Origin of the sequence: Pseudomonas sp. NPDC089534, from assembly GCF_044749305.1 — a bacterium.
Classification (GTDB): domain Bacteria; phylum Pseudomonadota; class Gammaproteobacteria; order Pseudomonadales; family Pseudomonadaceae; genus Aquipseudomonas; species Aquipseudomonas ekonensis.
In genome coordinates this window covers 54,397-110,198 of sequence record NZ_JBIVHR010000002.1, presented here as the reverse complement: position 1 = coordinate 110,198, position 55,802 = coordinate 54,397, and the positions used below count along the sequence as shown (strand labels likewise).

General features: G+C 66.7%; 51 protein-coding genes (1 of these 51 running past the window's edge). 21 read left to right on the top strand and 30 right to left on the bottom strand.

From position 1 onward, the window contains the following. Positions 1-23 precede the first annotated feature (23 nt). The gene (locus ACIP0B_RS01240) at positions 24-1,004 is read right to left on the bottom strand and encodes an alpha/beta hydrolase (RefSeq protein ID WP_400829122.1); all 981 of its coding nucleotides are present in this window, start codon (positions 1,002-1,004) and stop codon (positions 24-26) included. Positions 1,005-1,012: 8 nt separating this feature from the next. Then, positions 1,013-2,509, bottom strand: coding sequence for a flavin-containing monooxygenase (locus tag ACIP0B_RS01235; protein WP_400829120.1), 1,497 nt, complete (start codon positions 2,507-2,509; stop codon positions 1,013-1,015). A gap of 142 nt (positions 2,510-2,651) precedes the next feature. Between ACIP0B_RS01235 and ACIP0B_RS01230 the strand changes: the two genes are divergently transcribed. After that, a complete protein-coding gene (locus ACIP0B_RS01230) occupies positions 2,652-3,659 on the top strand; it encodes an AraC family transcriptional regulator (protein ID WP_400829118.1) in 1,008 nt (335 codons plus the stop codon). Between the two features lie 21 nt (positions 3,660-3,680). On the opposite strand, the gene ACIP0B_RS01225 is transcribed toward ACIP0B_RS01230, so the two are convergent. The 3 genes from ACIP0B_RS01225 to ACIP0B_RS01215 form a co-directional block, all read right to left on the bottom strand. Then, positions 3,681-4,409 carry a hypothetical protein gene (locus ACIP0B_RS01225; protein ID WP_400829116.1) on the bottom strand — a complete coding sequence of 243 codons (729 nt, stop codon included), beginning with the start codon at positions 4,407-4,409 and terminating at the stop codon, positions 3,681-3,683. Between the two features lie 27 nt (positions 4,410-4,436). Next, on the bottom strand, positions 4,437-6,017 hold the full coding sequence (locus tag ACIP0B_RS01220) for a GMC family oxidoreductase (protein WP_400829114.1): 1,581 nt from the start codon (positions 6,015-6,017) through the stop codon (positions 4,437-4,439). A 121-nt stretch (positions 6,018-6,138) separates the two neighbouring features. Beyond that, the gene (locus tag ACIP0B_RS01215) at positions 6,139-6,756 is read right to left on the bottom strand and encodes a TetR/AcrR family transcriptional regulator (protein ID WP_400829172.1); all 618 of its coding nucleotides are present in this window, start codon (positions 6,754-6,756) and stop codon (positions 6,139-6,141) included. Between the two features lie 134 nt (positions 6,757-6,890). On the opposite strand from ACIP0B_RS01215, the gene ACIP0B_RS01210 reads away from it, so the two are divergent. From ACIP0B_RS01210 to ACIP0B_RS01200, 3 genes are read left to right on the top strand one after another with little or no spacing between them, the layout of a single operon-like run. Beyond that, positions 6,891-8,048 (top strand): MexC family multidrug efflux RND transporter periplasmic adaptor subunit, encoded by a 1,158-nt coding sequence (locus ACIP0B_RS01210; RefSeq protein ID WP_400829112.1) that lies wholly within the window; start codon positions 6,891-6,893, stop codon positions 8,046-8,048. Positions 8,049-8,074: 26 nt separating this feature from the next. Next, positions 8,075-11,224, top strand: a complete 3,150-nt coding sequence (locus ACIP0B_RS01205; RefSeq protein WP_400829110.1) for a multidrug efflux RND transporter permease subunit — start codon at positions 8,075-8,077, stop codon at positions 11,222-11,224. Between the two features lie 4 nt (positions 11,225-11,228). After that, entirely contained in the window at positions 11,229-12,641 is a 1,413-nt protein-coding gene (locus ACIP0B_RS01200) for an efflux transporter outer membrane subunit (protein ID WP_400829108.1), read from the top strand. Positions 12,642-12,741: 100 nt separating this feature from the next. Here ACIP0B_RS01200 and ACIP0B_RS01195 read toward each other — a convergent pair whose 3' ends face one another. From ACIP0B_RS01195 to ACIP0B_RS01185, 3 genes are all read right to left on the bottom strand, one after another. Next, positions 12,742-13,302, bottom strand: a complete 561-nt coding sequence (locus ACIP0B_RS01195; RefSeq protein ID WP_400829106.1) for a TetR/AcrR family transcriptional regulator — start codon at positions 13,300-13,302, stop codon at positions 12,742-12,744. 137 nt (positions 13,303-13,439) lie between these two features. Then, complete coding sequence (locus tag ACIP0B_RS01190; protein ID WP_400829104.1) at positions 13,440-14,318, bottom strand: alpha/beta fold hydrolase; 879 nt, start codon at positions 14,316-14,318, stop codon at positions 13,440-13,442. Positions 14,319-14,356: 38 nt separating this feature from the next. Beyond that, the gene (locus ACIP0B_RS01185; RefSeq protein ID WP_400829102.1) at positions 14,357-15,154 is read right to left on the bottom strand and encodes a crotonase/enoyl-CoA hydratase family protein; all 798 of its coding nucleotides are present in this window, start codon (positions 15,152-15,154) and stop codon (positions 14,357-14,359) included. A 150-nt stretch (positions 15,155-15,304) separates the two neighbouring features. On the opposite strand from ACIP0B_RS01185, the gene ACIP0B_RS01180 reads away from it, so the two are divergent. Continuing rightward, positions 15,305-15,898 carry a TetR/AcrR family transcriptional regulator gene (locus ACIP0B_RS01180; protein ID WP_400829100.1) on the top strand — a complete coding sequence of 198 codons (594 nt, stop codon included), beginning with the start codon at positions 15,305-15,307 and terminating at the stop codon, positions 15,896-15,898. On the opposite strand, the gene ACIP0B_RS01175 is transcribed toward ACIP0B_RS01180, so the two are convergent. Beyond that, positions 15,868-16,296, bottom strand: coding sequence for an anti-virulence regulator CigR family protein (locus tag ACIP0B_RS01175; protein WP_400829098.1), 429 nt, complete (start codon positions 16,294-16,296; stop codon positions 15,868-15,870). The two genes, ACIP0B_RS01180 and ACIP0B_RS01175, sit on opposite strands and share 31 nt — an antisense overlap. 139 nt (positions 16,297-16,435) lie before the next feature. Between ACIP0B_RS01175 and ACIP0B_RS01170 the strand changes: the two genes are divergently transcribed. Together ACIP0B_RS01170 and ACIP0B_RS01165 are read left to right on the top strand one after the other, a co-directional pair. Further along, positions 16,436-17,131: a tRNA (adenine(22)-N(1))-methyltransferase gene (locus tag ACIP0B_RS01170; RefSeq protein ID WP_400829096.1), complete on the top strand. Its 696-nt coding sequence runs from the start codon at positions 16,436-16,438 to the stop codon at positions 17,129-17,131. A gap of 76 nt (positions 17,132-17,207) precedes the next feature. Further along, positions 17,208-17,894: a phytanoyl-CoA dioxygenase family protein gene (locus ACIP0B_RS01165; RefSeq protein ID WP_400829094.1), complete on the top strand. Its 687-nt coding sequence runs from the start codon at positions 17,208-17,210 to the stop codon at positions 17,892-17,894. A gap of 8 nt (positions 17,895-17,902) precedes the next feature. Here ACIP0B_RS01165 and ACIP0B_RS01160 read toward each other — a convergent pair whose 3' ends face one another. Then, positions 17,903-19,423, bottom strand: coding sequence for an MFS transporter (locus tag ACIP0B_RS01160; protein WP_400829092.1), 1,521 nt, complete (start codon positions 19,421-19,423; stop codon positions 17,903-17,905). A 111-nt stretch (positions 19,424-19,534) separates the two neighbouring features. Here ACIP0B_RS01160 and ACIP0B_RS01155 point away from each other — a divergent pair, with 111 nt between their 5' ends. Beyond that, complete coding sequence (locus ACIP0B_RS01155; protein ID WP_400829090.1) at positions 19,535-20,437, top strand: LysR substrate-binding domain-containing protein; 903 nt, start codon at positions 19,535-19,537, stop codon at positions 20,435-20,437. 6 nt (positions 20,438-20,443) lie between these two features. Here ACIP0B_RS01155 and ACIP0B_RS01150 read toward each other — a convergent pair whose 3' ends face one another. Then, complete coding sequence (locus ACIP0B_RS01150; protein WP_400829088.1) at positions 20,444-22,570, bottom strand: TonB-dependent receptor family protein; 2,127 nt, start codon at positions 22,568-22,570, stop codon at positions 20,444-20,446. Between the two features lie 105 nt (positions 22,571-22,675). Further along, a complete protein-coding gene (locus ACIP0B_RS01145; RefSeq protein ID WP_400829086.1) occupies positions 22,676-22,957 on the bottom strand; it encodes a hypothetical protein in 282 nt (93 codons plus the stop codon). A gap of 149 nt (positions 22,958-23,106) precedes the next feature. Here ACIP0B_RS01145 and ACIP0B_RS01140 point away from each other — a divergent pair, with 149 nt between their 5' ends. Next, positions 23,107-23,568, top strand: a complete 462-nt coding sequence (locus ACIP0B_RS01140) for a VOC family protein (protein ID WP_217892104.1) — start codon at positions 23,107-23,109, stop codon at positions 23,566-23,568. A gap of 60 nt (positions 23,569-23,628) precedes the next feature. Here ACIP0B_RS01140 and fusA read toward each other — a convergent pair whose 3' ends face one another. The 7 genes from fusA to ACIP0B_RS01105 all read right to left on the bottom strand — a co-directional run bounded on the left by fusA (position 23,629) and on the right by ACIP0B_RS01105 (position 31,023). After that, complete coding sequence (gene fusA / locus ACIP0B_RS01135; protein ID WP_400829084.1) at positions 23,629-25,764, bottom strand: elongation factor G; 2,136 nt, start codon at positions 25,762-25,764, stop codon at positions 23,629-23,631. Between the two features lie 242 nt (positions 25,765-26,006). After that, the gene (locus ACIP0B_RS01130) at positions 26,007-26,630 is read right to left on the bottom strand and encodes a LysE family translocator (RefSeq protein ID WP_400829082.1); all 624 of its coding nucleotides are present in this window, start codon (positions 26,628-26,630) and stop codon (positions 26,007-26,009) included. Positions 26,631-26,736: 106 nt separating this feature from the next. Beyond that, positions 26,737-27,144 (bottom strand): DUF2000 family protein, encoded by a 408-nt coding sequence (locus ACIP0B_RS01125; protein WP_400829080.1) that lies wholly within the window; start codon positions 27,142-27,144, stop codon positions 26,737-26,739. Positions 27,145-27,176: 32 nt separating this feature from the next. After that, complete coding sequence (locus ACIP0B_RS01120; protein WP_400829078.1) at positions 27,177-28,049, bottom strand: AraC family ligand binding domain-containing protein; 873 nt, start codon at positions 28,047-28,049, stop codon at positions 27,177-27,179. Between the two features lie 99 nt (positions 28,050-28,148). Beyond that, entirely contained in the window at positions 28,149-29,087 is a 939-nt protein-coding gene (locus ACIP0B_RS01115) for an AraC family transcriptional regulator N-terminal domain-containing protein (protein ID WP_400829076.1), read from the bottom strand. 22 nt (positions 29,088-29,109) lie between these two features. Next, positions 29,110-29,943 carry an oxidoreductase gene (locus ACIP0B_RS01110; protein ID WP_400829074.1) on the bottom strand — a complete coding sequence of 278 codons (834 nt, stop codon included), beginning with the start codon at positions 29,941-29,943 and terminating at the stop codon, positions 29,110-29,112. Positions 29,944-30,090: 147 nt separating this feature from the next. After that, entirely contained in the window at positions 30,091-31,023 is a 933-nt protein-coding gene (locus ACIP0B_RS01105; RefSeq protein ID WP_400829072.1) for a hypothetical protein, read from the bottom strand. 188 nt (positions 31,024-31,211) lie between these two features. Here ACIP0B_RS01105 and ACIP0B_RS01100 point away from each other — a divergent pair, with 188 nt between their 5' ends. Both ACIP0B_RS01100 and ACIP0B_RS01095 read left to right on the top strand, forming a co-directional pair. Continuing rightward, positions 31,212-32,903 carry a DUF2599 domain-containing protein gene (locus ACIP0B_RS01100; protein WP_400829070.1) on the top strand — a complete coding sequence of 564 codons (1,692 nt, stop codon included), beginning with the start codon at positions 31,212-31,214 and terminating at the stop codon, positions 32,901-32,903. A gap of 30 nt (positions 32,904-32,933) precedes the next feature. After that, positions 32,934-34,172, top strand: coding sequence for a DUF2599 domain-containing protein (locus tag ACIP0B_RS01095; RefSeq protein ID WP_400829068.1), 1,239 nt, complete (start codon positions 32,934-32,936; stop codon positions 34,170-34,172). Between the two features lie 34 nt (positions 34,173-34,206). On the opposite strand, the gene ACIP0B_RS01090 is transcribed toward ACIP0B_RS01095, so the two are convergent. The 4 genes from ACIP0B_RS01090 to ACIP0B_RS01075 all read right to left on the bottom strand — a co-directional run bounded on the left by ACIP0B_RS01090 (position 34,207) and on the right by ACIP0B_RS01075 (position 38,158). Beyond that, the gene (locus ACIP0B_RS01090; protein WP_400829066.1) at positions 34,207-35,784 is read right to left on the bottom strand and encodes an MFS transporter; all 1,578 of its coding nucleotides are present in this window, start codon (positions 35,782-35,784) and stop codon (positions 34,207-34,209) included. Continuing rightward, a complete protein-coding gene (locus ACIP0B_RS01085; RefSeq protein WP_400829065.1) occupies positions 35,781-36,863 on the bottom strand; it encodes an HlyD family secretion protein in 1,083 nt (360 codons plus the stop codon). The genes ACIP0B_RS01090 and ACIP0B_RS01085 overlap by 4 nt, the downstream gene beginning before the upstream one ends. A 73-nt stretch (positions 36,864-36,936) precedes the next feature. After that, positions 36,937-37,359 carry a cupin domain-containing protein gene (locus ACIP0B_RS01080; RefSeq protein ID WP_400829064.1) on the bottom strand — a complete coding sequence of 141 codons (423 nt, stop codon included), beginning with the start codon at positions 37,357-37,359 and terminating at the stop codon, positions 36,937-36,939. Between the two features lie 34 nt (positions 37,360-37,393). Next, positions 37,394-38,158: an SDR family oxidoreductase gene (locus tag ACIP0B_RS01075; RefSeq protein ID WP_400829063.1), complete on the bottom strand. Its 765-nt coding sequence runs from the start codon at positions 38,156-38,158 to the stop codon at positions 37,394-37,396. A gap of 244 nt (positions 38,159-38,402) precedes the next feature. Here ACIP0B_RS01075 and ACIP0B_RS01070 point away from each other — a divergent pair, with 244 nt between their 5' ends. Continuing rightward, on the top strand, positions 38,403-39,968 hold the full coding sequence (locus ACIP0B_RS01070; RefSeq protein ID WP_400829061.1) for a winged helix-turn-helix domain-containing tetratricopeptide repeat protein: 1,566 nt from the start codon (positions 38,403-38,405) through the stop codon (positions 39,966-39,968). Between the two features lie 50 nt (positions 39,969-40,018). Here the strand turns inward: ACIP0B_RS01070 and ACIP0B_RS01065 are convergent, their stop codons facing one another. Genes ACIP0B_RS01065 through ACIP0B_RS01055 form a run of 3 tightly spaced genes read right to left on the bottom strand, consistent with a single transcriptional unit; the run spans position 40,019 to position 42,862 of the window. Then, a complete protein-coding gene (locus tag ACIP0B_RS01065; RefSeq protein ID WP_400829059.1) occupies positions 40,019-41,224 on the bottom strand; it encodes a methylaspartate mutase in 1,206 nt (401 codons plus the stop codon). A gap of 43 nt (positions 41,225-41,267) precedes the next feature. After that, on the bottom strand, positions 41,268-41,723 hold the full coding sequence (locus ACIP0B_RS01060; RefSeq protein ID WP_400829057.1) for a cobalamin B12-binding domain-containing protein: 456 nt from the start codon (positions 41,721-41,723) through the stop codon (positions 41,268-41,270). A gap of 2 nt (positions 41,724-41,725) precedes the next feature. After that, on the bottom strand, positions 41,726-42,862 hold the full coding sequence (locus ACIP0B_RS01055) for a fatty acid desaturase (RefSeq protein WP_400829055.1): 1,137 nt from the start codon (positions 42,860-42,862) through the stop codon (positions 41,726-41,728). Positions 42,863-42,973: 111 nt separating this feature from the next. On the opposite strand from ACIP0B_RS01055, the gene ACIP0B_RS01050 reads away from it, so the two are divergent. Next, entirely contained in the window at positions 42,974-43,855 is an 882-nt protein-coding gene (locus tag ACIP0B_RS01050; protein WP_400829053.1) for a LysR family transcriptional regulator, read from the top strand. 19 nt (positions 43,856-43,874) lie between these two features. Here ACIP0B_RS01050 and ACIP0B_RS01045 read toward each other — a convergent pair whose 3' ends face one another. The 3 genes from ACIP0B_RS01045 to ACIP0B_RS01035 form a co-directional block, all read right to left on the bottom strand. Further along, complete coding sequence (locus ACIP0B_RS01045; RefSeq protein ID WP_400829051.1) at positions 43,875-44,861, bottom strand: quinone oxidoreductase family protein; 987 nt, start codon at positions 44,859-44,861, stop codon at positions 43,875-43,877. Between the two features lie 9 nt (positions 44,862-44,870). Continuing rightward, positions 44,871-45,491: a LysE family translocator gene (locus ACIP0B_RS01040; RefSeq protein WP_400829049.1), complete on the bottom strand. Its 621-nt coding sequence runs from the start codon at positions 45,489-45,491 to the stop codon at positions 44,871-44,873. Positions 45,492-45,635: 144 nt separating this feature from the next. Then, complete coding sequence (locus tag ACIP0B_RS01035; protein ID WP_400829047.1) at positions 45,636-46,625, bottom strand: zinc-dependent alcohol dehydrogenase family protein; 990 nt, start codon at positions 46,623-46,625, stop codon at positions 45,636-45,638. Between the two features lie 136 nt (positions 46,626-46,761). Between ACIP0B_RS01035 and ACIP0B_RS01030 the strand changes: the two genes are divergently transcribed. Next, entirely contained in the window at positions 46,762-47,652 is an 891-nt protein-coding gene (locus ACIP0B_RS01030) for a LysR family transcriptional regulator (RefSeq protein ID WP_400829045.1), read from the top strand. A 3-nt stretch (positions 47,653-47,655) separates the two neighbouring features. Here the strand turns inward: ACIP0B_RS01030 and lysA are convergent, their stop codons facing one another. Then, the gene (gene lysA / locus ACIP0B_RS01025) at positions 47,656-48,894 is read right to left on the bottom strand and encodes a diaminopimelate decarboxylase (protein WP_400829043.1); all 1,239 of its coding nucleotides are present in this window, start codon (positions 48,892-48,894) and stop codon (positions 47,656-47,658) included. Positions 48,895-49,017: 123 nt separating this feature from the next. Between lysA and ACIP0B_RS01020 the strand changes: the two genes are divergently transcribed. From ACIP0B_RS01020 to ACIP0B_RS00990, 7 genes are all read left to right on the top strand, one after another. Further along, positions 49,018-49,950 carry a LysR family transcriptional regulator gene (locus tag ACIP0B_RS01020; protein ID WP_400829041.1) on the top strand — a complete coding sequence of 311 codons (933 nt, stop codon included), beginning with the start codon at positions 49,018-49,020 and terminating at the stop codon, positions 49,948-49,950. 380 nt (positions 49,951-50,330) lie between these two features. Next, complete coding sequence (locus tag ACIP0B_RS01015; RefSeq protein ID WP_400829039.1) at positions 50,331-51,482, top strand: 2-aminoethylphosphonate--pyruvate transaminase; 1,152 nt, start codon at positions 50,331-50,333, stop codon at positions 51,480-51,482. A gap of 1 nt (position 51,483) precedes the next feature. Continuing rightward, the gene (locus ACIP0B_RS01010; RefSeq protein ID WP_400829037.1) at positions 51,484-52,806 is read left to right on the top strand and encodes an O-acetylhomoserine aminocarboxypropyltransferase/cysteine synthase family protein; all 1,323 of its coding nucleotides are present in this window, start codon (positions 51,484-51,486) and stop codon (positions 52,804-52,806) included. A gap of 25 nt (positions 52,807-52,831) precedes the next feature. Beyond that, positions 52,832-53,896: a fatty acid desaturase gene (locus tag ACIP0B_RS01005; protein WP_400829035.1), complete on the top strand. Its 1,065-nt coding sequence runs from the start codon at positions 52,832-52,834 to the stop codon at positions 53,894-53,896. Beyond that, complete coding sequence (locus ACIP0B_RS01000) at positions 53,893-54,720, top strand: gamma-glutamyl-gamma-aminobutyrate hydrolase family protein (protein WP_400829033.1); 828 nt, start codon at positions 53,893-53,895, stop codon at positions 54,718-54,720. Before ACIP0B_RS01005 ends, ACIP0B_RS01000 begins: the two co-directional genes overlap by 4 nt. Positions 54,721-54,781: 61 nt before the next feature. Then, complete coding sequence (locus ACIP0B_RS00995; RefSeq protein ID WP_217892069.1) at positions 54,782-55,387, top strand: LysE family translocator; 606 nt, start codon at positions 54,782-54,784, stop codon at positions 55,385-55,387. 57 nt (positions 55,388-55,444) lie between these two features. Then, positions 55,445-55,802, top strand: partial view of a GMC family oxidoreductase gene (locus tag ACIP0B_RS00990; RefSeq protein ID WP_400829030.1) — the start only. Its footprint extends 1,160 nt past the window's final position; 358 of the gene's 1,518 nt are visible here — the first part of the coding sequence; the start codon lies at positions 55,445-55,447; its stop codon lies off the right edge, out of view.

The window sequence follows — 55,802 nt, the reverse complement described above, 5'->3', positions numbered from 1 at the left end:
TATCTAAATGAATGGAGCACCATTCAACGGTCGGCACTCCAGCCTGCATGAACCCGGATGAAGTCGCAGACGTGCTGTGCGGCCTCACGGGACTGCGGCAGTGCGGCAACCATCTGGAACACATGGGGCAGGTGCCGCCAGACCTCCAGCTGCACCGCCACGCCCGCCGCGCGGGCCTTGGCGGCGGCACGCACGGCGTCGTCCAGCAGCATCTCGGTGCTGCCGACCTGCAAGAGCAACGGCGGCAATCCGTTGAAGTCGCCGAACAGCGGCGACACCGCCGGCAGCGAATGCTGTTCGGCGCTGGCGTAGAAGCCCCGGATGCCGATGGCGAACGCGTGGGTGAACACCGGATCGCGGCGGGCGTTGGTGAGGGCGCTGGCGCCGCTGAGGGTGAAGTCCAGGAACGGCGACAGCAACGCCGCGCAGCAGGGCAGCGGCCGGCCTGCCTGTTTCAGGTGCTGCAAGGTGGCCAGCGCCAGGTTGCCGCCGGCCGAATCGCCGGCCAGGACGATGTGCTGCGGTTTGATGCCCTGGTCCAGCAGCCACTGGTAGGCGGCGAAACAGTCTTGCAGCGCCGCCGGATGCGGCGACTCCGGCGCCAGCCGGTAATCGACCATCAAGGCCCGGGCGTCCAGGGCCTTGCACCATGACGCGACCATGCCGGCATAGGTGTCCGCCGTGTAGCCGACGAAGGCGCCGCCGTGGATATAGAGCAGCACGCGTTTCGGCCGGCAGGCCTTGGGCACCAGCCAATGGGCGTTCACGCCGTTGCAGTCCACCCGTTGGCGCTGCACGCCGGCCAGCAGCCGGTGCGGCGCCTGGCGGTCGAGTTTCGCCAGTCGGTCGCGCAGCGCCGCAACGTCGATGCGCGCCCCGTGGCGCCATTTCACGGTGAGGCGCAGCAGGCCGTTGAGCAGCGCGCCGATCCAGCGGCCCCGGCGGGGATGGACGAAGCGGGTGTGGCCGACTTCGCGGGGCGAGCCTTGTCTGAGGGATGTCATCGCCCACCTCACTGCAGCGCGGTCTGGCGCGGGGCGGCCGACGCCTGGCGCAGCGGCTGGAACGTCAGGCGCGGATCCTCCACCGGATCCTTGAGCAGCATTCGCTTGTCGGCGCTGTAGTTCATCAGCACGCGCCACGGATGAGCCTTGCCCTGGCGCGGCAGGATCTGCCGGTCGCGCTGGATGTAGCCGGACTTCATCGAGTCCATGATGCCGTCGTTCAAGGCGTTGCCGTCGTCGTCCATCGGGGCGACGGTTTCCAGGCCGTGTCGGTCCATGAACTTGAACAGGCGGCACAGGTACTTGGCCGACAGGCTGACCTTCAGCGTCCAGGAAATGTTGGTGTAGCCGAAGATCCACGCAAGGTTGGGCAGGTTCTCGAGCAGCACGCCCTTGTAGGTCAGGTGCTCGTTGACCGGGTAGGGCACGCCGTCGACCGACAGCGCCAGGCCGCCCAGCAGCTGCAGCTTGAGGCCGGTGGCCGTGACGATGATGTCGGCGTCCAGGTGCTGGCCGGACTTGAGCAGGATGCCGTGCTCGGTGAACCGCTCGATGCGGTCGGTCGCCACACTGGCCTTGCCCTGGCGCACGGCCTTGAACAGATCGCCGCCGGGCACGGCGCACAGGCGTTCGTCCCAGGGCATGTAGGCCGGGGTGAAATGGCGCATGTCGACGCCGGGGCCGACCTGGCGGCGGACGTGGTTGAGCAGGAACTTGCGCATCAGCGTCGGCCAGCGCCGGCACGCCACGTAGGCCCAGCGGTACATCAGGATGTTGCGCTTGCGCGCCAGCGCGTAGGCCCACCGGGACGGCATGAGGTGCGCGAGCGCGGCGGTCAGCTTGTCTTCCGCCGGCAAGGAGTAGATGTACGAGGGCGAGCGCTGCAGCATGGTGACGTGCCCGGCGGTCTGCGCCATGGCCGGGATCAGCGTGGCGGCGGTGGCGCCGCTGCCGATCACCACGACGCGCTTGCCGGCGTAGTCCAGGTTGTCCGGCCAGTGCTGCGGGTGGATCCGCAGGCCCTTGAAGTCGTCCTCCCCGGCGAAGGACGGCAGGAACCCTTCGTCGTGGTTGTAGTAGCCGGTGCAGCACACCAGATGCTTGCAGCGGTAGGCGCGCAGGTTGCCGCTGGCCTCGTGCAGGGCGGTGAGGTGCCAGCGCCGGTCTTCGGTGGACCAGTCGGCGCCGATGATCTTCAGGCCGAAATGGATCTTGTCGTCGATGCCGAACGCCTGGGCCGTGTCCTGGATGTACTGGCGCAGGGCGGCGCCGTCGGCCAGCACCTTCGGGCTGTCCCACGGGCGGAACCGGTAGCCGTAGCTGAGCATGTCCGAATCGGAGCGGATGCCCGGATAGCGGAACAGATCCCACGTGCCCCCTGCGCAGTCGCGCCGCTCCAGGATCGCCAGGCGTTTCTCTGGACATTCTTCGCTCAGGTGGCAAGCGGTTCCGATGCCGGAAAGGCCTGCGCCGATAATCAGTACGTCGTAGTCGTTGTTGTTCATGACGTTGCTCCGGGCACATTGACAAAGCGTCGAGGCTCGCTCGACAGCCTCCGTAATGTAGGGGGCAGGCGCAAAAATAGATTGACGGAACATGACAGCCGATTGACATTTGGCGACACCCTGACCGCACAAGAGCACAACAATGAGTCATCTGATCCGGGCGACCAACCTGTGGGGCTACGACGAACTGGTGCGCGAGCTGGGCGGCGAACCGCAGCGCTTCCTGACGCGCTTCCACATCCCGCCGGCCCATGAGCGGCCCGACGACGCGTTCTACCTGTACCGCAGCGCGTCCCTGCTGCTGGAGGCGACGGCGGTGGAGCTCAAGTGCCCCGACTTCGGCTTGCGGCTCGCGCAGTGGCAGGGGCTGGAGATGCTCGGGCCGGTGGCGGTGATCGCCCGCAACTCCGCCACCGTGCTGGAGGCGTTCCAGGCCATCGCCCGTTACCTCTACATCCACAGTCCGGTGCTGCAGCTGGCCTTTGAGCGCCATGACGACGCCGGCTGGGTGCAGTTCGATTACCGGATCAGCGAGCTCTCGGCGCCGCAGTTGCGCCAGTCCTACGAGTTGAGCCTGGCCAACGCCCTGCAGATCCTGAAGCTGCTGGCCGGCGAGGGCGCGCACCCGATGCAGGTGTCGTTCCTGCACCCGCCGCTTCGGCCGGTGCGGGGCTACGAAAAGACCTTCGGCTGCGAAGTGAAGTTCGAACAGGACTGGTGCGGCTGGCGGATGCCCATCCACCTGGCCGAGCGCGCCATCGACCACGCCGATGCCCAGACCCTGCACTACGCCACCCGTTACCTGGAATCGAGTTACGCGCCGGGCACCGCCGCGCTGAGCCTGAGGGTCGTCGAGCTGATCGGCCGGCTGCTGCCGACCGGGCACTGCAACATCGAGAACGTCGCCGACGGCGTGACCCTGCACCCGCGGACCCTGCAACGGCGCCTGCTCAGCGAAGGGGTGCGCTACGAAGAGCTGCTCGACCGCGAGCGGCGCCGGCTGGCCGACCATTACCTGTGCCGCTCGGGGTTGCAGATGGTGCAGATCGCCGGCCTGTTGGGGTACGCCGAGCAGAGCGTGTTCAGCCGTTCGTGCCAGCGCTGGTTCGGCACCACGGCGAAAAAGCACCGCGACCGGTCGCATGCCTGAGGGCGACCGGCCGCTTGGCGGTCACTTCGCGGCGAGGGGCTGCGCGACGTTGAGTTCACCGCGGCGCAGCAGCCGCGAGCCGAACAGGATCATCCACAGCGGGAAGACCGCGACGATGACCACCAGCAACCCGTAGGACAGCCGGTCCAGCTCGGGAAAGAACCCCACCGGGAACGCCAGGCCAAAGCACACGCCGACCAGCGCCAGCGGCCAGCGCAGGGACGCGCTCCAGCCATCGCGCTTCAGTTGCGCGCCGACCACCAGGCCCCAGAACAGCACGACAGGGCCTTCGCACCACCACAAGCCTTTTTGCGACGCGGTCGCGATGGCGGTCCAGGCCGCTTCGGCGGCGGCCTTGGCCACCGGATCGCCTGAGGCGTGCAGTTGCGCCAACGGGTTCAGGGCGGCCAGTTGCAGGCAGGCGCCGACCAGCCCGAGCGTCACGTACACCGTGATGGCCAGGGCCGCCATGTCGCCCAGGGGACCCGCCTGCTGTCGGTACTGGTTCCACAGGTGGCCGCCGATGGCCAGCAGCGGCAGGTAAAAACCCAGCAGGTCGGCGAACATCGACAGCCGGAACAGCTGCCGGGAGCCGGCCGGCAGCGCGAGCATCGTCGCGCCTTGCAGGGTGACCGCCATGTCGCCTTGGGTGGCCACGGCCATCAGCCCGACGTTGAGGTAGGCGAACACGCCGCCGAGAATCGCCGCCCAGGCGGTCAGGCGTACGGTCTTGTTGTGATGGGTATTCATTGTTCTGTCTCACACGAGTTCTTGGGTTCAGGCCGACGCCAGCCATTCGGCGCCGCGCTCGGCGATCATGTAGGTGGCCGCGTTGGTGTTGCCGCCGACCAGCGTCGGCATGATCGAGGCGTCGATCACCCGCAGCCCCTCCAGGCCATGCACGCGCAGGCGGTCATCGACCACGGCCATCTCGTCGCGGCCCATCTTGCAGGTGCCGACCGGGTGGTAAATGGTGTCGGTGCGCCGGCGCAGCAGCTCGATCAATTGCTCGTCGCTGTGCAGGTCCTGGCTGTACAGGTCCTTGAGGCCGAAGCGGCCCATCGGCGACTGGGCGAGGATCTCGCGGGTGATGCGGTAGCCCTTGAGCAGGGTCTGCACGTCATCGTCGTGGGCCAGCAGGTTGGGGTCGATGCGCGGGTCGGCCGCCGGGTCGGCGGAGTTCAGGCCCACGCTGCCGACGCTTTTGGGCCGCAGCACGCAGACGTGGCAACTGAAGCCGTGGCCCCAGTGCAGCTTGCGGTTGTGGTCGTCCACGGCGCCGATCACCGAATGCAACTGGATATCGGGCCGCTCCAGCTCCGGCCGGGTCTTGAGGAACGCTCCGGCCTCGGCGCAGTTGCTCGACAGCGGGCCGCGCTTGTGGCGCACATAGTCGACCACCGCCTTGCCCATCTTCAGGCTGCCGCCCAGCGAGACGCCGAGCAGCGAGGTGTCGGTGCTCTTGTAGCAGAGCACCACGTCCGGGTGGTCGCGCAGGTTCTGCCCGACGCCCGGCAGCTCATGCTGGACGGCGATGCCCTGGGGCTGGAGCTCGGCGGCGGAACCGATGCCCGACAGCATCAGCAGGTGCGGGCTGCCGAAGGTGCCGGCGGCCAGCAGCACTTCCTTGCGCGCCTTGATCGATACCCGTGAGCCGTTGAGCGTCAGCTCGACCCCCACGGCCCGTTTGCCCTCCAGCAGGATGCGCCGGGCCTGGGCGCCGGTCAGCACGGTGAGGTTGCTGCGCTGGCGCGCCGGGTTGAGGAACGCGCTGGCGGCGCTCCAGCGGCGGCCGTCGCGGATGGTCACGTCGTAGTAGCCGACGCCTTCCTGGTCTTCGCCGTTGAAGTCGGGATTGTAGCGGTGCCGGGCCATCCGGCCGGCGGCCACGAAGGCCTCGGTGGCGGGGTGCCGGTGGGCGGGGCTGACATGCAGTTCGCCGTCGGCGCCGTGGAAGTCGTTGCTGCCCTTGTGGTGGCTTTCGCTCTTGCGGAAGTACGGCAGCACGTCCTCGTAGGACCAGCCGTCGTTGCCCAGCGCCTGCCAGTCGTCGAAGTCGCTGCGGTGGCCGCGGATGTACACCATGCCGTTGATCGAACTGCTGCCGCCCAGCACCTTGCCACGGGGCTGGTAGCCCAGGCGTCCGCCCAGGCCCGGCTGCGCGACGGTGTGGAAGGCCCAGTTGACGTGCCGGGTCGGCAGGATCGCCGCCACGCCCACCGGCGTGTGGATCAGCGGCGAGGTGTCCGGCGGCCCGGCTTCCAGCAGGCACACCCGGATCCCGGGATCGGCGCTGAGCCGGTTGGCCAACACACAGCCGGCGGAGCCGGCGCCCACGATGATGTAGTCGAATTCCATTGGTGCAGGTCTCGAATGATTGCGAAGAGAGCACCTGGATTCTTGGCCAGTCCCGCGCCGATTGATTGGCTTTGCATGACTGGTTTTTGACTTTGCGCGACGGCCTGCCCGACTGGCGCCGTCAATGGGCCGCTGCGGTCTGGTCGCCGCCCACGGCGCCGTGCAGGAACATCTGCTCCACCGCCCGGGCCGAGTCGGCCGGCGCCGCACGCCCGCGCTGTTCGGCGTCGACGATGCCGTACATCAGCGAGATGAACAGTTCGGTGAGGACGGCCGCCGTGATGTCGATCCGGACGACGCCCAGTTGCTGGCCGCCGAGAAAGAACCGATCCAGCGCATCGAAATAGGGTTTCCAGCGTGCGTCCGGCTGCTCGAAGTCCAGCGAGTCGGGCCGGTACTGGACCATCAGGAACGCCATCAGCTCGCGGTGGGTCAGGTGCTCCCGGATCAGGCGGCGCAGGGCTTCCTGCGCATCGGCCGGGTCGAGCCGGGCGTTGGCGATGATCATCCTGAGCATGTTTTCGGCATGCAGCTCCAGCCGGTTCAACAGGTTGTCCCGCGTTCCGCAGAAACGGTGCAGGGTGGCCTTGCTCAGACCGGCCATCTGCGCCAGTTCCTTCATGGTTGCCCGGGGCCGGCTGACGAATGCCGCCGTCAGGCGCTTGAACAGATGTTCGTCGTGGGGCGTCGGTGGATGCGCCCAGTCCAAGGCAGGTGGAGCGGTGGCGGATGCAGGCATTTCTGTTGGGGGCATGGCGCAGACCAGGGTCGGGTTCAAGGGAATGACAAAAAACATTCATATGAGACATATTTGACTCATAACGAATCTGAAAGTAGCATTCGCGCCATTCTTGATCAAGCCTTGGGTGTCTCATGGGTAATTTGCGTGCAATAGGGATGGCGAGTTCATTGGCGATGGCCATTGCGCTGGCCGGGTGCGGGGCGGCGGACGATCAGCAGAACGTGGCTGAAGTCCCGCGGCCGGTCGAGGTGGTGCCGGTGGTCACCGAACCGTTGGCGTTGAGCTCGGAGCTGCCGGGCCGGGTCGAGCCGATGCGCGTGGCGGAAGTGCGCGCACGGGTGTCGGGCATCGTCCTGCACAAGCGGTTCGAGGAAGGCGCGGACGTGAAGGCCGGCGACTTGCTGTTCCAGATCGATCCGGCACCGCTCAAGGCCGCGCTGTCGCGTGCCGAAGGCGAGCTGGCCCGGGCCCGCTCGACGCAGCAGGAGGCGCAGGCGCGGCTCAAGCGCTACGAGCCGCTGGTGAAGATCGAAGCGGTCAGCCAGCAGGACTTCGACAGCGCCACCGCCCAGCTGCGCGGCGCCGAAGCGGCTGCACGCACGGCCCAAGCCGATGTGGAAACCGCCCGTCTCAACCTCGGCTATGCCTCGGTCACCGCACCGATTTCCGGCCGGGTCGGCCGTGCGCTCGTGACCGAAGGCGCACTGGTCGGGCAGGGCGACGCCACGCTGATGGCGCGGATCCAGCAGTTGGATCCGGTGTATGTCGACTTCACCCAGTCGGCCGCCGACGCGCTGCGCCTGCGTGAATCGCTCAAGGACGGCAAGCTCTCGGCCAACGGCAACAGCGCCTTGTCGATCCGCGTCGAAGGCACCGCCTACGAGCGCCAGGGTGCCCTGATGTTCACCGACGTGGCGGTGGATCGCGGCACCGGCCAGGTGTCGCTGCGCGGCAAGTTCGCCAACACCGACGGCGTGCTGCTGCCGGGCATGTACGTGCGGGTGCGCACGCCTCAAGGCACCGACGGCCAGGCCATCCTGGTGCCGCAGCGTGCGGTGCAGCGCGGCAGCGACGGCGGCGCGACGGTGCTGGTGGTCGGCGCGGACGAGCGGGTCGAGGCCCGCAGCGTGCAGACCGGCGCCATGCAGGGCTCGCGCTGGCAGATCAGCGAAGGCCTGAAGGCCGGTGACCAGGTGATCGTCGGCGGCATGGCCGGCCTGCAGCCGGGCGCCAAGGTCACGGCCAGCCAGGCTCAAGCACAAGCACAGTTGTCCGGCGCCCATCAGTAAGGCCCGGTGGCCGCGAGGATTTTCCGATGTCCCGATTCTTCATCAAACGCCCGAACTTTGCCTGGGTGGTGGCGCTGTTCATCTCCCTGGCCGGGTTGCTGGTCATTCCGATGCTGCCGGTGGCGCAGTATCCCAACGTCGCGCCGCCGCAGATCAAGGTGACGGCGACCTATCCCGGCGCCTCCGCCAAAGTGCTGGTGGACTCGGTCACCAGCGTGATTGAGGAGTCGCTCAACGGCGCCCGCAACTTGCTGTACTTCGAGTCCACCAACAACTCCAACGGCATCGCCGAGATCGTGGTGACGTTCCAGCCCGGCACCGATCCGCAGCTGGCCCAGGTGGACGTGCAGAACCGCCTGAAGAAGGCCGAGGCGCGCATGCCGCCGGCCGTGCTGACCCAAGGCCTTGAGGTGGAGCAGACCAGCGCCGGTTTCCTGCTGATCTACGCGCTCTACTACAAAGAAGGCGCGCAGCACGCCGACGCGACCGCGCTGGGCGACTTCGCCGCGCGCAACATCAACAACGAACTGCGCCGTGTGCCGGGCGTCGGCAAGCTGCAGTTCTTCTCCTCCGAAGCGGCCATGCGGGTCTGGATCGACCCGCAGAAACTGGTGGGCTATGGACTGTCCATCGACGACGTGAGCGCCGCCATCAGCGGCCAGAACGTGCAGGTGCCGGCGGGCAGTTTCGGCAGCGTGCCGGGCAGCAGCCAGCAGGAGCTGACCGCCACCCTGGCGGTGAAAGGCACCCTGGACAATCCGCAGGAGTTCGGCCAGATCGTCCTGCGCGCCAACGAAGACGGCTCGACCGTCAAGCTCGCGGATGTCGCGCGGGTGGAAATCGGCCAGGAAAGCTACAACTTCTCCTCGCGCCTCAACGGCCGGCCGGCGGTGGCGGCGGCGATCCAGCTGTCGCCGGGCGCCAACGCGCTGCAGACCGCCGCGTCGGTGAAAGAGCGTCTGGCCGAGCTGTCGCAGTACTTCCCGGCTGACGTGGAATACTCCGTCCCTTACGACACCTCGCGGTTCGTCGACGTCGCCATCGAGAAGGTGATCCACACCCTGATCGAAGCGATGGTGCTGGTGTTCCTGGTGATGTACCTGTTCCTGCAGAACGTGCGCTACACCCTGATCCCGTCGATCGTGGTGCCGGTGTGCCTGGCCGGTACGCTGCTGATGATGTACCTGCTCGGCTTCTCGGTGAACATGATGACCATGTTCGGCATGGTGCTGGCCATCGGCATCCTGGTGGACGACGCCATCGTGGTGGTGGAGAACGTCGAGCGGCTCATGGCCGAGGAAGGGCTGTCGCCGGTGGACGCCACGATCAAGGCGATGGGGCAGGTGTCGGGCGCCATCGTCGGCATCACCCTGGTGCTGTCGGCGGTGTTCATGCCGCTGGCGTTCATGTCCGGCTCGGTCGGCGTGATCTACCAGCAGTTCTCGGTGTCGCTGGCGGTGTCGATCCTGTTCTCGGGCTTCCTGGCGCTGACCTTCACCCCGGCGCTGTGCGCCACGCTGCTCAAGCCGATCCCTCACGGGCACCATGAGAAGCGCGGTTTCTTCGGTGCGTTCAACCGTGGCTTCGCCCGGCTCACCGAACGCTATTCGCTGCTCAACAACGCCCTGGTGATGCGCGCCGGGCGCATGATGCTGGTGTACGTCGGCATCATCGCCATGCTCGGCTACTTCTATGTGCGCCTGCCGGAATCCTTCGTGCCCGTGGAAGACCAGGGCTACATGATCGTCGACATCCAATTGCCGCCGGGCGCCACCCGCACCCGCACCGATGCCGCCGGCGCGGAGCTTGAGCGCTACCTCGCCACCCGCGAGGCCGTGGCCTCGACGTTCCTGGTGTCGGGCTTCAGCTTCTCCGGCATGGGCGACAACGCGGCGCTGGTGTTCCCGACCTTCAAGGACTGGTCGCTGCGCAACGAAGAGCAATCGGCCCTGGCGGAAATCAACGCGCTGAACGGGCAGTTCGCCGTGCCCCGCGACGGCGCGGTGATGGCGGTGCCGCCGCCACCGATCGACGGCCTGGGCAACTCCGGCGGTTTCGCCCTGCGTCTGCAGGACCGCGCCGGCCTCGGCCGCGAGGCGCTGATTGCCGCGCGCGACCAATTGCTGGGCCAGGCCAACGGCAACCCGAAAATCCTCTACGCGATGATGGAAGGCCTGGCCGAGTCGCCGCAGCTGCGCGTGGTGATCGACCGCGACAAGGCGCGCACCCTGGGCGTGAGCTTCGAATCGGTCAGCGGCGCCTTGTCGGCGGCGTTCGGTTCCGAGGTGATCAACGACTTTACCAACGCCGGCCGTCAGCAGCGGGTGGTGGTGCAGGCCGAGCAGGGCGACCGGATGACCCCGGAAAGCGTGCTCAAGCTCTATGTGCACAACAGCGCGGGCAATCTGGTGCCGCTCAGCGCGTTCGTCACCACCCACTGGGAAGAAGGCCCGGTGCAACTGGTGCGCTACAACGGTTATCCGTCGATCCGCATCGTCGGCGACGCCGCACCGGGTTCCAGCACCGGCGAGGCCATGGCCGAGATGGAACGCCTGGCCGCGCAGTTGCCGGCGGGCTTCAGCTACGAATGGACCGGCTTGTCTTATCAGGAGAAGGTGTCCAGCGGCCAGGCGACGCAACTGTTCGCCCTGGCGATCCTGGTGGTGTTCCTGCTGCTGGTGGCGCTGTACGAAAGCTGGGCGATCCCGTTGACGGTGATGCTGATCGTGCCGATCGGCGCCATCGGTGCGGTGCTGGCGGTGATGGTCACCGGCATGCCCAACGACGTGTACTTCAAGGTGGGCCTGATCACCATCATCGGCCTGGCGGCGAAGAACGCGATCCTGATCGTCGAGTTCGCCAAGGAACTGTGGGAGAAGGGCTACAGCCTGCGCGACGCCGCGCTGGAAGCCGCGCGCCTGCGCTTCCGTCCGATCGTGATGACCTCGATGGCGTTCATCCTCGGCGTGGTGCCGCTGGCCCTGGCCACCGGCGCAGGCGCCATGAGCCAGCGCGCCATCGGCACCGGCGTCATCGGCGGGATGCTCAGCGCCACGCTGCTGGGCGTGCTGTTCGTGCCGATCTGCTTTGTCTGGGTGCTGACAGTGCTGCGCCGCAAACCGGCTCCGATCGAATCCTTGGAGTCTTCCGAAAAACCGGCCTTGGCCCAGGAGTGATCCCATGCGTCTTTCAGCCATTTCCTCGCTGTTGATCGCCCTGGCCCTGGGCGGCTGTTCCCTGGCGCCGACCTACGAACGGCCCGACGCGCCGGTGGCCGACCACTGGCGCGGCCAGTCGGCCCCGGCCGGCACGGCCATCAATGAACTGTCCTGGCAGACGTTCATCGTCGACCCGCAGCTGCGGGGCCTGATCACCACGGCCCTGGACAACAACCGTTCGCTGCGCCAGACGTTGCTGGACATCGAAGAAGCCCGCGCGCAGTACCGCATCCAGCGCGCCGACCGGGTGCCGGGCCTCAACGCCGGCGCCTCGGGCAACCGCCAGCGGCAGCCGGCGGACCTGTCCAACAGCGGCCGTTCGGAGGTCGCCAGCCAGTATCAGGTCGGCCTGGCGCTGCCGGAATACGAGCTGGACCTGTTCGGCCGGGTGAAGAGCCTCAGCGACTCCGCGCTCCAGGAATTCCTGGCCACGGAGGAGGCGGCCCGCGCCGCGCGGATCGCCTTGGTCGCCGAGGTCAGCCAGGCGTACCTGGTGCACGACGGCGCCCAGCGTCGCCTGGCATTGACCCAGCAGACCCTGATCAGCCGCGAATACTCCTTCGCCCTGATCAGCCAGCGCCGTTCGGTCGGCACCGCCAGCGCCCTGGACTATCAGGAAGCGCTGGGGCTGGTGGAGCAGTCCCGCGCCGAACAGGAGCGCAACCTGCGCCAGAAGCAGCAGGCGTTCAACGCCATGGTGCTGCTGCTCGGCACGCCGGATGCGGCGAAGTCGATCCCGAAGACCGCGCAGGCCTCGCCGATGCTGGTGCAGGACATCGCGCCGGGAACGCCGTCGTCGCTGATCGAGCGCCGTCCGGACATCCTGGCCGCCGAGCACCGCTTGCAGGCGCGCAACGCCGACATCGGCGCGGCGCGGGCGGCGTTCTTCCCGCGCATCACCCTGACCGGCAGCTTCGGCACATCGAGTGCGCAGATGTCCGGCCTGTTCGACGGCGGTTCGCGATCCTGGAGTTTTGTGCCGACCCTTTCGCTGCCGCTGTTCGACGGCGGCCGCAACCGCGCCGGACTGAGCCTGGCCGAGGCGCGCAAGGATTCGGCGGTGGCCGCGTATGAAGGCACGATCCAGACGGCGTTCCGTGAAGTGGCGGACGCCTTGTCGGCCACCGACACCCTGCGCCGCGAGGAGCAGGCCCAACGTGCGCTGGCCGACACCAGCCGCGAGACCCTGACCCTGGCCAAGGCCCGCTACGAAGGCGGGATCGACAGTCACTTACGCTACCTCGATGCCCAGCGCAGCAGTTTCGTCGATGAATCGGCGCTGATCGAGGTCGGCACCCAGCGCCAGATCGCGCTGGTGGACCTGTTCCGCTCGTTGGGCGGCGGCTGGCCGGGCGAGAAGCTCGCCAACCGGTAAACGCACGTTGCGTGCTCCTTGGGTCGGAAGCTTCGACCCGCTCGCCCCGCGCCCTTTGGGTCGCGGGGCTTTTTTATGCGCAGCGTTTGCGGCGTGCGGGTTATTCCGGGCGGGGGGTGGCGGCGGCGCCTTGCAGGAACATCAGTTCCATCACATGGGCCGAGTTGGCGCTGGCGGCGCGGCCGCGGCGTTCGGCGTCGACCATGCCGAAGATCATGGTCAGGAACAGTTCGGTGAACACCGCCGCGGTGATGTCGATGCGGAACGCGCCCAGTTGCTGGCCGCGCAGGAAAAACGCATCCAACGCGTCGGCGTAGGGCTGCCAGCGCTCGTCGCCGCCGTTGAGGGTGTCGGGCCGGTACTGGAACAGCAGGAACGCGAGCATCTCGCGATGGGCCAGGTGTTCGTTGATCAGGCTGCGCAGCGCCGCCAGGGGCTCGCCGTGCACAAGGTCGGTGGTGCCGACGATCTGGTTGAGCACGGTCTCGCCGTGGTTTTCCATGATCAGCACCAGGTTGTCGCGGGTGCCGCAGAAGCGGTGCAGGGTGGCCTTGCTGACGCCGGCGGCCTCGGCCAGCTCCTTGAGCGTCGCCCGCGGGCGATCGACGATGGCCAGTGCCAGCGCCTTGATGAGTCGTTCGTCGTGAGGAGTCAGGGACATCAGGGGTCTCGGGTGGTGTTTCGAATGCCTGCCATTGTGCAGAAAAAGCGCGGGGGTTCAATGAAAAGGGCCATCGCGATGGCGTTGTCGTGCGCAAGAAGGCTGCGCCGATGCGCAATGGCGATGGCCGGCACGGGTCAATGGCCCTGCAGCCAGCGCAGGATATCGTCCCAAAGCGGCTGCGATCCGTCCCGGAAATAGCCCATGTGCCCGTAGGGGGCGGTGCCGGCGGGCGGGGTCAGGTCGGGGGTGGTCAGCGGCGCGTTGCGGTAGGCCTGGGCGAAGGCGTCGCGCGAACGTGGCGGCGCCCAGGGGTCGTCCACCGAGGCGGCGAACGCGCAGGGGGTTGTCACGCTGGCGTACAGCCCATGGACATGGGCCATGGCGGGGTCGTCGAAGAAGTAATGCGGGAACCGGCACCAGCGTTTCCAGGCCTGGTAGACGCCCAGCGGCAGGTCGTCGCCCATGCCAAGCATGCTCCAGGCCATGTAGCCCTTGCAGGCGACGATGGGCGGCAGCACCAGTGTCCAGAGCAGGCGCGTCTTGAGCGCTTCGGCCCTGGACATCCAGCCGCTCCACCCGGCGCCGGCGCCCAGCGAATAGCACGCGGTCAGCGCCTGGTGGTTGGACAGCAGGCCGATGGCGTGGCCGCCGAACGAGTGGCCGACCCAGTACAGCGGCAGTGTTTGCCCGTTGAACAGATCCACGGCGGCGGCCAGGTCTTGGCTGGCCCAGTCCAGGTAGGCCATCTCGAAGCCTTTGAGCGACGCCGGTTTCGATTCGCCGATGCCCCGGTAGTCGAGGGTCAGGACGTTCAAGCCCTGCTGCGCCGCGTGTTCGGCAAAGCGCCGGTAGAAACGCTGCTGGACGCCGGTGGCGCCCGCCACGATCAGATTGCCTTTGGCGGTGCCGGGCGCGCGGTAGAGCAGGGCACCGAGCCGGTAGCCGTCACGGGCGACCAGCGCAACCTTTTGCGTCTGCACCGGGGTGATGAAGGGGGATGCGAGGGTGTTCATCGTCGGGTTCGCTTGTTCAGGGGGAGGGCGACAAAACATCAACGGCCTGTGAAGCGCGGATCGCGCTTTTGCATCATCGCCATGACGCCCTCGCGCACGTCCTCGCTTTTGATCAGCGTCAGGAGTTGTTCGTTGAGTTTCGACAGGGCGGCGCCATCGCCTTCGTCCTGGGCCAGGAAGGCCGATTGCAAGGTGGCCCGAACCGCCAGCGGTGCAGCCTTGGCGATGCTTTCAGCGTATTCGAGGGCACGGGGCAGCGCTTGGCCGGAACCGACCACCTCGGTCAGCAGGCGCATCTCCAGGGCCTGCGCGGCGTCGAACGCTTCGCCGGTGAGCATGTAACGCATGGCCGCGGCCCAGCCGGCGGCGCGGGTGAAACGGACGGTGGAACCGCCGGCCGGCGAAATGCCGCGCAGGACTTCCAGGTGCGCGAACCGCGCGTTGTCGGCGGCGACGGCGATGTCGGCATTGAGCATCAGCTCGATGCCGGCGGTCCAGCAGGTGCCTTCGACGGCAACCACCATCGGTTTGCGGCGGCGCGGCGCCGAGACGCCCCAAGGGTCAATGCCGTCTTCGGGGTAGCGGAAGCTGCCGGAGGCGAGTTTCGGCGTGAGTTCCATCAGGTCGAGCCCGGCGGTGAAATGCTCGCCGTGGGCAAACAGCACGGCGCAGCGCAATTGTTCGTCACGTTCGTACTCGCCGATGGCCCGTGACAGGTCGGTCAGCAGCGCGCTGTCGAAGGCGTTGCGTTTGCCGGCCCGGTCCAGGCCGATCAGCATCAGGTGTCCGCGCCGTTCCCGGGTCACCCGGCCTGCACCGCTGTTGGCTTCAGTCATGTCGCTTGCTCCTGCGTTTCGAGGGTTGGTCACTTACTGACCGTTCGTTAGGTAAGCCAAAAACTAAACGAACGGTTGGTAACCGTCAAATTGAGCAGGGCAGGCTTATGTCATAGAATCAGCGCCAGTGATCCTGATCAGGAATTCCCCGTGCGACCGTTGAAAATCCCCCGAGAGGAACTGCTGCTGCGCTGCGCCGGCACGTTCAAGCGCCTGGGCTACCACGGCACCACCATGGACGTGCTCGCCGCCGCCTGCGGATTCACCAAGGCGTCGTTCTATCACCATTACCCGAACAAGGAATCGCTGCTGCGCGACGTGCTGGAGTGGACGCACCAGGGCATCCGCCAGATGCTGTTCGCCGTGGCCTACGATGAGAAGCTCAGCCCCCAGGAGCGTCTGGGCAAGATGGGGCGCAAGGCGGCGAGGCTGTTTCAGGACGACGCCATCGGTTGCCTGATGGGCGTGGTGGCGGTGGATGCGACTTACGGCAAAAGCGAGCTGATGGCGCCGATCCGCGCCTTCTTCGATGAATGGGCCAAGGCCTTCGCGCATTTGCTCGCGGGGCGCCTGGACGAGGCGCAAGCGTTGCAGACCGCCCGGCAGTGGGTGGCGGATTACGAGGGGGCGATCCTGCTGGCGCGGGTCTATGGCGATGCGTCCTATATCGACGCCGTCACCCGCCGGGCACAGGCCTGTCTTGAGGCCGGCGCTCAATCCAGCACGTCGTGCAGCACCTCGTAGATCAGGCCTGTGGCAATCGTCACCAGCAGCAGGTCGGTGCCTGCCTGTCGCCATTCATAGCCATCGTAGTGGGGCAGGCGGCCGCTTAAGCGGCTGTCGAGCTTCTTGGCGATGCCCGGCGGCAGCGGCTTGCCACGGGCCAGGTTCTTCTGGATGCCGGGCGGCAGCGACGGGCCGGGGCTCCAGTAGCCGCGGTTGTCGTCGAGAATCACCCGCACGCCGCCGATGTCGACGCTGGGCTGGCCGTAACCGCCGTGGGCCTGGTTGCCGTGCTGGGCACCCTTGTCGTGGCCCTTGCCGTTGCCCTTGCCGTTGCCCGGATCGGCCAACAGGGCCGGGGCGGTTGCCGCGAGGGTGAGGCCGGCGACGATGGCCAGCAGGGTCTTGTTGATCGACATCGGGCACGCTCCTCGGAAAAGTCCTGACGCTGGCGAGTGTAGCCCGGTCGCCGGAATTTGAAATGTGCGGCGCGGCCCGACACAATCGCGTCCCGATCCGGCCGCCGGGCCGAAATCCGCTGGTGAACAGGAACCGCCGTTGAACGAACAGACATTGTCCATGCGCCTTGAGCGCGTCGCCGCCCAAGTGCCGCAAGGCGCACGCCTGGCCGACATCGGCTCGGACCACGGCTACCTGCCGGTGGCGCTGATGCGCCGGGGCGTGATTGCGGCGGCGGTGGCCGGCGAAGTGGCGCGCACGCCGTTCCATGCCGCCGAGCGCACCGTGCGCGACAACGGCCTGGACGAATCCATCACCGTGCGCCTGGCCAACGGTCTGGAGGCCATCGAGCCGGACGACGCCATTACCGCGATCAGCCTGTGCGGCATGGGCGGGGAGACGATCCGCGACATCCTCGACAGCGGCAAGGCGCGGCTGAACGGCCGGGAGCGCCTGATCCTGCAGCCCAACGGCGGCGAAGAGCCGTTGCGGCTGTGGCTGATGGACAACGGCTACCGGATCCTTCACGAAGAAGTGCTGCGGGAAAACCGCTTCGACTACGAAATCATCGTCGCCGAACGCGGCGAAGCGCCGGCCTACACCGACCGGGAACTGTACTTCGGCCCGTTGCAGATGCAGGCCCGCAGCCCGGCCTTCCTGGACAAATGGCAGCGCACGCTGCGCCGCCGTCAGCAGACCTTGAGCCACTTCGCCCGGGCCCGCCAGTCGGTGCCCGAGGAAAAGACCGGGGAAATCGAGCGGCAGGCGCGCTGGATTGCCGAACTGCTGGCATAGGCTGGCGCTCGACGTGGGGATTGGCGCAGCTACTCTGGTTCACTGAGCCCATTGAGCGAAAGGATTCGAGCACGCCATGACCGACCGCGAGCAACTCCACCAGAACGGTTATGTCCTGCTCCGACGGGCGATCCCCGGTGAATGGCTGGACGGGCTGCGCGCCACGTTCGACGCGTGCGTGAAGCCCTCGGACCAATGGCCCGTGCCTCGTGGCTGGGACTGGCGACATTCGCTGCTCGATGACGATCCGACGGTCCTGGCCGTGTGCCGTCTGCCGTCGGTGCTGGCGGCGGCGGGGGCGTTGATCGCCGAGCGGTTCTTCCTGTCGCAGGTGGAGGGGCGCGAACCGCTGGCCGGCGGCGGCCATCAGGTGCTGCACCGCGACCTCTCGGAACAGAGGCCGGGCGACCGGGTGAACGCGTTGGCCTTCCTGGATGACTACGGGCAGGAGAACGGGGCGACCCGGATCGTCCCCGGCAGCCACCGGCCCGAACCTGGCGAGGCGCCGTTCGACTTCAGCGACGAGTCGCGATCCGTGCAGCTGTGCGGCAGCGCCGGCGACATTTTGGTGTTCGATGCCGACCTGGTGCACGCCGGCAGCCTGAACGTTGTCGGCGGACGTCGTCGCACGCTGTTGATCGGCTATTGCGCCGACGTCCTTTACGCGTCCCACCTCGCCACGGCGCAATTGCGCAATGTCCGCATGGACACGTCGCAGCGGTTCGATCCTTCGCAAGTTGAGGCGCGAGGCTGTTCGGCCTGATTCACCCCTCAACCCAAGGATCGGGCCGGTGGCGCAGGCTCGCTGCTTGACCGGCCGCGATCCCGGCCAGAACGCTTGAGCAGAAGCAGTGAAGCGCCTGCCGCCACCACGGTGACAGCCGCCAGCATCCGCGTCAGCGTGGCGAATCCTTCCTTGTAGGCCACCAGCAGCAGCGCCCGCAGCGGGCCTTCGGCCTGGCCCAGGTCGCCCATCACCAGTCGTTGTGCCCATTCATTGCGCAGGTCGGCCGGCAACTGATGCGCCAAGTTGCCGTCGACCAGCGCTGTGAGCACCGCCAGCGTGGCCGCCAGCGCGATGCCTTCCCCGGCGACGCGGGTGGTGTTGAAAATCCCGGCGGCCATTCCTGCCTGCTCGACGGGGACGACGCTCAGCGCCAGTCCATCCATCAGGCCCCACGGCAACCCGGTGCCGGTGCCGATCACCAGCAGGCACAGGCTCAGGGACACGGGGTCGCGCAAGTCCAGCTGACCGAGGAAGAGCAGGCCGGCGGCCGCCAGCAGGAACCCTCCTGCGCATAGGGTGCCGGCACCGACCCGGCGGTTCAGCTGCGCTGCCAGCAGCGGCACCGCCAGCATCGGTGCCGACAACGCCAACAGGATCAGACCGCTGTGCAGGGGCGTGGCCCCCTCCACACCGATCAGCCGCAAGGGCAGCAGCACAATCAGCACGATGTAGCAGTAGCAGGTGCCGACCGGCAGGATCTGCACACCGACGAAGCGGGGCTGCCTGAACAGGCGAAGATTGAGCATGGGGTTCTTCCCTTGCAGCTCCACCGCCACGAACACCGCCAGGCAGATCACCGCGCCCGCCAGCGCGCTCAGGACCGGCAGCGAATGCCAACCGCTGCGGGGGCCGAGGATGATGGCGCCGGTGAGCAGCGTGAGCATGCCCGAGAAACTGATGACGCCCGGCACATCGAGCGTGCCCGCATTGGGGTTGGCGCTTTCGCGCATGCAAGTCGCCGCGGCGACGAGTGATACGCCGGCCAGCGAGGCGGTGACTGTGAAGATCGAGCGCCAGCCGAACTGCTCGACCAGCGCACCGCACAGCAAAGGGCCGAACGTCAGGCCAACGCCGAACGTGGTGCCGAGCAGGCTGAACGCCCGGACTCTGGCGTAGCCTTCGAATGCCTGGGCCAGTGCCGCAGAGCCGCTGGCCAGGGCGGCCGCTGCCGCGACACCCTGCAGCGCCCGCAGCGCATCCAGCGCCACGATGCCGGTGGCATTGGCCAGCAAGGCGCTCACCGCCACGAACAACGACAGCCCTGAGGTGAACAGGCGCTTGCGCCCGTAACGGTCGGCCAGGACGCCGGCGGCCATCAGCAGGCTGCCGAAGCTGAGCATGAAGGCGTTGGTGATCCAGGCCAAGGCAGCGGGCGCGGCGTTGTATTCCCGGCCGATGGCGGGGGTGGCGACCGCGCCTGCGGTGAAGCTCAACGGCAGCACCAGGGCGGCCAGGCAAATGGCCGCGAGCACGCACAAACGCTCTTTTCGGGTCGGACGATCCATTGCGTATTCCCTCCTTTCTATAGCAATGTGTCCGACTCAATCTATCGATGCGGCAATGGCTGATAAAGAGGCTGTGATTCCGCTGATAACGGACAAAAAGGATGCAATGACATGGAAAGCCTCAACGGCATGCTGTCATTCGTGAAGACCGCCGAATCGCTGAGCTTCGTCGCCGCCGCGCGCTCGCTGGGCCTGTCGGCCTCGGCGGTGGGCAAGAACGTGGCGAGGCTCGAGGCCTCCCTCAACGTGCGCCTGTTTCAGCGCAGCACCCGCAAGGTCAGCCTCACTGCAGAAGGCGAGCTGTTCTACGAGCGCTGCCGGAAAATCCTCGACGACCTGCAAGACGCGCAAGCGATGCTGTCGCACGCGGTGCAGGCGCCGCGCGGCCGTTTGCGGGTCAGCCTGCCCACCATCGGTTACCGGTTTCTGCTGCCGGCGTTGCCGGCGTTTCGCAAGGCCTATCCGGAGATCGAGCTGGAGCTGGACTTCAACGACCGCCTGGTGGACCTGATCGAAGAGGGTTTCGACGTGGTGATCCGCAGCGGAGGATTGGCGGACTCCACCCTGATGGCGCGCAGGCTGGGGCCCTTCCGCTTTCTGCTGTGCGCCGCCCCCGGGTATCTCGACCGCAAGGGCAGGCCCCTGGCCCTGAGCGACCTGGAGTCCCACGAGTGCCTGCGCTACCGCTTCGCGACCACCGGCAAGATCATGGACTGGACCTTGAGCGCCGCACCCGAGATCACTGCGCTGCGCCTGACCCCGACCCTCATCCTGAACAACATGGAGGCCATGTTCACCGCCGCGGTGGACGGCCACGGCATTGCCTGCATGCCGGACTTCCTGGCCGGTGAAGCGTTGGCCTCGGGGGCGCTGGAAACGGTGCTGGACGAGCATATGCAGGATCAGGGGCAGTTCTGGGCCCTGTGGCCGTCGAGCCGGCACCTGTCGCCGAAGATCCGCGTGTTTGTCGACTTCATGGCCGAGCGCCTGTTCGTCTCCGGAGCCAGCGCCTGAACGGACTCAGCGCAGGCTCCACGACACCCCGACGTACATCGCCATTCCTTCGCCCGGCGTGGAGCGCGCCACGTCCAGCCCCTTGTCGTCGTAACCCGGCGTGACGGTGGCGGCGTAGCGCTTGTCGGTCAGGTTGCGCAGGTCCAGCCAGGTCTGCCAGTCGCCCTTGGGCGCGTTGTAGCCCACGGTGGCGCCGAAGATCGCGTAAGGGTCGGCGTAATAGCTGTTGGCGTAGTCCACGGCGACCTTCGACGCCCACTGGGTGTTGACGCCGGCGAAGAAGCCCTGCGGCCAGTCGTAGCGCAGCTCGCCCTGGTAGAAGTGCATGGGCAGGCCCGGCAGGCGGTTGTCGCCGAAACGGTCGTCGTCGCGGTAGTGGAAATCGCTGAAGGTGTAGCTCTGGCGCAGGCTCAACCGGCCACCGTCGGCGGCCGTCCACAGGTCGCTCAGCAGGCCGGCTTCGACCCCTTGGTGCACGGTGGGGCTGGCGTTGAGTTCGTAAGGGGTGGTGGCGTTGGCGTCCGGCAGCACCGACAGCAGTTCGTGGCGCACCTGGGCGTAGTACCAGGCCAAGCTCCACTGGCCGATGGCGGCGTCGCCCCGGCCGCCCAGTTCCAGGGTGGTGGCGGTCTGGTTTTGCAGTTTGACCGGGTCACGCTGGGCGCCGGTGGCCACGCCGCTGCCGGCGGGGAAGCGCACGTTGGAGCTGTAGATCAGCGACCACGGGTGTGGTGCCTCGACCGAACGGCTGAGGTTGCCGAACAGTTGCAGGTCCGGCGTCAGTTGGTAGCGCAGGCCGATGCGCGGGGCGTAGTCCCAGTCGCCGAGGCTGGTCTTGCCGCCGCCGTCGGGGTAGGTCACGGCGCTTTCGCGGCGGGTGTAGATGGCGGCCAGGCCGGTGGTCAGCCACAGGTCGTCGGCGATCTCCAGGTCGTTGCCGGCGTGCAGCACGGTGTCCGAGCCCTGGTAGGTGAAGTCGCGGATGTGGGTGCCCGGGGCATAGCCGGCGGTGTTGCCGGTGGGGATGCGCACCAGCTCGGTGGCACCGGCGTTGGGCAGGTGCTTGGTCACCCTCAGGCCCACGTTGCTGCGGCTTTCCAGGCCCCAGAGGGTGTCGCGGCGCTTGTAGTCCAGGGTGCCGCTGACGTCGGTGTAAGCCACCTTCAGGCGGTTGGGGCCTTCGCGCAGGTCCATCGGGTAGTCGTGGTAGGCCAGGCCGGTCTGCAGGCTCGAATCGTCGTCGATGTACCAGGTGGTCTTGTTGCCGAAGAACGTGCTGCCGGGCTCGTCGCGGCTGTCGTTGCGGGTCACGTAGGCCGGGTTGGCGGCGCGCGGGTCGTGCTCGATGGAATGCTTGGTCACCCGCCCGGCGAGGTCGTTGTCGGTCTCGCGGTGACGCAGGTAGAAGCGGGTTTCCAGGTTCGGGTTGAATCGGTAGCCGACGTTGGCGATGACGCCCTGGCTCTTGCTGGCGGTGTGATCCTGATAGCCGTCGGACTGCGCGCCGGTCACCGCCATGTAGTAGTCGAGGTTGCCCAGCACCTGCCCGGAACTGACCTGGCGCTGGATGTAGCCATGGCTGCCCATGGCGTAGCGCACCTGCAGCAGCGGCGAGTCGTAGCCGGTATGGCTGACGTAATCGATGGCGCCGCCCAGCGCCAGGGCCCCCCGGTCGAAGCCGTTGGCGCCGCGCAGCACGTCCACATGATCGAGCCACAGCGGCTCCAGCAATTCATAGGGCGTGCCGCCGGGGCCGGTCAGCGGCAGGCCGTCGAGCATCGCGTACAGCCCCGAGGCATGGGCCCCCGGCGCGCGGTTGATGCCGGAGCCGCGGATCGACACCTTGACCCCTTCGTTGCCTGAAGACTGGGCGTAGATCCCCGGCTGATAGGCGAGCACGTCCTGGTTGCTGGCCACCCGGCCCTGCAACGGGCGACGCGCATCGATGACGTTGGTGCCGCCGGGCACCTCGGCCAGCCGGGCCTTGGCGTCCTCCACGGATTGGTCCTCGCCGCTGCGGTCTTCGGCCCCGATCACCACCTGGCCCAGTTCCATTCCCTCGGCGTCGGCCATGGCCGGACAGACGAGGGCCAGGCCCAGCAAAGCGGTGGGCAGGGATTTGGGCGAGGGCATCGGGGCAACTCCAGGCAGGACGAACGGGCAGGGAACAGTGCGACGTCCTTAAGAACGAAGGAAACACATGGGGATTTTGCTTTTTCGGTCAGACAGAGGCGGCGCTCAGTCCTTGCACTCGGCCAGCACCACCTGGCAGGTGTCCGGCGTGCCGCCGGAGCGGCCGGCATAACGCATGCAGTTGGCCATGGATTTCTGCCGGGCCATGCTCAGGGTGTCGCCCCAGGCCAGGCCGCCTTCGCCCAGCGTGGGCAGGGCCTTGGCGTAGCAGTTGGAGCCGGTCTGGGCGGAGACGGCGGCGTAGCGGACGTTGGCCTTTTTGTCGGAGCAGCCGGCAGCCAGCGCGAACGTGACGGCGAGCAGGGTCAGCAGGGTGGCGGTGTTCATGGTCGGCCGGCTCCTGGGGCAAGAGGCTGACGGCGTCCATGCGGGGGGTAGGTTCAGTGAGCATAGTGGCTGTCGCGCCGGACCGTGGATCCGTTCGACGGGATTCTGTACAACGTCAGTTTCACAGCCCACCGTGCAGGGAGCAGCCCTTGGATCTCAAATTCAGCCACATCGATGTGCTCGTCGCCGACCTCGACGAAGCCTGCCGCTATTACGCCAAGGTCTTCAACGCCCGCATCTCCAAGACCCTCGACTGGCAGCGCGGCGGCCTGCACGTGCGTTATGCGGTCGTGCGGTTCGGCAGCGAGCGCCTGATGCTGGTGCAGCCGTTCGCCGGCAACCTCAAGGACCTGATGGACGCCAAGGGCGAGGGCACGATCTACCGCCATTGCTATTCCACGCCGGACATCGAGGCGGCCTACGACGAACTGGTCGCCAGCGGCGTGCAGCCGGAGGACGAGAACGGCCGGCCGTTGACCCGCGACAACCTCCAGTCGCCGAGCGGGACGCGGATCCTCTGGCTGCCGAAACGCTTCGGGCAGTTTTCGATTGAGTTGCTGGAGGAGAGGGAACTGGAGGCGTTCATCGAGCAGGCGTTCGCCGAGCCGTGAGGGAAGGCCGGGCATGAAAAAGCCGGAGCTCCCTTTCAGGAGGCTCCGGCTTCGGTCACATCACGCTCCGCCTTGCTTTTTCACCAATGTTTCGACGATGTTCGGCGGCGCTTCGGCGTACTTGGAGAACTCCATCGAGTAGCTCGCACGCCCCTGGGACATCGAGCGCACGTCCGTCGCATAACCGAACATCTCGCCCAGCGGCACCTCGGCGCGGATGATCTTGCCGGACACCGAGTCTTCCATGCCCTGGATCAGGCCGCGGCGCCGGTTCAGGTCGCCCATCACGTCACCCATGTAGTCCTCGGGGGTGACCACCTCCACCTTCATGATCGGCTCCAGCACCACGCCGCCGCCTTTCTGGGCCAGTTGCTTGGTGGCCATGGAGGCCGCGACCTTGAACGCCATCTCGTTGGAGTCGACGTCGTGGTACGAGCCGTCGAACACGGTGGCCTTCAGGCCGATCAGCGGATAGCCGGCGACCACGCCGTTCTTCATCTGTTCCTCGATGCCTTTCTGGATCGCCGGGATGTACTCCTTCGGCACCACGCCGCCGACCACCTCGTTGGTGAACGCCAGGCCTTCGGTGATGTTGCCTTTCTCATCCACGTCCGGCTGCGAGAAGCGGATCCAGCAGTGACCGAACTGACCCCGGCCGCCGGACTGGCGGACGAACTTGCCTTCGATCTCGACGTTGTTCTTGGTGATCTTCTCGCGGTACGACACCTGCGGCTTGCCGATGTTGGCCTCGACGTTGAACTCGCGCTTCATGCGGTCGACGAGGATGTCCAGGTGCAGCTCGCCCATGCCGGAGATGATCGTCTGGCCGGTCTCTTCGTCGGTCTTGACGCGGAACGACGGGTCTTCCTGGGCCAGCTTGCCGAGGGCGATGCCCATCTTTTCCTGGTCCTGCTTGGTCTTCGGCTCCACGGCCACCGAAATCACCGGTTCAGGGAAGTCCATGCGCTCGAGGATGATCGGCTTGTCGATGTCGCACAGGGTGTCCCCGGTGGTGACGTCCTTCATGCCGATCAGCGCGGCGATGTCGCCGGCGCGCACTTCCTTGATCTCGTCGCGCTGGTTGGCGTGCATCTGCACCATCCGCCCCACGCGCTCTTTCTTGCCCTTGACCGAGTTGATCACCGAGTCGCCCGAACTCAAGAAGCCCGAGTAGACCCGCACGAACGTCAGCGTGCCCACGAACGGGTCGGTGGCGATCTTGAACGCCAGCGCCGAGAACGGTTCGTCGTCGTCCGCGTGGCGTTCGTCGATGATCTCGTTGTCATCGGTGCTGTCCGGGTGATGGCCCTTGATCGACGGAATCTCGATGGGCGCCGGCAGATAGTCGATCACCGCGTCGAGCACCAGCGGAACGCCCTTGTTCTTGAACGACGAGCCGCACACCGCCGGCACGATTTCGCTGGCCAGGGTGCGCGCACGCAGGCCGGCCTTGATCTCCTCGGGGGACAGGTCGCCTTCGTCCAGGTACTTGTTCATCAGCTCTTCGTTGGCTTCGGCGGCGGCCTCGACCATGTTGTTGCGCCACTCGTTGGCCAGCGCCAGCATATCGGCCGGAATCTCTTCCTCGCGGTAGGTGGTGCCCTTGTCGTCATCGTTCCAGTAGATGGCCTTCATCTTGATCAGGTCGATCTGGCCCTGGAAGTTCTCTTCCGCGCCGATGGCCAGCTGCACCGGCACCGGGGTGTGGCCCAGGCGGTTCTTGATCTGGGCGACGACGCGCAGGAAGTCCGCGCCGGCGCGGTCCATCTTGTTCACGTAGACCACACGCGGCACGTGGTACTTGTTGGCCTGACGCCACACGGTCTCGGATTGCGGCTCGACGCCGGAGGTGCCGCAGAACACCACGACCGCGCCGTCGAGCACCCGCAGCGAACGCTCCACTTCAATGGTGAAGTCCACGTGGCCGGGGGTGTCGATGATGTTGACGCGGTAGTTGTCGTATTGGCCGCGCGAACCTTTCCAGAACGTGGTCACGGCGGCGGACGTGATGGTGATGCCGCGTTCCTGTTCCTGCACCATCCAGTCGGTGGTGGCGGCACCGTCGTGCACCTCACCCATCTTGTGGCTCAGACCCGTGTAGAACAGGATCCGCTCTGTGGTGGTGGTCTTGCCCGCGTCAACGTGGGCGACGATGCCCAGGTTGCGGTAGCGGTTGATGGGGGTCGTGCGTGCCATGGTGTTCTCCTCGAAACAGTGTTCATGGGATACCGGTTGCTCGATCTTAGAAGCTCGACGAGCAAGCAACCACCCCCAGATGGAGGGTCTCGGAACAAATTGCAAGGGGCCCTCGCTCATTGGCTGGTATAGATCCGGAATGGACGGCTGCCAACACCGGCAAAGAAAAAAAGGCCTGCCCGACGGGCACACCGGGCGGGCCTGACCGGCGGTCGGCCGGACGGACTGTGCAAGGGCCGCGATCAGCCCATCGGCAGCTCCCGGTAGAGCAGCGAAGCGGCCAGCACCAGCATGATCACCCCGGATACCCGGCCGATCAGCCGCGCCGCCTCGGGCCGTGCCCGCAACGTGCGTTCCGCGCCGAAGCCCACCAGCGTGTAAATGACCGCGCAACTGGCGGTGTAGACCAGGCCCAGCGCCAGCAACTGCGCAGGAATGCCCCAGTTGGCCTGGGCGGAGGTCCACGGCGGCAGGAACGCGACGAAGAACAGCAGGCCCTTGGGATTGAGGCCGCTGACCAGGGTGCCTTTGAAGAACCAATCCATCCCGCCCAGCGCGCGGGTCGCATCGTCAGCCTTGAGCGGCGCCGGCGCACTGCGCAGCATGCCGACCCCCAGCCAGCACAGGTACAGGGCGCCGGCGATGGACAGGGCCATCAACAGACTGGGGTTGGCCGTCACCAGCACGCCCAAACCGGCGGCCACCACCACGGTCAGCACGGTGTAGCCGGTCAGCAGCCCGAGCACGGCGGGAATGACGCCCTGGCCGCGCACGCCGGCGGAAATCGCATAGGCCCAGTCGGCGCCGGGCACGATCACGAACACCAGGGCGAAGGCCCAGAAACCGAGCAGGGTCGAGGCGCTCATCGGCGTGCACCGTGTCGGCAGGGGTTGAAGGGGGCGGAGCGTCGGCCCGCCGCAACAAAAGAATCGAACATCGTTGAACACCGCTGAAAGGTCGCAAGGGAAGGGCTCACGCGTGCAGCGACAGGCCTTTGATGGCCTTGTCCACGGCCTTTTTCGAGCCGCGCAGTGCGATCCCGACCAGGTCCAGGTTGCCCGGATCCTGCGCCCGGAACACCTCGCGGTTGGCTTCGTCGAAACCGGTGGAGAACATGGGGAACACGTAGGGCAACAGAGTGAGCTCGCGCTCAAGGCCGATGCGGTGGGCCTTCTGCAGGCCGGCCAGATCCCCCTCGAACACCAGCATCGGCTGGCCGGCCATGTTGCCGTAGCGGTGGCCGTTGGCGTCGATGTAGGGCTCGCCCAGGATGTCGGGTGCGGCCGAGGCGATGCCGGTGGCGAGAAACGCCACGACGTTCATCCGCTGCCAGGCGGCCAGGTCGTTGCGCACGATGAAGGCGATTTTGGTATCGAACATGAGTGGAAGGCTCCGTCAGTCTGGAGCCTGCATCATGGAAGGCGGGCGGTTTCCCGGTCTGTAAGGTTTGTGCACTGGCGCTGATAGCCGGCCGGGGTGAGCCGGTAGGCGCGGCGGAACCACAACCCCAGGTGGCTTTGGTCGGCGAAGCCGACGGCGGCGGCCACATCCACCGGCGCCTGACCGCTGGCCAGGAGAATGCGCGCAGCCCGCAGGCGCAGCCGCACGAGGTAGGCGTGGGGCGTCTGGCCGAAGGCGCGCTTGAACTGGCGGGTGAGGCGGAAGCGGTCGATCCCCGAGTGCATCGCCAGTTCATCCAGGCCGATGTCGTCGGACAGGTGGGCGTGCAGGTATTCCCGGGCCCGCTGCATTTCGAAGTCGGCGTCGGCCTTGCCGGAGGGCGTCGGCCGGTAGATGTGCTTGGCCAGCATGCCGATCAGGTGATCCAGGCCTTGGTCCCGGGCCAATCGGCCTTCTTCGTTGTGGATGGCCAGGAACGCCTGCTGGATCGAGGCGCTGAGCCGCGAGTCGTCGGCCAGGGTGCTGCGGAACGCCGCTTCCAGCGCCGACGCATCGCCCAGGCCGAGGCGGTCGGTCATGCCGGCGACCCACGTCTGCGGCAGGTACAGCATCGCGTAGGTGAAGCCTTCCGGCTCCGGCGCATGGCCGTCATGCACCGCGCCCGGCTCGATCAGGATCGAACGCCCCGGCGTGCTGGTGTGCAGCGAACGGTGGCAACTGAAGCGCTGCACGCCTTGCTGGGTGACGCCCACCAGCATCTCGTCGTGGTCATGGGGCTCGTAGGCATGGCCCTGAAAGTGCGCATGCACGCTTTCGATGCCGGTGTCCCGGTCGCGACGGATGTGGATCCAGTCGTTGGCGGTCGGGTCGTGGGAGGAGGTCATCGCGAAACTGCCTGGTTGCCGGACGCTCCACCTTGATGAGAATCCGGCGAGGTTGCAAGTCCGTTGCGCGCGCAGGCAGGCATTTTGCGGATCCGGTCGCTAATGCGACGACACATAGATCGACGGCGATGCGGGCGCCGGCAGCGCATACGTCGCTTTCATCCATTCGATCTCGGCCAGCGGCGTCCTGCCGAAGAAACGCTTGAACTCGCGGCTGAACTGCGAGGCGCTTTCGTAGCCGACGGCGAAGGCCGCCGCCGACGCGGTCATGGTGTGGCGCAGCATCAGCAGCCGCGCCTGATGCAGGCGCGTGGACTTGAGGTACTGCATGGGCGAGGCGTCCGTGACGTTGCGAAAGTGCAGGTGGAAGTTGGGCACGCTCATGCTCGCTTCCCGGGCGAGCTGCTCGACGTCCAGGCGCTGCGGGTAGCAGGCGTGGATCATGCGGATCGCACGGGTCACCTTGCCGAAATGCCCTTGCCGATCGAGCGCTGCGCGCATCGAGCCGCCTTGGGCGCCGGTGAGGATGCGGTAGTAGATCTCCCGCATCAGCGACGGCCCCAGGATCAGCGCTTCGCCCGGCACGCTCATGGCCTCCAGGAAACGCAGCGTCGAGGCGCGCAGCGAGTCGTCCATCGGCGAGGCGTACATGCCTTTGGGCGGCGACTGGCTCGGGCCGTGCACCTCGTCCACCTGCTGCATCAGCTCGCTGGCCAGGCGCAGGTCCAGGCGCATGTAGACCGCCAGCATCGGTTCCTCTTCGCTGGCGTCGGTCTCCATGGTGAAGGGCACCGGCACGGACACGACCAGGTAGTGGCTGGCGTCGTAGACATACACCTCGTCGCCCAGATACCCGCGCTTGCGCCCCTGGCACAGGATCACGATGCCGGGGTCGTACAGCACCGGCGTGCGGGTCAGCGGCCGGTTCGAGCGCAGGAAGCGCACGTCATCCAGCGCGCTGAGGTTGTAGCCCTCCACCGGGGCGAGCTTCTCCATGAGCCGCACCATGCGCCGGGTGTCTGCATCGTGCGGGTTCATGGGCGCACCTTCTGCCGTGGGGTCAATGGTCGGTGGAGCGGGTCAGGGCTTCCCATCGGTCGATCTCGTCGGCGGTGCGCTTGAGCTTGTCGCGCACCAGGTTCAGGGCGTCGCTGCCCAGCAGCAGGTGGGCCGGCGGCGCCGGGTCGGCGATGACCTGCAGCATCGCCTGCGCGGCTTTCTGCGGGTCGCCGAGCTGCTTGCCGCTCTTGGCTTCGCGGGCCTTGCGGATCGGGTCGAAGCTGGCGTCGTAGTCGGCGATGCTGCGCGGGGTGCGCCGCATCGAGCGGCCGGCCCAGTCGGTGCGGAACGAGCCGGGCGCCACGGCGGTGACGAAGATGCCGAACGGGCGCAGCTCCTGGCTCAGGGTATCGGAGATGCCTTCGAGCGCAAACTTGCTGGCGCAGTAATAGGCGATGCCGGGCATCGTGATCGTGCCGCCCATGGAGGTGATGTTGAGGACGTGCCCGGCGCGGCGTTGGCGGAAGTAGGGCAGGAACGCCTTGGTCACCGCCACCGCACCGAACACGTTGACGTCGAACTGACGGCGCATCTCCTCCAGCGGCGCCTCCTCGAAGACGCCTTCGTGGCCGTAGCCGGCGTTGTTGACCAGCACATCGACCGGGCCAAGGGCAGCTTCGGTTTCGGCGACGACGGCGTCGATCCGGTCGAAGTCGGTGACATCCAGGATCACGCCATGGGCATTGCCCGGCGACAGGGCCTCGAAGGCCTGCAAGTCCGCCTCGCGGCGCACGGTGCCGATGACGCGATGGCCGGCGGCGAGCGCTTCCTTGGCCAGGGCATGGCCGAAGCCGCTGCTGGCGCCGGTGATGAAGAGGGTTTTGGTGGCTGGCATGGTCGGGCTCCGGTGTGTTGGCGTGGAGCCCATGGTAGGGAATCAGGCCAGGTCAACCTATGCCGGTTCGTCTTTGAGGGTTGCCTATTCCTATCAGGGGTTGACCCCGGCAGGGTTGGAATAGGCACCTGGCCAGGCTCTTAGGCGCTAGAGATTGCCTTCGGCGATTTTGGCGTCCGGCGCGATCTTCGCCGTGCGCTCGATGATGATCGAGTCGTTCGGGATCTCCAGCCGGGTCGCCGTGTCGGGGGTGCGCATTTCGATGAGCGTGGTGTTGCCGACGCCCCTGAAGATCACGGTGGCCTTTTCGAAGGTCTTGAAGTTGTCGATCTTGGACTCCTTCGGGTTCGGCAGCAGGTTGGCGTAGGGGGCCTTCACGAGGATGGTCGCGTGGTCGATGCGGATCTTTGCGAAGCTCATGGCCAACTGCAACAGATCGGATGTCACGCCGCCCATCAGAATGGGGACGACCAGAATGATGCCCGCCAGGATGGCCCTGGATTTCCTGAGGTGGTGCAAGTCGAGTGAAGGCTTGTTGTCCTGCGGGGCGGGTTCGGGCTGCGGTTCGGCCTGGAGCTTGGCCTGCCGCATTTTCTCGTTCTGCTCCACGAGCGCCGAATACATGATGCATTGGAACACCGGCAGCACGATCAAGGGCAGGTGATCGACAAGGCTCCGTCGCGCCAGGAAATAGATGATGGCCAGTCCGCAGATCCCGAAGAACACCGCCGGGAAACCGATCTTCTGCTGCGTGACGGGCGAAGCGATCTTCTGTTCCCTGAATCTGTTCACGACCCGGACGGCCAGCTTCACGGCGGGCGCGAGGATCGGCGAAAGCAGAATCCCGACGGCAGTGATCGAGACCGAGAAGTACAGGCAGACGATGCCGAAAGAAAACGCCGACACCAGAAACAGCAATCCATCGCCCAGGGAGACGCCTTGCGGGTAGTGCCCGTTCATCAGCAGGTATCCCACGATGGAGCCGCCACCCACCAGAAGCCCCACTTTTGCCGAAAGCGAGAGCAACTTCATGGCGGTGTCGATTTGTCTTCCAAGATCCGTAGATGCGTCCTTCATCATGGGTTTCCTGAGGTGTGAACCTGAACGATCCGTCTGTAGGTGAAGCGTAGCGGATTGTGGGCGGCTCGATGCCTCTCGACGGTGACGCCCGGCCAACGCCGTTCATCTCGCGGTTTGACCGGAATCACCGCCCTATCTACGCTCATCCCCAAGGACGTTTCACCTCTCACGACAAGGAGTCGTCGGCCATGCGCGCAGCCCTGCGTTCGTCTTTCGCTCTCGTGTGTTCCCTTACCCTGGCCTCCGGCGCGGCGGCCCAGACGGTGCTCGATCCGGTCGAGACGCTGAACCGCATCAACCGCAACTACAACACCCTCAAGGACGCCTGCCAGGAGCCCGACACCGGCGCCGCCCGAGGGCATTACTACTGCAGCGGCGTGACCCTGCGCATGGTCAACGACGGGCCGTTCAACCCGTGGGACTACAGCCCGTACGCGATCAAGATCGGCGCGACCTCCTATTCGTGGATCCGCAAGGACCTGAGCACGCGCATCCTCATCCATCCGGCCGGGTTCATCCTGCGCACGCCCATCGATTCGATGGCGCTGCAGCTGCCGGTCAAGGAGCAGGGCTGGACGTGCATCTACGCGTTCGACGGCGGCACCGGGCCGGAGCGCAAGTGGTACGGCTGCGGCTTTTTCGACAGCAAGGAGCCGCCGCGCAAGGCCCAGGCCGCGATGGACAACCGCAACGCGGCGCTGGCCTACGGCACCTGCGCCGAAGCCGGCGTGAGCACTGCCGCGCAGTGGACGGCCCGCTACACCGGCCTGCTTAAGGGGCCGATCCAGTACGACCAGTGCTCCTGGAACGCCGAACGGCCTGACGACTGGAACGCCATGATCCGCGTCCATGAATCGCGGGTGAACACCACCCACAAGGATCCTTTCGCCTTCAGCGCGCAGGTCAACGAATTCATGTTGAAGAACGCGTCGGCCAGCAACGATGGCAGCGAAAACATGAAGTACATCGACGCCTTCATCTACAACGTCAACAGCACGCAGAACTTCGCCACCCGTGGCGACCAGGCGCCGCCGAAGCCGGAGAACGGCCTCAACAGCGCGCGCAATTTCCAGAAGAAACTCCAGGCCCAGGGCTACAGCGTGCCGATCCTGCGGCTGGACTTCACCAAGCCGCCGGAGCAGCGTTTCAGCTATGTCGCCGCCGACCAGGCGATCGACCTGGCCGCCGCCGGCAACGGCCAGCCGACGCCGGTGACGCCGAACGCCCGGTACATCGCTTCGGCCACCTGGGTCGAGCGCCATGACCCCGGCACCGGGAAAAACGAATGGACCCTCAACGTCGTCCCCACCGCCCAGGGCAAGGCGAGCCAGGCGAGCGATCAGGAAGCGGTTTACAAGGAGTTGTTCGAGCTGCGCGGCGCCGATAGCCAGTGGCGCGACAACGAAAAGTCCGCCGGCAGCATGCGTCAGCAACTGAGCTGCCTGGTGCAGCACTACCCAGGCAAGACCGAGTGGAACCTTGAACCGTTCCGGCCCGTCGTCACCCCGCAGGAAGCGGCCAAGGCCGGGTGCAATCCGGTGCCGGCCCAACCGGTGCAGTACATCGCGTCCGCCGATTGGGTCAAGCGCTACGACCCGGGCACCCGCCAGGACGAATGGACCTTGAGCGTCGTGCCGACCGCGGCCGGGCGTGCCTTGGCCCCCGACCAGCTCGGCGCCTTGTACGACCAGCTGTTCGCCCTGCGGGGCGGCGACGGCAACTGGCGCGACAACGAAAAGTCCGCCGGCAGCATGCGCGGGCAACTGAACTGCGTGCTGGTCAACTACCGCAGCAAGACGCCATGGAATCTTGAGCCGTTCAGGCCCGCGCTGTCGGACAGCGACACCCGCGCGGCGGGCTGCAATCCGGTGGCGCGCTAGGTTTCGCAAGAAGGCAAGGAGACAGTCGTCATGAAGACTCGCTGGAACAGGATCGCGCCGCTGTGCGTGTTGCCGCTGTGCCTGCACGTGGCCTCGGCTTATGCCGAGTCATGTGCGGAAACGCTGAAGAAAGTCGAAACGCTGTACAACAACACCGTCGACAGTTGCGGCAGGGATCCGGCGTCGGACTGTTCGGGGCTGTTGGTCCGGGGCACCCACCGGGCGGATCCGGCGAAGGGGCAGCAATGGGACGTCTGGAACCCGAGCCCCAAGGCCCAGGAACTGGGCACGTTCGCCGCGTCGTGGATGCGCGCCGACGGCATCAGCTACGAAGACCCCGGCATGAGCACCCAGAACGGCTACCTCATCACGCCGGTGGATCTGGTGCGCGACCCCGAGAACCCGGTGCACATCTACTGCGCGTTCCCCAACGACGCCTGGACCGATTTCCGCGACGACCGGGGCTGCGGCAACAACAAGAACACCACCCAGACCGAAGCGGTGTGCCAGTCGATGGCGCCGCCGATCAGCAACGTCAACGCGTGGGTCGCGCACTTCACTAAGTTCAACAATAACCGTCAGCAGGATCAGCTGCAGTGCGGCTTCAACATGCGCAACCCCATGAGCAGCCAGGAGCGGGTCACCGCGTTCCAGAATTTCATGGGTTCGCGCCGCGTGATCAACAGCCGCGAGTTCCAGACCCAGACCGAACTGCGCCTGGGCAACCCGAAGACCGACGAACTGCCGATCCTGGCCTTCTTCTACAGCGACCAGCGCGGCCTCAACGACGCGTTGGCCAATCAGAAGGACTACAAGAACAAGACCGGCAAGGACCGCAACATCATCAAGATCGACTTCCCCAAGACGCCGGTGGCCAAGGCGACATTCTCCTGCATCCAGACCGCGTCGGCGCCGGAGCCCAAGTACTGCGACAAATACATCGAGTCCAGCACCTGGGTGAAGCGGCCCGATCCGAAGCTCGGCCCCGACACCTGGTCGCTGCAGGTGGTGCCCACCGCATGCGGCCGGGCGATCAAGGACGACCAGACCGACCGGATGTTCGCCGAGCTGTACAACAAGCACAAAAACGATGACCAGTGGCGCCAGTACAGCGTCAACGGCGGTTCGCTGCGCCGCCAGCTGGTTTGCCACCTGGCGGCCACCTTCGACGGCAGGCCCGTGCGCAACAAGCCGGAGTGGAACCTTGAGCCGGCGCGGCCCTATGTCGACCAGGCCACGGCGGTGGCGCAACAGTGCAACCCTTACTGAGGCCGGCTGAAAGGACGCCGGACGGCCGGGCCCGCTAACGGGTTCCGGCCGTCGCTGCCTGCGCTTTGGCGTGCCTGGCGAACGCGATCTTGATCGCCACCAGCAGCGGGGCGGCGAACGCGAACAGCAGGACCACCGCCATGAAGGCGCTGTCGAAGGCGATCACCACCGATTGCCCCGAAACCGTGCGGCCCAGCAGATTCGCTGCGGCGCGGCCGGTCGCCGGCACGTCCATGCCCTTGTCCGTCAGCATCGTCGACAGCGTCGCCAACCGCTCGATGACTGCCGAACCGCCCGGCGTGACATGGGTGCCGAGGATCACGGCATTGTGCGCGTGGCCGTGCTCGATCAGCGTCTGCAACGCGGCCACGCCGATCAGTCCGCCCAATTGCCGGCCGGTGTTGAACAGGCCGATGCCGGCGGCCAGGTGACGGCTGGTCAGGCGGCTGAACGCGATCAGCGTGATCGACAGAAACAGGAAGCCCAGGCCCAGGCCCCGCAGCAGGATCGCCGCCATCATGTCGGCGCTGCCGCTCTCAAGGGTGGAGCCGGACAGCATCCACATGGCGAGGGCGATCAAGCCGATGCCGAACGGCACCGTGGCGAACGGCGCCACGCCGCGCGCCTGCATCAGCCAGGCCGACACGAGCAGGGCCGCGATGAACACGGCACCGCTGGGCAACAGCAGCAGGCCGGCCTCGGTGAGGGTGAAACCGAGCACCGACACGGCGAAGGCCGGTATCAGGTAGGCGCTGCCGAACAACGCCGCCCCGGCGACAAAACTGACGATGAAGGCAAAGGCGAAGTCGCTCGACCCGAACAGGTCGAAGTCGAGCAAAGGCTGGCGCCCGGTCGACACCTGCCGGGCGAGGAACCCCAGCAGCGCGGCGGTGCCCGCCAGTGTCAGCCAGGTGATGCGCGGTTCTTCGAACCAGTCCCAACGTTCGCCCTGACTGAGCACGTAGGTGAAGCACAGCAGGGCGGCGCTGATCAGCCCCCAGCCGATCCAGTCGAAGGGCCGCCGCTCGGCCTTGGCCGGCCTGGGCAGCTCCGCCAGCAGCATCAGGCCGCAGGCCGCCAGCGCCAACGGCACGGCGCTGAAGAAAATCCAGCCCCAGGAGCGGCTGTCCACCAGCCAACCTTGCAGGGCCGGGGTCAAGGTGGCCGAGGCGACCACCGCGCCGGTGGCGAACAGCGCCTGCAGCAGCGGTTGCCGTTCGCGCCGGAAGGCTCGGAAGACCAGGGCCTGGCCCGCCACCAGCAGGGTGCCGCCGGCAAAACCCTGCACCATGCGCAACGGCACCAGCAGCTCAAGCCGTGTGCCGCCGGCGGCCAAGGCGCAGGTCAGGCCCATGGCCAAGGCGGCGCCGACGATCACGGTGCGGGGCGCAAAGCGGCTCAGCAAGGCCGAGGCGCTGATGAAGCCGATCAGCTTGAACGCGGTGTAGCCGATGTCCAGCCAGGCAAACTCGTCGGGCGTGGCGTAGGTGTCGCCGATGATGCCGTTGCGTCCCAGCACCAGGGCGCTGCCGGCGATCGCTTCGGTCAGGCTGGCCAGCAGGACGCCGGACAGGAGCAGGGCACCGGTCCACGCGCCGGCCAGCCGTCTCATGATCCGGGCTCCACGTCGACCCGTGCCGACAGGCCGGGCACGATTCGGCCGGGCAGGGGGTTATGGGCCAGGCGGATCTTCACCGGCACCCGCTGCACCACCCGGACGAAGTTGCCGGTGGCGTTGTCGGTGGGCAACAGGCTGAAGGCCGAACCGCTGCCGGGGGCGAAACTGTCGACCACGCCGTGCAGAGCGTCGTCGGGGTAACCGTCGACCGTGATGCGCACCGATTGGCCGGGGTTGATCCGTTCGAGCTGGGTTTCCTTGAAGTTGGCCACGACCCAGACGTCCTGGACCGGAACGATGTCGAGCAGGGCGCCTCCCGGTGTGACGAAGCGGCCGACGCGCACCTGACGGTTGCCGACCACGCCGTTCACCGGCGCACGCACCACGGTGCTGTCGAGGTCGATCCGGGCCAGATCCCGTGAAGCCTGGGCCTGGGCCACGCTGGCCAGCGCCGCCGCCCGTTGGGCCGACAGCACGGCGATGCGCTGCTGTTGCGCCTCCACCGACGCCGAGGCAGCCTCCACCGTCGCGGACGCCCGCGTCTGGGCGGCGGCGGTTTCATCGACCAGCGCCTGGCTCACCGCATTGCTGACGATCAGCTTGCGGTTGCGTTCGTGGGTCTTGCTGGCCAGGTTCAGCTGCGCGGCGGCCGAGCGCCGTTGGGCCTCGGCCTGACGGATCTGGGCGTGCTGCAGTTCGGTCTGGGCGTCCACGTTGCTCAGGCGCGCCTGCGCCGACTGGAGATTGGCCTCCGCCAACGCCAGACGGGCGCGGTAGTCCTGGTCGTCGATGCGAAACAGCACGTCGCCGCTGCGCACCGCTTGGTTGTCCTGTACCTCGACCGTGGTGACGTAGCCGGACACCTTGGCCGCCAGCGATGTGACATCGCCGCGCACATAGGCGTTGTCGGTGCTGACGCCGGCGTCGCCGAACATAAAGGCACCGCCGCCCGCCACCGCCAGCGCCACCCCGCACAACAGCACGCCCGCCACTTTGCGTTGGCCGCGCCGTGCGGCGGACGGCGTGGGGTCGCCGGCCTGGCTGTCGGGTACATCGTGCTGGAGCGCGTTCATGTTCAGGGTCCTGCGCAAGGCCAGCGCCTCCGGCAGCGCGGGGCTGCCGGAGGCGGGCGGTTGAAGGGGGCGGTTACGGCTTCACGGGCCGGACCAGGTCTCCCTCGGTGCTGTCGAGCACGAACACCGCCAGCAGGCGGGACGGCTCGGTGGTGCTGGCGTTGGCGCTGACGGCGTGGAAGTCGCCCGGCTGTTCGACGAAGTGTTCCCCGGCCTTGTAGACCTTCTCCGGCGCATCGCCGACCTTGCTGCGCACGGCGCCCTCAAGCACGGTGGCGTAGATGAACGCCGACTTCGGATGGAAGTGCGCAGGCGAAGACCCGCCCGGTGCGTATTCCACCAGCACGCCCTTCATGGTCTTGCCCGGCACGTTGGGCAGGGCGCGGTCGAACACCACGGTGACCTTGCCCGCTTGCGGCTCGGCCGCCGAGGCCGTCGAGGCAGCGGTGACCGACACGGCCGCCAGGGTGGCGGCCAACAGGATTCGGCTAAACATGGCAGTGCTCCTTCAAATGTGGGTGGGGGCGCGTTCAGCGCGCGGCCGACGCGGTCGATTGCGCCAGCCAGTCTTCGAAACGGGTCGGGCCCAGGCGCGGGTTGGCGCTGCCGGGGGTGAGCGACTGGTCATCGAGTTCATCGCCGAAGTAGCGCGCGTGGACGTCCGGGATGACCTTGCGGGTATCGCCGGTGACGCGGAAATAGCGCCGGACCAGCTCATCCAGCGGCAAGGCTTCAGGGCCGGCGACTTCCTGGGTGGCGTTGCTCGGGGCGGCCAGCGCCACGTCGGTCAGCGCGGCGGCGACGTCGTCCGAGGCCATGGGTTGGATCAGTGCGGGCGACAGGCGCACTTCGTCGCCGACCGTGGCCGACTGGGCGATACCGCCGACGAATTCGAAGAACTGCGTGGCCCGCAGCAGGCTGTAAGGCATGCCGGAGGCCTTGATCAGGTTTTCCTGGGCCACTTTGGCGCGGAAGTAGCCGTTGTCCGGCAGCCGCTCGCTGCCCACCACCGACAGCGCCACGTGATGGCGGACCCCGGCGGCGGCCTCGGCGGCCAACAGATTGCGGGTGGAGGTCTCGAAGAACTCCAGCACCGCTCGGTCTTCCCAGGATGGCGCGTTGGACACGTCGACCACCACCTGGGCGCCGTCCATCGCTTCGGCGAGGCCTTCGCGGGTGATGCTGTTCACGCCGGTGTTGGGCGAGGCCGCGAGCGCCTCGTGGCCGCGCTCGCGCAGGTTCTTCACAAGTTTCGATCCGATGAGGCCGGTGCCTCCGATAACGACGATCTTCATGGCGACTCTCCGCTTGCCGACCGCAACCATTGCTGTCGATGTGCTTCGAGGATGCCTTCGCGGCGGCCGGGAATCTTTGCCCCGGCCTTGGATTTGCCTTGGCGCCGGCGTGGATTTGCGTCCAAACTGCCGTGGCCGGCGCACAGACCGGTGCGGCGGAGCACGCTCTGCCGTACCATTGAGAACCCAACCCATTGCCACCCCGGATTCCGCGCCGGGGGCGTCCGACCAGGGAACCGCCAGCGTGCCATTCAAGTTCGAAGACTACGTGCTCGACCCAGAGCGCCGGGAGCTGACCCAACGCGGCCAGACCGTGACCGTCGGGCCGCAAGTCTTCGATCTGCTGCTGCAGCTGGTCAGCCACCGCGACCGGGTGGTGAGCAAGGACGAGCTGCTCGATGCCGTGTGGAGCGGCCGGATCGTCTCCGAGTCCACCGTCACCAGCCACATCAACGCCGTGCGCAAGGCCATCGGCGACACCGGCGAGCACCAGCGCCTGGTGCGCACCGTGCCGCGCAAGGGCTACCGTTTCGTCGGCGAGATCCAGCCGAGCGACGACCCCGAGGTTCCCGCCGCAACGCCGCCGACGCCGCTGCGCCCGGCGCTCCTGCTGCCGGACAAGCCCTCGATCACGGTCCTGCCGTTCCAGAACCTCAGCGGCGACCCCGAGCAGGACTACTTCGCCGACGGCATGGCCGAGGACATCATCACCGCGCTGTCGCGCCTGCGTTGGCTGTTCGTCATCGCCCGCAACTCCAGCTTCACCTACAAGGGCAGGGCGGTGGACGCCCGCAGCGTCGGCCAGGAGCTGGGCGTGCGCTACGTGCTCGAAGGCAGCGTGCGCAAGTGCGGCAACAAGATCCGCCTCACCGGCCAGCTGATCGACGCCAGCAGCGGCATGCACCTGTGGGCCGAGCGCTTCGAGGGCCTGCTCGACGACATTTTCGAGCTGCAGGACCGGATCGCCGAAAGCGTGGTCGGCGCCATTGCCCCGCAACTGGAGCGGGCGGAAATCGAGCGGGCCAAGCGCAAGCCCACCGACAGCCTCGATGCCTACGACTATTACCTGCGCGCCACGGCCAAACTGCACATCGCCACCCGCGAGGCCATCGACGAATCGCTCGCGCTGTTCTACCGCGCCATCGAACTGGATCCGGAATTCGCGTCCGCCTACGGCATGGCCGCCTGGTGCCACTTCTGGCGCAAGCTCAACGGCTGGATGACCGACCGGCCGAGGGAAATCGCCGAAGGCGCGCGGCTGGCGCGGATGGCGGTGGAACTGGGCCGCGACGACGCCGTGGCCCTGACCCGCAGCGGCCATGCCCTGGCCCACCTGACCGGCGACGTCGACGGCGGCATCGCCTTGCTCGACCGGGCCCGGCTGCTCAACCCCAACCTGGCCCCGGCCTGGTACCTGGGCGGCATTCTGCGCGCGCTGCGCGGAGAGACCGAAGCCGCCATCCAGAACCTGGAGCATGCGGTGCGCCTGAGCCCCTTGGATCCGGAGATGTTCCGCATGCAGGTGGGCATGGCCATCGCCCATTTCTTCGCCGGTCGCTTCGAGGTCGCGGCCGGCTATGCCGAACAGTCGGTCGGCAACCTGCCCAGCCTGTTGCCGGCGGTGGCGTTGATGGCTGCCTGCCATGCGTTGAACGGGCGGATGGACAAGGCCGCGCAGGTCATGGCGCGGCTGCTTGAGCTGGATCCCACGCTGCGGGTGTCCAGGCTCAAGGACTGGCTGCCGATCCAGCGTCCCGAAGACGCCGCCCGGTTTGTCGAAGGGCTGCGCCTGGCCGGGCTGCCCGAATAGAAAACGCCCGAGGCGGGCGTCGGGCGTTTAGGGGGGGCAGAACCGCGCTGTCACATCACGCGGTCGTAGGTCTGGATGTTGTGCCGAAGGGCCGCCAGGAACGAGAACGCATTCTCGACGCGCTCGCCGTCGAACCCGTGGTAGTAGTTCTCCGCCGTCACCACGGTTCCGGCGTTGCGCCGGTTGTCCGGGTGCAGGCAGTACGGGATCGACAGGAACCCGCTGTCGAAGGCATCGAGGATGGCTTCGGACAGGTCGCTGTCGCGGGCGAGGGTGCCTTCGATCAGCTTTCTGGCGGCGCCGAGGATGCGCGCATGCTCCTGCGCATCGAACGGGATGTCCGGCAGCTCGCCTTCTGTGTTCAGGCAGAAGTCGGCGTACTCCAGCGCCGCGATGTTCTCCTCGATCCGGGGAATGCGGCGCGACTCCACCGGGGTCTTCATGATCACCCGCTGCACGCCGGTGGCGCGGATCATCCCCAGCGCATCCCCGGTGATCCGGCAGAACCCGCCCAGCGAACGCGGGAAGAAGCCCATGAACACATAGCCGACACAGTGATAGCTGCCGGGGGCGAAGTATTCGCCGGCCAGGTCCTGCAGGGCGGTCACCGCCGCACGGTCCTGCACCGGGGAGGTGCCCTGGGCGTAGGAGAACGACAGTGTCTTGATGCCGTGGGAGCGCAGGAACAGGCCTTCGAGAATGTTCAGCGCCACCAGGATCACCGGGTCGCACATCTGGCCCATCATGCAGCCGGCGAAGCTCTCGATGTGGCTGTGCTCCACCCCGTCGGCCAGCACCCGGCAGGCCTTCTCCCAATGGCCGAACGCCTCGCGCAGCGGCGTGCGGCTGTAGGGCAGGCAATAGGAGATCGGTCCGCCTTCGGTGGTGGGCAGGCCGATCTCGACCATCCGCTCGAAAATGTGCAGCGGATCGGGGGAGCCGTGGCGGATCTGCACCGGCAGGCGGTGGCGGGAATAGATCCGCTCCAGCATCGCGCGGGTGTCGTCGGCACGGTGGTTGACGATGGGGTAGCCGTTGAGCATCGACGCGCTGTCGATGGCCCGTTGCGCCGCTTCGAGGTTGTTCACCCGGGTGAACGCGTCGAGGGTGATGGTGCAGACGGTGTTGGCGCGGCTGGCGGCCACGGCCTCCAGGCCGGCCTGCATCCGGGCCGGGTCGCTGAAGCCCATGCGCGGCTGGAGCACCGGTCCTTGCGCGGCGAAGCGCTCAAGGACATGCGTGTTGAAGTCGATCATGCGGTAAGCCTTTTCATGAAACCGGGTGGGTGGCGCAGGCGGATCAGCGGGCGACCCGCTTCTCCAGCGTGTGCGTCGAATTCAGCTGAGCGGTCACCAGTTCCTGAAAGGTATCGAAGCTGTCGGCCACGCTGTCGTCGAACACTTCGTCGAAGCCGGCCGCGCGCAGGGTCTCGCTGTGCCGGGCGATGGTGCGGTCATCGTTCTCGGTGCAGATCTTGCCGCCGATGTACAGGCCGCCCGCGTGGCGGGTCTCGCTGCGGATGCGTTCGGCCAGTTCCGCGCCCTCGAGGTAGCCGTGGCCGTTGACGGTGCTGACCACGACAATGGCGTTGCCCTTGCGGTTGAGCCGGTCGATCACCTCGTCCATGGGCGTGTTGGGCCCCAGGTTCTCGACCTTGTAGCCCAGGTCGTTGAGCAGGAACTCCATGAACACCAGGTTCCAGCTGTGGGAGTCGGAAGGCACGGTGGCGAGCAGAGCGGTTTTGTTGAACATCATCGTTAAAGTCCCTTTTGTGTTGCAGTCCTGTTTGCGTAGTACGGAAGCGCCCGTTGGAAGTTGCGGAAGTTGGCGGTCACCGCATTGATGTACCCCCAGTTTTCGCTGTAGTTGGTGGGGAAGGGTTTGGAGCCTTCGAGCCTGTCCCGCTCGCGGGCGGTGATGTAGTTCGGCCAGTCGGCGGACCGTGGGCGGCGGTGATGGAAGTCGTGGCACGGCGTGTCGCCGACCATCACGAACAGGCGCACGAACAGGTGGAACATCAGCATCTTCACCAGCCACAGGGCGATCAGGGCCTGGCGGCGGATGAGGCCCGCGTTCTGCGGCAGGCGCAGTTCCTCGCCGATGAACACGCCGGTGGTGCTCTCGCAGATGAAGTCGATGCCGCGGCGCTCCAGCACGTCCACGCTGGGCCAGGTGTGCTCGGCGGCCAGGCGGAACGTGGTGCTGATGTGATAGCCGGCGAACACCGGCACGACCCAGGCCATGACGAACAGATCGAAATGCCCCAGGGCGGCCGACAGCAGGGCGAGGGCGATCCAGAACATCAGCGTCCATTGGGCGACGCGGCGGTTGTCGGCCACGGCGGTGGCTTTCACGCGGCCCCAGAACGAGCGCAGGATGGCCAGGGGCGACAGCGCGGTGGTCACCAGCTTGGTCCACATGGTGGTGATGCTGTCGGACGGCCTGAGCCCCACCACTTCCTGGAGATAGGACAGGGTGTCGTCATCGTCGGTCAAAAGGGCCCTGGAACTGTGGTGGAGCGTGTGTTCATGCTTGTAGACGTCGAAGGGCTTGAGCATCAGCACGCCGGAAATGATCCGGCCGACCTTCAGGTTGCGCCCGCGGTCCTCGAAGACCATGTCGTGGGCGCAGTTGTGGCAGATCATCACCTGCATCTGTTTGATGCCGCCGGTCGCCAGCACGAAGCCCAGCAGCCAGAGCCAGAGGCTGCCTTGCATGTAACCTGCGCCGGCCAGCAAGCTGCCGCCGGCGATCAGCCCGGCGGAGACGATGATATGGTGCATCGGTTTGAGCGGCCGGACCCGGTCGAGGTCCTCCGGCAGGGGCTTGGCGGTCAGCCAACTCAAGAACGGCTGCATGAACCCTGGAAGCGGGCGCATCGAGTTACGTATCATCCATGTTTCCTCTAGGGTTTTGCTCCATGCAAAAAACTTTAACGTGACCTCTTGTTATTTCGAACAGAAATAGGTGGGGATCGATTTTTCATTTTTGGGTAAATCATCGACATGGATTGGGATGATCTGAAAGTTTTTATCTTCGTCGCCAAATCGAACAACGTGACCGAGGCCGCGGTCTCGCTCAAGGTTTCGGCCTCGACGGTGTCACGCAAAATCGCGGCGCTGGAGGAGTCCCTCGGCGCCGCCCTGTTCCTGAAGAAGACCAACGGCTACTTCCTCACCGAGGCGGGCAGGGCGCTGCTGCCGTTGGCGCTGGAGACGGAAGAGCGCTTCAAGCTGATCGAGCGGCAGATGTCGCAACCGGGCGAGCGGATGGCGGGGCAGGTGCGCATCGACTGCCCGGAACTGATGGGCACGCACCTGATCATTCCTGCGCTGGCGCAGTTCCGCGAGCAGTACCCCGAGATCACCTTCGACTTCTTCAACTCGGCCGTGTCCTCCAAGCTCACGCAGAGCCACAGCGACATCATCGTCCGCCTGCGCAGGCCCGAGAACGGCAACTTCACCATGCGGCGCGTCGGGACGCTGACCCAGGGCCTGTTCTGCTCCGAGGGGTATGCCGCCGCCCACGGGCTTCCGTCGGCGCTGGCCGACCTGAAGCGGCACCGGCTGATCGGCTGGACCGAGGAGATGGATTACATGCCGCTGGCGCAGTGGCTGAGCGACGTGAGCGCCGAGCAGAAGCCGTGGATGCGGGTGTCCAACCTCAACGGTCAGCTCAAGGCCGTCGAAGCCGACCTCGGCATCGCCGCGCTGCCGGTCTATGTCGCGCACCAGTCGGGCCTGCGCCGGGTGCTGGCCGACGGCCCGTCGCACAGCTCCGAGGTCTGGCTGCTGCGCAATCAGGCGACGCAGGGCATCGGTCGGGTCGACCGGGTGGTGGACTACTTGACGGAGCTGCTGAGCGGGAGGACGGCCGCGATCCACTGACGGCCGTCCTGCCGGCGGGTCAGGGCGTAAGGATCAGGGAGCCGCAGGTTTCCCGGTCCTGCACCCTGCGGTGCGCCTCGGCGGCGTCGGCCAACGGCAGGCGGGTGATGGCGGGCGGGCGGATGGCGCCGTCGGACAAGGCACGCAGCACGCGCTGCGCGGCGTCGGCGAGTTCGCTGTCCTGGCCGATGTAGTGCTTGATGGACGGCCGCGTCACATGCAGCGAGCCCATCTGCCCCAGCCGGGAGAGGTTGAACCCGGTCACGTCGCCGGACGCGTTGCCGAACGACACCAGGTGGCCGCGCTGGCGCAGGCACGCCAACGACAGTTCAACGGTCGCGCGCCCCACGGAATCGAACACGGTGTGGACGCCCTTGTTCGCGGTCAGTTCGCGGATGTGCCTGAGCGTGTCCGGCGCCTCGGCGTCGAAGGCCGCCACGCAGCCGGCGGCGAGCGCCTGGCGTCTTTTGTCTTCGCTGGACGCCAGGCCGATGACGTGCAGGCCCCGGGCGCTCAGCCAGGCCGTGGCGATGCTGCCCACGCCGCCGGCGGCGGCATGCCAGACCACCCAGTCGCCGGGGGCCACGGGTATGCAGCGGTGAGTCAGGTACTCGACGGTCAGCCCCTTGAACATCAGGGCGGCGGCCACCTCCGTGGTCACGCCGTCGGGCAGGCGGATGGCGCGTGCGGCCGGCAGCACGGCGTGGCTGGCGTAGCTCCCCGTCGAGCCGTCGACGAACGCGACCCGGTCGCCGGGGACGAGCCCCTGCACCTGCGGCCCGCATTCGATGACGCGGCCGGCGCCTTCCATGCCCAGGCAGCGGGGGAACGGCGAGCCGTCGTCCAGCGCGCCGGAGCGGCGGTGCAGGTCAATGAAGTTCACCCCGGCCGCCTCGATGGCGACGGTGATTTCGCCGTCGCCGGGGGCGCGGAGCTTGAGCTCGCGCAGCGCCAGGACGTCGGGTTTGCCGGGGGCGGCGAAGGTGATCGCTTGGGCGTGGGTCATGGGCAGTCCTCACAGCGGGCCGATGCGCAGGAAGATCCACACGGCGACCGCGATCAGCATGAGGCCGAACGCGGCGTTCTGCGCCACCAGCAGCCGGGGCCGCGAGCGGATCAGTTTCTGCACGGTCGAGCCCATCGAGACCCAGATGACGTGGGAGAAGAAGTTCAGCGAAATCAGCGCGGCGCTGAGGATCAGCACCACCGTGCTGCTGGTCTCGCCGGAGGGCAGGAACGTGGAGAACATCACCAGCAGCATGACGATCCCTTGCACGTTGCCCAGCTGCACGAAGATGCCGTCGCGAAACTGCAGGTGCAGGGTCTTGTCGCCGGGTGCCTTCAGCGGACGGCGTAGCAGGCGCACACCCAGCCACAGGATGTACAGGCTGCCTGCCACCTGCAGGCCCCAGACCAGCGTCGGGTGGTTCATCAGCGTGTGGTAGAGCCCCAGACCGACCAGCACGGCGATCAGGAAATAGGTGATGTCGAGACCGGCGATGAACCGCACCGAGCGGCGCACGCCGCTTTGCGCGCCGGAGGTGGCGACCATCAGGTTGCCGGGGCCTGCGCTGAGGGTGAGCGGCACCATGGTCGACAGCCAGAGCAACCAGTTGATGCTGAAAATGTCTTGCATGCTTTCTTCCTTAAATCGCGGTGCGAACGACGTTCGCGCCAGTCTAATTCGCGGCCGCTTTTAAGGTTATAGCGAAGAGCGCAAGGCGATATCCCAGAAATGGTGGAAGCCCGATGCAGGCATCGGGCTCCTTGGGGAGGGGGCTCAGACCGTGACGACGACCTTGCCGACTTGCTGGTTGGCCTCGAGGAAACGGTGCGCCTGCTGGATGTCGTCCAGCGCGAACGTCTTCGCGATGACCGGCTTGAGCGCGCCCGACGACAGGCCGTCGAGGATGAACGCCTTGGCCCGTTCCAGCACGGCCGGGTCGGCGACGATCTCCGCGTACAGGTAGCCCTTGAGCGTCAGGCACTTGCCCAGCACGGTGAACAGCGGGAACGGCGTGGGTTCCGGGCTCAGGGCGCCGTATTCGAGCAGGATGCCGCCGCGGGCCATGCTCTGGGTGAGCGTTTCGAAGGCCGGGCCGCCCACCGGGTCGAACACCACGCGGGCGCCTTGGCCGTCGGTGAGCGCCATGACCCGCGCCACGATGTCTTCTTCGTCGCTGACGATCACATGGGCGGCGCCGGCGTCCAGCAGGGCCTGCTTCTTCGCCTGGGTGCGGGTGATGGCGACCGGCACCGCGCCGACGCTGCGGGCGATCTGGAACGCGGCCAGGCCGACGCTGCTGGAGGCGGCGGTGATCAGCACCACATCGCCCTGGGTCAGTTTCGCCTGTTCGATCAGCGCGCCCCACGCGGTGACGTACTGCATCCAGGACGCGGCGGCCTGTTCGAAGGACAGGTTGTCCGGGTGCTTGACGGTGAGGTGGGCGGGCACGTTCGCCACTTCGCCGTAGGTGCCCCAGCGGGCGATGTCCAGCGGCGGAATCAGGCTGACCGCGTCGCCGATGGCGAAGCCGCTGACGCCGGCGCCGACCGCCGCCACCACGCCGGCCGCTTCGTAGCCCAGCCGGCTGGGGAACTCGGCTTCCTGCAGGTAGGCGTGGTTGCGGAACATGACTTCCGCGCGGTTCAGGCCGAAGGCCTTGACCTGGATCTGCACCTCGCCGGCGGCGGGGGCGGGCACGTCCACCGCTTCCAGTTTCAAGACGCTTGCGTCGCCGTACTCGTGAATCCTGACTATCCGGGCCATGTGCACCTCTGCTGTATCGATGGGGCGGCGCACCGGGGCGGTCCCGGTGCGTCCGTGTCGTGGCGCCCAATTTAGTCTTTGGCCTGGGCCGGATAAAGCCCTACGATGGCGCGACACTAGAAACACAGGGTTTCCAATGGATCGCCTCACGTTGATGGCCACCTTCGTCAGATCGGTGGAGCTGGGCTCCTTCAGCGCCGTGGCCGACGAGCTCAGGCTGTCGCCGCAACTGGTCGGCAAGCAGGTGAAAATGCTCGAACAGCATTTGGGCGTCTCGCTGCTCAACCGCACCACCCGCAAGCAGAGCCTGACCGACTTCGGCCGCACCTTCTACGAGCGGGCCAAGCTGATTCTGGCTGACGTGGACGCCGCCGAGGAGATGGCCGCCGTGACCCGCGGCGTGCCCAGCGGACGGCTGCGGATCAACGCGCCGGTGACGTTCGGCGTGAGCACGCTGTCGCCGCGCCTGCTGGAGTACATGGTGCGTTATCCGCAGGTGTCGGTGGACCTGACCCTGTCCAACGAGCTGGTCGATCTGGTCGAAGGCGGCTACGACGCGGTGTTTCGAATCGGCGAGCTGGCGGACAGCGGCATGAAGGCATTGCCGCTCAAACCGTACCGAATGGTGTTGTGCGCGGCGCCGGCGTATCTGGCTCGGCGGCCGGCGATCAATACGCCCCAGGACCTGCAGGCGCACGAATGCCTGGCGTTCGCCTATTCGGACGGACGTTCGCACTTTCGCCTCGAAGGGCCGGAGGGGGTGGTCGATGTGCCGATCAAGAGCCGGCTGACGATCAATCAGGGCGACCCGCTGCTGGCCGCCGCCGTGGCGGGGCTGGGGGTGGTGATGCTGCCGCTGGAGCTGGTCAGGGACGCGCTGCGCGCCGGCACGCTGGTGAGCGTGCTGGCGCAGTACAAGGTGCCGGTTTCGCCGATGAACCTGCTGTACGCGCCGGACCGGCGGCTGACGCCCAAGCTGCAAAGCTTCATGGACTTCGTCAGGGCCGCGTTCGGTCCGGGGGCGTGAGGCTCAGAGCCCCTGTTCTTGCTCGAACAGGGCGTCCAGCGTCTGCCGGCGGCGGATCAGGCGGGCCTGGCCATCGCTGAACAGCACCTCCGGCAGCAGCGGCCGGCTGTTGTAGTTGGACGACATCGACGCGCCGTAGGCCCCGGTGTCATGGAACACCAGCAGGTCGCCGACCTTGGCCTCGGGCAGCGGTTGCGGGCGCAGTTCCTGGTCGTCCTGGGTGAAGATGTCGCCCGATTCGCACAGCGGGCCGCCGACGACGGTGTCCACCTGCGGCCGGTCAACCGGGCGGCCTTCGGCGTCGAGCAGCGTCATGTGGTGGTAGGCGCCGTACATGGCCGGGCGCATCAGGTCGTTGAAGCCGGCGTCGACCAGCACGTAGTGGCGGTTGCCCATGCGCTTGACCGCCCGAACCTCGCTCACCAGCCGGCCCGACTCGGCCATCAGGAAACGGCCCGGCTCGATCTCCATGTGCACCGGATGGCCCAGCAGCGCTTCGATTTCCTTCTTGGCCACCGCCCAGGTGCGCGCATAGCGCTCGACGTCCACGGCGGCCTCGCCCGGACGGTAGGGCGTGGACAGGCCGCCGCCGATGGAGAAGGCCTCGATGTCCTGGTCCAGGCCTTTGATCTGTTGCACCATCGAACGCGCGACTTCTTCCAGGTGCGAATAATCCACGCCGGAGCCGATGTGCATGTGCACGCCCACCAGCTTCAGGCCGAACGCGCGGATGACGGCCAGGGCCTCGTGCAGGTCTTCATGCCAGATGCCGTGCTTGCTGTTCTCGCCGCCGGTGTTGGTCTTGCGGCTGTGGCCGTGGCCGAACCCCGGATTGATCCGCAGCCATACGCGGTGGCCCGGCGAACGCTCGCCCAACTGGCGCAGCATGTCGATGGAACCGGCGTTGACCTCCACCCCCAATTCGACGACGCGCTCAAGGGTCTTGCGGTCGAACAGGTCGCAGGTGAACACGATGCCCGCCGGCGAGCCGCCGACCTGGAACCCGGCGAGCAGGGCGCGTTCGATCTCGCCCAGGGACACGGCGTCCACGTGCAGGCCTTGCTCGCGCATCAGGCGCAGGATGTGCAGGTTGGAGCAGGCCTTCTGCGCGTAGCGGACGGTGTCGAACACCCGCAGGCGTCCGATCCGCTCCAGGATCGTCGCGGCGTCGTAGGTCCAAAGCGGGGTGCCGTGGGTTCGGGCGCTGTCGGCCAACAGCGGAAACAGAGAAGAGGAGGTCATGGCAAGGGCTCAACGGACAGTTCGGGTCAGGATGCCTTGCGTTGCCCATCTGGAAAAATACCTTTTGTTTGCGAGGCCATTCATATTTGATATGGACATAGCCTTTCGAATCAGGAACCCCGAGTGAAAATCACCCTGCGCCACGTCGAAGTGTTCCGCTCCATCATGCAGACCGGCAGCGTCACCGGCGCGGCGCGGTTGCTGCTCACCTCGCAGCCGACCGTCAGCCGCGAACTGGCGCGGCTTGAGCAGGTGTCGGGCCTGCGCCTGTTCGAGCGCGAAGGCGGGCGGCTGCGGCCCACCGCCCAGGCCCTGATGCTGCTGGAGGAGGTCGAGCGCTGTTATGTGGGCCTTGAGCGCATCGACCGTTATGCGCAGTCGATCCGCAATTTCGAGCACGGCCGCCTGGAGCTCACCTGCCTGCCGCTGTTTTCGCAAACGTTCCTGCCCAGGGCCTGCCGAGGTTTCCATCAGGCGCATCCGGGCGTCAGCGTCAGCATCGTCGCCCAGGAATCGCCCTTGCTGGAGGAGTCGCTGGTCACCCAGCAGTACGACCTGGGGCTGACCGAAGTGGAGCAGATCCCCCGCGGCACGAGCGGCGAACTGCTGTTCAGTGCGGACCTGGTCTGCGTCCTGGCGCCGGGGCACCCGTTGCTGGCCAAGCCGGTGCTGGCGCTTGAGGACTTTCACCGGGTCGACTTCATCAACCTGGCCAGCCTGGACATTTACCGGCAGACCCTCGACGCGCACTTCCGCCAGGCCCAGGTGGACCGCCGCACCGTGATCGAGACGGGCAACGCGGCGTCGGTCTGCGCCATGGTCAGGCAAGGCTTGGGCGTGGCGGTCATCAACCCGCTGACCGCGCTGGCCGAGGCCGGGCGGGATCTGCTCATCCGTCCGCTGAGCCTGTCGGTGCCGTACCGCGTGATGCTGATCCGACCGCAACACCGGCCGCCGTCGGCCAGCGTCGACGCGTTTTGCCAGGTGCTGCGCGAAGAGGCGCGGCGGATGGCTGACGGCGTGGAGAAGGCTCGACGAGGCACGGCAGAGGCATGAACACGCCGCCGAAAACATAGGGAACGAAGTATATGTATATGGATTTTTAATATATTGGTTCGCAGCCAAATACCTTGACGCTATATACGTCGCCTTCTACTGTTTCGACACCTGCCCGAGAATGGATCCAAATGATCCGGGGCAGGCAAACATCAGAAGTCAATGAATGGATTGATCCACTTTCGATCATGGATGACCGTGCCGCCTGAACTATCGCGTTAAGTTCCTGAACATCCTTGCTGGCTAACTAACTGTGCACCCGTCAAAACGGTGAACACCGTAGAGCCGCTGAGCTTCCACGCTCGCGACTCGAACAGTGTTCACCGTTTTTGCGTTGCGCCGGAGTTGATTTCGCATCTGCATATAATAAGGAGCGTTATATGTCTGGACAGCATCATTTCCTGTTGACACCCGGCCCGTTGGCATTGAGCGATGAAGTCAAAGCGCAGATGCAGTTCGATATGGGTTCGCGCGATCAAAGTTTCAAAGACATCACGGCGTCCGTGCGCGAACGCATCCTCGACCTGATCGACGGCAACGGCACCCATTCGGTGGTTCCCATCCAGGGCAGCGGCACCTACGGCATCGAGGCCGCGCTGGCGACGTTCATCGGCTCGACCGCCAGGCCCCTGGTCTGCATCAACGGCATCTACGGCGAGCGGATCCTCAAGATCCTCCAGTTGCGCGGCATTCAAGCCGCGAGCCTGAGGGCGTCGAGCGACGAGCCGCTCTCGGTGTCCGACATCGCCGCGCACCTGGATCGCGACCCGGCCATCACCCACCTGTGCTTCGTGCACTGCGAGACCACCACCGGAGTCATCAACCCGCTCGACGCCATCGTGCAGCTGGCCCGCCAGCGCGGCGTGCGCACGGTCATCGATGCGATGAGTTCCTTCGGCGCCGTCGACATCAGCGCCCGGCGCACCGGTTTCGATGTCCTGGTGACGTCCAGCAACAAATGCATCGAAGGCCCGCCGGGCGTGGCGTTCGTCATCGCCTCGCTGGCGCTGCTGGCGGGCACGGGGCATCCGGTCAATTCGTTTGTCCTGGATGTGCGCGATCAGTGGCAGTCGCTCGAACAGAACGGCGAATGGCGCTCCACGCCGCCCACCCATGTGATCCAGGCCTGCGCGAAAGCGTTGGAAGGGCTCAGCGCGGAGGGCGTGGTCCGCCGCGGCGAACGCTACGGCGCGGTGCGCGACGAGATCGTCCGGGCCATCGGGCGCTACGCGGCGCCGCTGCTCAACGTCCAGGCGCGCTCACCCGTGTGCCTGGCGCTCACGGCGCGGGGCCTGATCAACACCCAGAAGGATTTCGATGCGCTGTACCTGCACCTGGCCAGGTACAACCTCTACATCTATTCGAAGCTGCATCCGCAGACGCGCAGTTTCCGCATCGGCTGCATCGGGGCCATCCGGCCGGCGTGGATCCTGCTGCTGACCACCGCGTTCCGCGATTTCTTCGAGGGCGCCGGCAGCGCCGCGAAGGCGTCGGCCCACTCCGAACCCGAACTCATCAAAGAGGCCTTGTGACATGTCCCGATACCTTCCCAGTTCGCAACTGTCCGCAGAGACCGCACTGCTGCACGCCGGCTACCGCCATGACCCGGTGACCAAGTCGGTGGCCGTGCCGATCTACCTGTCCTCGGCCTATGAGCTCGACGGCGACCTGCAAAAGATCGCCGACGTGTACAACGTCAAGGAAGACGGCTTCACCTACACCCGGATCATCAATCCGACCACGCGCATCCTGGAGCAGCGCTATGCCGCAGTGGACGGCGGCCGCGATTCGCTGGCCGTGGCCTCGGGGCAGGCGGCGACGTTCCTGGCCCTGGTCAACCTGAGCAGCGGAAAGCCCGGCGACAACGTGGTGGTGTCGAAGTACCTGTACGGGAACTCGTGGAACCTGCTGTTCAACTCGTTCAAGCGCCTGGGCATCGAGGCCCGCTCGGCCGATCCGCGCGAGCCGTCCTCGTTCGAGGCCCTGGCCGACGACCGCACCATCGCGTTCTTCGGCGAGACGTTTTCCAATCCCTGCCTGATCCCCTTGCCGGTGGCGGCCCTGGCCGAAATCGGCCAGCGGCTGGGGATCCCGCTGGTGGTCGACAACACGGTCACGCCGCTGGTGAGCCGGCCCGGGGCGCTGGGCGCCGCGATCACCACCTATTCGGCGACGAAGTACATCTGCGGGCACGGCACCACGCTGGGCGGGCTGGTGGTCGACAACGGCCGCTTCGCGTTCGACGAGCCGCGCCGCTTCCCGCTGTTCAACGAACCGGACGAGGCGCACGGCGGCATTCTCTGGCGCGAAGCGGTGGACAAGCTCGGCGACCTCGGCGCCAGCGCCTTCCTGCTCAAGGCCCGGATGACCTGGCTGCGCGACACGGGCGCGGCCATCAGCCCGCTCAACAGCTTCCAGTTGATCCAGGGCCTGGAGACGCTGCACCTGCGCATGCAGCGCCACTGCGAGAACGCGGCCGTCGTGGCCAGGTTCCTGCAGGGCCACCCCAAGGTGCGCCGGGTTTCCTATCCGGGGCTCGCCACCGGCCAGGAGCGCGAGCTGGTCGATGAGCTGATCGACCCGAAGGTGGGACACGGCGCCATGATCCTGTTCGAGCTGGAGGACGAGACCGCCGGCCGCACCTTCATCCAGAACATCCGTCTGCTGTACCACGTGTCGAACGTGGGCGACGCGCGGACTCTGGTGACGCACCCGGTCTCGACCACCCACACCACCGTGCCGAAGCAGCAGCGCGAGGCGGCGGGGATCTACGACGGTTCGATCCGGCTGTGCGTCGGCATCGAAAACGTGAACGACGTGATCGACGACATCAAGCGCGGGCTCGATGCCATCTGACCCCATCCGCCAAGGAAGACGCCCCATGGAAACGTCCCAGGACTGGAAACTGCGCAACAGGAAATTCAAGACCTTCCACTTTTCCCGCGACATCACGCGGGAGCTGGCCCAACTGCGTCCCGACAACCTCACCGGTGCGCTGTACGTGCTCAAGGACTATCTGGTGGTGCTGGCGTGCGCCTTCGCCACGGTGCAGATCAGCTGGTGGCTGTACCCGGTCGCGGTGCTGATCATCGGCGCGCACCAGCGCGGCCTGACCACGATCTCCCACGACGCCGCGCACCGGATCCTGGCGAAGAACACGCGCTGGAACCATTTCCTCGGCACCACCTTCGCCGCTTACCCGATCTTCCAGCGGCACTGGGCTTACAGGGTCTCCCATGTGCACCTGCACCACCCGCACCTGGGCGATCCGGACAAGGACCCGGACCTGCAGTTCTTCATCCGCAGCGGCGTGTACGAGGTCCGAGAGCCTCGGGAGTACCGCAATTCGATCGTCTGGAAGGCGATCTTCGGCGGCGCCACGCTGCGCTACCTGAAATACCTGTGGCACAACCGGTTCCTGATCTCGGACAAGGAAGACAAGGCCGTCGACCGCCGAGGCGCCAAACTCGACGCCTACGGGTTCGTGGCGTTCTGGGTGATCGTCGTCGCCGGTTTCGCCCTGGCGGGCGCGCTGCACTGGCTGGTGCTGTTCTGGCTGGTGCCTTACCTGACCACGTTCCAGATCCTGGGCTGGTTCACCGAGATCGCCGAGCACTCGCCCCTGTGCGAGACCGAAGAGCAGAACATCCATCTCACCCGCAACCGCAAAGGCAACCTGATCGAGCGGGTGCTGTTCGGCGTGAACTACGACGAATACCACCTGGAGCACCATCTCTCGCCCGGTGTGCCGTTCTGGCTGCTCAAGCGTGCGCAGCAGATCCGCCTGCGGGATCCGGACTACGCCGAAGTCGCCGCGACCTGGGGCGGCCTGTTCGTGAAAGGTCCGCAAGGGCAGCCCAGCGTCATACGGCAGTTGCTGGAGCGCAACCGGCGGCTCTACGAGGCGCAGCCCGCCGACCTGGCGACGGCGGGGCAGGCACGATGACCGGCCCGCTGCAGGAGCCAAGGCGCGCCGTCGTCGGAGTGACCGCCAACCGTCAACTGCTCGACGGCGTCCACCGCGAGCGGTTGCGGCGGCGCTACATCGAGGCGCTGGAGCGGCACGGGCCGGTCGAGTGCGTGATCCTGCCGACCGTCGACGGCGACCAGCCGTGGGACGTCAGCGTGTCCAGGCTGCGCCGGGTGCTGGGTCGACTGGACGGCCTGGTGCTGACCGGTGACGAGTCGAACCTCGATCCCGCAATCTTCGCCGGCGAACCGCGGGCGTGGAACCGCGGGGCGGACGATGTGATCCCCGAAGAGCGCGACCGGCCGAGGGATCGCCTCTCCAGCGCCGCCCTGACCGTCGCCCTCGAACTGGACATGCCGGTGCTCGGCATCTGCCGCGGTTTTCAGGAAATGAGCGTGCACCGCGGCGGTGCGCTGCATGCGGACCTGAAGGCGCTGGGCGGGGCGGTCGTGCACAGCGAGAACCCCGACGTGCCCCGCGATCAGCAGTACCTGCCGGCGCACAGTGTGCGCGTCGTCGCCGGGGGATGGCTGGCGTCTCTTGTCGGGGAGGTGGAATTGCAGGTTAACTCGCTGCACAACCAAGGCATCACGGCGGTGCCGCCGGGTGTCCGGCCTGAAGCGGTGGCGCAGGACGGCGTGATCGAAGCGCTTTCCTACGCGACCTCGGACACCTTCCAGTTCGGCGTGCAGTGGCACCCCGAATGGCACGCCGCCAACGACGCGACCAGCCAGAAGCTGTTCAAGGCTTTCGCCGATGCATGCCTGGTTTACCAAGCGAAGGAGCGCGAATCCGCCTAGGCATTCAGCCGTCCGGCCTCAAGCCCCGTTCGATCAACCCTACAAGCCCATTGGCGGATCTATGGATTTTCATTTGCTGTTGCTGTTTTCGGTCGCTTTCACGTCGGCGGTCGCGGTGCCCGGCCCCAACGTTGCCTTCGCGGTGGCGCAGGCGCTCAAGCACGGCCTGCGCACGACCTTGCCCGGTGCGCTGGGCTTCGGGCTGGCCACCGCCGTGCACGCGACGGTGGTGCTGTCGGGCGTCGGCCTGCTCATCCACGACAACCGCTGGATCCTCACGTACCTGCGCTGGATCGGCGCGATCTACCTGGCCTGGCTCGCCTTGAGCGCGTTCTTCTCCAAGTCCGGGCCGAGCGACGCCAAGGCCGAGAACTCCAGCCCGCGGCAGATGTTCGTCGATTCCTTCCTGGTCTCGCTGACCAACCCCAAAGGATGGCTGGCGAGCCTGCTCACTTATCCCAGCTTCATCAGCCCGCACTTTTCGTACAGCACCCAGGCCATCGCCCTGAGCGTCACCGCGATGGTCATCTCGCTGTCGATCTACGGCGGCTACATGTTCCTCGCGCACAAGGCGCGGGCAGCGTTCGACAACAAAACCGCACTGAACCGGATCACCGGGGTGATTTACGCAGTGGTCGCACTGTGTCTGGTGCTGTTGCCTTATTGAGGCGCAGCACCCAAGGACGGCCAACGGCTCAACAGCACAGCACAAGGAACAGAGCGCATGACCTACGACTACATTGTGATCGGCGGCGGCAGCGCGGGCTCGATCATCGCGCGGCGGCTCGCCGATGCGGACATCGGTTCAGTCCTGCTCATCGAAGCGGGGCCGGCGGACGAGGGCGTGCCGGCGATGATGGACATCTCCCGCCTGTTCGAACTCGATGCCCGCACCGACTGGGGGTTTCTGGCGGAGCCGACGCGTCACTCCGACCGGCGCCTCACGTACTCCCGGGCCCGGATGCTCGGCGGCTGCGGCAACCACAACGACTGCGCCTACCTGGTGCCGCCGCCCGCGGACTTCGACGCCTGGCGCGACCTCGGCGCCGACGGCTGGTCGGGGGAGGAGGTGTTGCCGTACT

Coding starts and splice junctions, on each gene's coding strand:
- ACIP0B_RS01240 (WP_400829122.1), bottom strand. CDS start 1,004: ATGACATCCCTCAGACAAGGCTCGCCCCGCGAAGTCGGCCACACCCGC.
- ACIP0B_RS01235 (WP_400829120.1), bottom strand. CDS start 2,509: ATGAACAACAACGACTACGACGTACTGATTATCGGCGCAGGCCTTTCC.
- ACIP0B_RS01230 (WP_400829118.1), top strand. CDS start 2,652: ATGAGTCATCTGATCCGGGCGACCAACCTGTGGGGCTACGACGAACTG.
- ACIP0B_RS01225 (WP_400829116.1), bottom strand. CDS start 4,409: ATGAATACCCATCACAACAAGACCGTACGCCTGACCGCCTGGGCGGCG.
- ACIP0B_RS01220 (WP_400829114.1), bottom strand. CDS start 6,017: ATGGAATTCGACTACATCATCGTGGGCGCCGGCTCCGCCGGCTGTGTG.
- ACIP0B_RS01215 (WP_400829172.1), bottom strand. CDS start 6,756: ATGCCTGCATCCGCCACCGCTCCACCTGCCTTGGACTGGGCGCATCCA.
- ACIP0B_RS01210 (WP_400829112.1), top strand. CDS start 6,891: ATGGGTAATTTGCGTGCAATAGGGATGGCGAGTTCATTGGCGATGGCC.
- ACIP0B_RS01205 (WP_400829110.1), top strand. CDS start 8,075: ATGTCCCGATTCTTCATCAAACGCCCGAACTTTGCCTGGGTGGTGGCG.
- ACIP0B_RS01200 (WP_400829108.1), top strand. CDS start 11,229: ATGCGTCTTTCAGCCATTTCCTCGCTGTTGATCGCCCTGGCCCTGGGC.
- ACIP0B_RS01195 (WP_400829106.1), bottom strand. CDS start 13,302: ATGTCCCTGACTCCTCACGACGAACGACTCATCAAGGCGCTGGCACTG.
- ACIP0B_RS01190 (WP_400829104.1), bottom strand. CDS start 14,318: ATGAACACCCTCGCATCCCCCTTCATCACCCCGGTGCAGACGCAAAAG.
- ACIP0B_RS01185 (WP_400829102.1), bottom strand. CDS start 15,154: ATGACTGAAGCCAACAGCGGTGCAGGCCGGGTGACCCGGGAACGGCGC.
- ACIP0B_RS01175 (WP_400829098.1), bottom strand. CDS start 16,296: ATGTCGATCAACAAGACCCTGCTGGCCATCGTCGCCGGCCTCACCCTC.
- ACIP0B_RS01165 (WP_400829094.1), top strand. CDS start 17,208: ATGACCGACCGCGAGCAACTCCACCAGAACGGTTATGTCCTGCTCCGA.
- ACIP0B_RS01160 (WP_400829092.1), bottom strand. CDS start 19,423: ATGGATCGTCCGACCCGAAAAGAGCGTTTGTGCGTGCTCGCGGCCATT.
- ACIP0B_RS01155 (WP_400829090.1), top strand. CDS start 19,535: ATGGAAAGCCTCAACGGCATGCTGTCATTCGTGAAGACCGCCGAATCG.
- ACIP0B_RS01150 (WP_400829088.1), bottom strand. CDS start 22,570: ATGCCCTCGCCCAAATCCCTGCCCACCGCTTTGCTGGGCCTGGCCCTC.
- ACIP0B_RS01145 (WP_400829086.1), bottom strand. CDS start 22,957: ATGAACACCGCCACCCTGCTGACCCTGCTCGCCGTCACGTTCGCGCTG.
- fusA (WP_400829084.1), bottom strand. CDS start 25,764: ATGGCACGCACGACCCCCATCAACCGCTACCGCAACCTGGGCATCGTC.
- ACIP0B_RS01130 (WP_400829082.1), bottom strand. CDS start 26,630: ATGAGCGCCTCGACCCTGCTCGGTTTCTGGGCCTTCGCCCTGGTGTTC.
- ACIP0B_RS01125 (WP_400829080.1), bottom strand. CDS start 27,144: ATGTTCGATACCAAAATCGCCTTCATCGTGCGCAACGACCTGGCCGCC.
- ACIP0B_RS01120 (WP_400829078.1), bottom strand. CDS start 28,049: ATGACCTCCTCCCACGACCCGACCGCCAACGACTGGATCCACATCCGT.
- ACIP0B_RS01115 (WP_400829076.1), bottom strand. CDS start 29,087: ATGAACCCGCACGATGCAGACACCCGGCGCATGGTGCGGCTCATGGAG.
- ACIP0B_RS01110 (WP_400829074.1), bottom strand. CDS start 29,943: ATGCCAGCCACCAAAACCCTCTTCATCACCGGCGCCAGCAGCGGCTTC.
- ACIP0B_RS01105 (WP_400829072.1), bottom strand. CDS start 31,023: ATGATGAAGGACGCATCTACGGATCTTGGAAGACAAATCGACACCGCC.
- ACIP0B_RS01100 (WP_400829070.1), top strand. CDS start 31,212: ATGCGCGCAGCCCTGCGTTCGTCTTTCGCTCTCGTGTGTTCCCTTACC.
- ACIP0B_RS01095 (WP_400829068.1), top strand. CDS start 32,934: ATGAAGACTCGCTGGAACAGGATCGCGCCGCTGTGCGTGTTGCCGCTG.
- ACIP0B_RS01090 (WP_400829066.1), bottom strand. CDS start 35,784: ATGAGACGGCTGGCCGGCGCGTGGACCGGTGCCCTGCTCCTGTCCGGC.
- ACIP0B_RS01085 (WP_400829065.1), bottom strand. CDS start 36,863: ATGAACGCGCTCCAGCACGATGTACCCGACAGCCAGGCCGGCGACCCC.
- ACIP0B_RS01080 (WP_400829064.1), bottom strand. CDS start 37,359: ATGTTTAGCCGAATCCTGTTGGCCGCCACCCTGGCGGCCGTGTCGGTC.
- ACIP0B_RS01075 (WP_400829063.1), bottom strand. CDS start 38,158: ATGAAGATCGTCGTTATCGGAGGCACCGGCCTCATCGGATCGAAACTT.
- ACIP0B_RS01065 (WP_400829059.1), bottom strand. CDS start 41,224: ATGATCGACTTCAACACGCATGTCCTTGAGCGCTTCGCCGCGCAAGGA.
- ACIP0B_RS01060 (WP_400829057.1), bottom strand. CDS start 41,723: ATGATGTTCAACAAAACCGCTCTGCTCGCCACCGTGCCTTCCGACTCC.
- ACIP0B_RS01055 (WP_400829055.1), bottom strand. CDS start 42,862: ATGATACGTAACTCGATGCGCCCGCTTCCAGGGTTCATGCAGCCGTTC.
- ACIP0B_RS01050 (WP_400829053.1), top strand. CDS start 42,974: ATGGATTGGGATGATCTGAAAGTTTTTATCTTCGTCGCCAAATCGAAC.
- ACIP0B_RS01045 (WP_400829051.1), bottom strand. CDS start 44,861: ATGACCCACGCCCAAGCGATCACCTTCGCCGCCCCCGGCAAACCCGAC.
- ACIP0B_RS01040 (WP_400829049.1), bottom strand. CDS start 45,491: ATGCAAGACATTTTCAGCATCAACTGGTTGCTCTGGCTGTCGACCATG.
- ACIP0B_RS01035 (WP_400829047.1), bottom strand. CDS start 46,625: ATGGCCCGGATAGTCAGGATTCACGAGTACGGCGACGCAAGCGTCTTG.
- ACIP0B_RS01030 (WP_400829045.1), top strand. CDS start 46,762: ATGGATCGCCTCACGTTGATGGCCACCTTCGTCAGATCGGTGGAGCTG.
- lysA (WP_400829043.1), bottom strand. CDS start 48,894: ATGACCTCCTCTTCTCTGTTTCCGCTGTTGGCCGACAGCGCCCGAACC.
- ACIP0B_RS01015 (WP_400829039.1), top strand. CDS start 50,331: ATGTCTGGACAGCATCATTTCCTGTTGACACCCGGCCCGTTGGCATTG.
- ACIP0B_RS01010 (WP_400829037.1), top strand. CDS start 51,484: ATGTCCCGATACCTTCCCAGTTCGCAACTGTCCGCAGAGACCGCACTG.
- ACIP0B_RS01005 (WP_400829035.1), top strand. CDS start 52,832: ATGGAAACGTCCCAGGACTGGAAACTGCGCAACAGGAAATTCAAGACC.
- ACIP0B_RS01000 (WP_400829033.1), top strand. CDS start 53,893: ATGACCGGCCCGCTGCAGGAGCCAAGGCGCGCCGTCGTCGGAGTGACC.
- ACIP0B_RS00995 (WP_217892069.1), top strand. CDS start 54,782: ATGGATTTTCATTTGCTGTTGCTGTTTTCGGTCGCTTTCACGTCGGCG.